Here is a 54,092-nt window from a genome sequence, read left to right on the forward strand (position 1 = left end):
GGCTGCCGACAAGGACAGCAAGCTGCAGGACGGCGTGTTCGGTTGCATTGGTCATGGCGAAACGTCCGGTTCTGATTTGCCTCACAGGGTAGGACCGGCTCGGGCCGGCCGCCCGACCTTTCGATAATGTCGCCAGCCCAGTGAGGTTCCCTACGTCATGGCGGGCCCCTGGCCGCTTGCGGCCTTGCCGCCGCGGCCATTGCACAGTAATGACGGATTGGCGCGAGATTTCAGGCATCCTGCAGGGTCTCGGATATTGCGCCGAACAAAGGTGCCCGGTCTTCGGGCGGCAAAGAGGTGGTCATGTCCGCGCGTATTTTCAGTCCAGCCAAAACCGCGATGCAGTCCGGCAAGGCCAAGACAGGACATTGGGTGTTGGAATTCGACCCCGCCCAGCGCAAGAAGATCGATCCGCTGATGGGCTACACCACCTCGGGCGACATGCTGAGCCAGGTGAAGCTCACCTTCGAGACGAAGGAAGAGGCTGTGGCTTATGCCGAGAAGCAAAAGATCGCCTATCGCGTGGAAGAGCCGAAGGAAGCCAAGCGCCGGCAGATTTCCTATTCGGACAATTTCCGCTATGACCGCAGGACGCCCTGGACGCACTGACTCCCGGTCTTGCGTCGCCTGGCGTAACCCGCCTCAGCCGGCCCGGCCGGCCGACGGTCCCGTAGCTCAGCTGGATAGAGCACCGGCCTTCTAAGCCGATGGTCGCAGGTTCGAATCCTGCCGGGATCGCCATTTTTGGCGCCGTTTTGCGCGGACTTACTTCCGCATCAGCTTAGGAGAGGGCTCGGTCAGCCATTGCTTGCCGTCTTTCTCACTGGCCCACGGATTGCCGAAGGCCTTGGTGGGCAACGGTTCCTCGTCAAACTCGAGCCGCACCTTCACAGCCCGCCGCTCGCGCCGATGCTCGGCTTGCTTGAATGCCTTGTCGCTGTCGGCTGTGGTCATGCCGACGATCGGGGTATTTCTGCGGGACCGACTCATGGACGTGTCGCTTGGCTTGCGTTTTCGGGCGGACAAGCCCGAAGATCTGGTCAGCGCTTAAAAGTCTTCGGCTACCCTGCCGCTCGCGCCACCAAGATATGTGTTCCAGACGTAGTCGCGGATCAGCTTTCGATGCTCGGTTGTTCTGCGGTGATAACTGGGACGGTCAGGGTAGGATACGCCGGCAACATGGAAGAATGCTTCCTCGATGATCTCATGGTGTCCGACCGCGCCCGCCATCGTCATCGGATTTTCCCGAGCGATGGCTACCGCGACGTCACTTGTCCTGTCCAAATGCGAGTAAAGGACGTTCCAGTTTGCGCCGCCAGTATCAAGCCCCATCTTCAAGCGGGGTTCGAAATTCAGTTTTCGTCCCGCCGTGGCGGAGAAGCGATAGAAGCAGAAGCCTGCCCATAGATTCCAGTGTCGATCGGTCGGCCTCGGCTCGTGGATATGATTTCGACCTGGAAGGAACAGCTTGCCGTAGACAGCCTTGCCTTCCATCTTGGCCGGAATGTCAAACGGCATTACCGGAAAACAGTCATGATCAATGAAGCCGAATAACTCAGGCTCCAAGTGCCGTATGATGTTATGATAAGTCCAGCTTATCGCGGTTCCGTGCGATCTGGACAGATGTTTTTCCACCCGCATCGGAAGCGCCAAATAAGGAACGCCTCTCAGTTTGCAGATGCTTTCTATTGCCTGTCTCGACGCCTGATCGGTCGAATTGTCGACAACGGCCAGGGTCATTCTCGGCGGGTGCATTTCCCATGCCTTGGCCAGCGCATCTATGACCCAGGGTGTATTGAACGCCACCGTAAAACAGACACGCGATGCACCAGTGGCTTTCAGGCGGTCTGCAAAACTGCGTCCGGCAGCTCGGCCCCTGTGCTCGAAAGCCTTGTACACTAAGCCATTTCTGGCTTCCTTCGCCGCGATGACTGCCGGCGCTCTGGTTATGATATCGACAATCTTCAGGCCCATTTGGCGTGCATAACTTGACGCCAAGTGGAAGGGAAGTCCGTCCTTCAAATCCCTTCATGCCCCGGCCTTAGTGACGGCTTGAAGCACAGCCGCTTCGCTTGAACGCTTGCAAACGGGGAAATTGCAGCCATAAGCGGCTGCATGAAGATTTTCGTGCCAGTGGAAGAAGCGATCCGTCATCTGCGCGACAGTTTGTTCGCAAAACTCAGATCTTTCGACTGGTTTCAGACTATCAGCCTGCTGGCTCTCAAGGACGACGTCATTCTCGTTACGAAACAGTTTGACGATCACATTCTAACATTCTCGCCTCGAGAAACCATCGGCAAGGACCTGTTCCGGAAGGGGCACTACCAACGCGATTTGGCCAATCGGGTTCTTGACCTTGTCGGCGTTCCGAAGGGAAGGGTGTTGCTGGAACTCGGCGCGAATATAGGCACGCACACCGTTTATTTAATGCGCAGCGGCAAGTTCGATCGAGCAGTCTCGGTGGAGCCGGATCCACGTAACCTCAAGCTACTGAAGCACAATTTATCGCTCAATGAGCTTTCGAGCCTGGTGACTGTCTTTGAATGCGCCGCTGGCGACAGAGAGGGCTCTATCGATCTCTATTTCGGCGATGACAATTTTGGCGCGAGCAGCGTAGTTAAGCCAAATGGCCATTCACGATCGATTCGGGTGCAGCTTCGTCGCGTGGACGGCATCCTGGCTGATGCCGAGGTCAACCTTGAGGATGTTGGCCTGGTATGGATGGATATCGAAGGCGCCGAGCCCGAAGCGCTGAAATCCATGGCTGAACTGGTGCGGCTTCGAGTGCCCATTCTCATGGAATACGGCCCTTGGCGGTATGGACCGGCAAAAACTGAGGAAATGGCCGAATATCTCTCCAGCCACTACAGGCGATGTATTGTCTTCGGTGGCAAAACCGAAAAGGAAATGAATATTCGCGATGTGTTCGATCAGCGAGACATTCTTCTTCTGCCCTGAGCTCTCATAGCCAACTTAGAGCGACCACCTGTCCCGCTGGCGCCACAGGTCCATGGGAGTTCGCCACAAGCGATACCAGCCGGCTCTTCTTATTTGCTCGGCAATTGGAGCGTCGCTGTACATCTTGAAGAACTGCAGCACGCGCGGACTGGCGAAAGCCTTTTTGCCGCGTGTGTTGTAGTCGCTGACCGGAAGACGGTGTCGGCTCAGAGCCAAGCCATTTCGAGAGAGCGCGACGCCGATGCAAAACTGCTCCGGTGCGTCTGTGTTGGTCAATTCGCGTACGGCCAACATCGCGGAATAGGCCTCCGTCAATGCACTGGCATTGGCTCTATGAATGCCAAGGATTCCGCTTTGCCACATCGGCTCGTGCCCAGTCAGGGTATAGTCTCCGATCTTGACGCCTTTGCCTGTGAGAACCGGGTAAAGCCGATGCTCGCCCTCACACTTGCGCATGAAAGAACGGGTCGGAGAAATCTGGCGAAACCCTCTGGATGGATCGACATAAGGGTAATGGTCGGAGTCCATGAAGATGAGGCGGTCCGCGTGCTTCAGAATCTCGATCAAGGACGCCCCCTTGATACCAAAATGATAGCGCCAGCCGAAAGACATCAGCTCTTTCTGGTCGGCGGTTATAGCGATCGTCCCTACGGGGTATTGACGAAAGAGTTCGGGTCTGTCGGTTGCGACGATTATTTTGGCGCTTGGGCAATTGTGCAAAAGCTTAAGCGCGCTGAGCAGTGCGCCAAAGTGATAAACCTCGTTATCGCCATACGCGATATAACCAAAAACGTCGTCCATTCGACCTGAAATGGGAGAAGTGTCTGAAGTCCTCCCACTACCACACGCGCTTGTGCAATCCACTCAAAAGTTCCTCGATGGATCGGTTCCTTGCACCTGTTCGCACGTTTCTTTGTTGATGGTTCGGCCGATCCGAGGCTATGTCGCGGGAGCGTTGGGGAGATATTGAATGTCGGCGCTTTCCAAATGGCTGAGGGATGTGCGCTCCAAATTGCCGGAGCACGTCACGATCGGCCGCCACACTTACGGCGTGACGTGGCGGAAGGTGCTTTTTCCCTCGAAGGATGCTCCGCTGGAGATCGGTGCCTTCTGCTCGGTCGCCGGCCAGGTGCTTTTCATGTGCTCTGGCCAGCATCCGACCGACAGGGCAACTTCGTTTCCGATCCATAGCCGATTGCTGAAGCAGCGCGAGCCGATCGCTAATGGCGGCAGACCGGGCGGCATCACCATCGGCAATGATGTCTGGATCGGCCACGGCGCCATTATTTTGCCGGGCGTCGAGATCGGCGATGGCGCTGTCGTCGGGGCAGGGGCTGTGGTCACGAAGAACGTGCCGCCTTACGCCATTGTCGGCGGGTCTCCGGCGGCGCTGATCCGGTATCGCTTCTCGCAGGACATCATCGCAAAGCTGCTCGCCATCCAATGGTGGCATTGGGACGACAAGAAGATAAAAGCCGAGGCGGACACGCTTACCGGCCCGATCGAGACTTTCACCGAAAAGCATTTTGTGTCAGTCACCACAACGAGGTGACGGTTAGCGGTTAGCGGAAAATGAAGTCGTGTTTCTTCCTGGCGACCGATGCCAACTACTTTCCGTATGCCTGCCTGGCGGCGCGCCGGATAATTGATGTCTCCACGCCCATCGACGGCTTTCTGCTCTACACCGGTGCAAGCGCAACGGACCTTGAAGTCGCCCGCCATCTGCTGAAAGCCAAGGTCGAGCTGGTCGATGTCACGGATTTCATGACGAATTTCGGCTTTCGCTTTGGAACATACAGCATTGCCGCTTACGTTCGGCTTTTCGCCGATCAGTTTCCGGTTTTCGAGCCGTACGATCGCATCGCATACACGGATTGCGATGTTCTCTTCAACAGAGATATCAATGACTTGGCCGGCCAGCGGCTGCACGCACCGCTGCTCGCCGCGCATGACGACTACATGTATTTCAGGCCTTCATACCGGCAAAAGCTCAAGCTGGCGCCCGGCGCGCCGTATTTCAATTCCGGTGTCGTCGTCTTCGACATGAACGCTGTCCGGGAGAGCGCCCTGCTGGAGCAGACGCGCAAGGCCGCCATTCATGGCCAGATGAATGATCAAAATGCCCTGAACGTCGTCTTCGAGGGCAAGTGGCAGACGATGCACCCCAACTGGAATTTGCAATCGCTCGGAACGAGAGATTTTCGTTTCTCGCAAGCCTGGGCCAGGCATTTCGCGGGCGGTAAGCCGTGGGGCAATCAGGTCGGCGTCGAACTCGAAGCTCTCAGGATATGGCGCGACCTGGCAAAGGACACGCCTTGGGGCAAGCCGTTCGAGCAGCGCATACCCTTCGAGCGCGGCGTGATGAAGCGCTTCTTCCGGCGCTTCGATGCTGTTGCCGGTCTTTTCGGCAAGGACGTGCAGCGCCGCCGGGCCAGATATGACGGCACGAAGATGCATCGGCTCTACGCCCGGCAGGCGGATGAAGGAGCAATGGCGGTCCAGTTTCCCGAAGTGCTTGGCGATTTCGCCTGATCAGGCGTCGCTTCGCCCTCATTGAAAACAAAGCCCGCCGCGGCAATGGGAAACCGTGACGGGCTTGGCGACGCCCCTGATGGGACGCCATTGGAAAATCGAGGGCTACGCCAGCAGGCCGGCGACCTTGGCCGCCTTGCGCAGTGTCTTGCGGGCTTCCACCGGGCTGCGCAGGCCATCGAGCGCATCGCGGCAGACACGGCTTGCCGAGCGCCAGGCGCCGCCGCGCGCCGACCCCGGCCAGCGCTGGTCGAGGCATTCCATCGCCTCGAAACAGCTTGATACCTTGCGCTGGCCGTTTGGCTGGAAATCGATCACGACTGGTTCGGAAAACCAGACATCGTTCATCACTTCCTCCGTTCTTGTGATTGTCTTTAGAGCAAGCAATCGGCGCCGGATGGGCGCCCGATGCAGGTTCGCGAGGCGATGCGGAACCCGCGCGTTAACCAACCATCGCGCATTAGGTTCCGAAGAATCTTAAGGTGGCGACAGGCCGCGTTCGGACCGGCTCATGGGCACCGGTTGGCGCGCGATCCGGGCCGCTAAATCGCGCGACCAAGGGCCTTTAAAACGCTCTATTCCACCAGCACATGCGCCTCGCGCGCGGCGACGATAAAGGCCTCCCTGGCGTTGTCCGCCGCGATGTCGCCGCGGATCGCCCGGCGGCAGGCGCGCAGCGCCGCGCCATGCAGCGCGCTGCCGGCATCGCGCCATTGGCCGGTCAGCAGTTCGACGGCTTGCTCCGCGTTGGATATATGCCGGATAGAGCCGGAAACGCCGACGGCGACTTCGACTGGCCTGGAAAACCATCCCTGGATCATCGCGAAAGCTCTCCCGAAATATGTCGGAACACGAAATTTTGCCGCGTGGTTCCGATCCGGAACGTCAACTTACCGTGAAGCCGTCTCACGAAGGCGGCGCACGCTGCTCATCTGCCAAGCGGCCGCCGCGAAAGCTCCATCAATTCCGCCTCGTCGGTGATGCCCGCCATGTAATTGGCGATGATGCGCGAAGCGCGCGCTTCCTTCTGTTCGGCGGTCTCGCCCTCGACATTGCCGTTCGCGTAGACACGGCCAAGCATGGCCGTCTCGTCAGGGGTGAATGTGTTGCGCACAGCGGTCATGGCTTCCTCCTAATAGCCCGGCCCCTCTCTGCCCCGGCTAACATATTAGCATGCTTCAAGATCGGGAGTGAGTCGCCGGTACATAGCCGCAGGCCTCTTTGGTCAGGCGCCTCGGCCGGCCTGCTTCCGCGGCTGCGGCTGACCGCTGTTTTGCCGGCCTCGTTATATTCTTGCCGAATGAGCGCTGCGCTGATACGCATTAGCAGCGCGGAATTTTTCCGAGTCTGCATTGACTTGCGTCGAGAAAAGCGCCGTGCGTTCTGTCCGAGACCAGCAACCCCGACGTGGTGGCAACCGGGTTACGAAGGGGTTCTGGTCGAAAAGAAGCAGGGCAGGTCCCGTCCAAATCGGGGCTGGCCCGTCAACGCTCTGGAACTCCGAAGCCATTGCCCCCATGGCCTTCGGAAGAGCATGAACCATGGGGAAATCGATGGTCACCAAGAAACTTACCGCCAACGCAGAAAGCGCGGCAGCCTTTCTTGCGGTGATGGGCAACGAGAAGCGTCTGCTCATCATGAACTACCTCGCTGAGGGCGAACTCTCGGTCGGCGTGCTCGCCGACAAGGTCGAACTCAGCCAGTCGGCGCTGTCGCAACACCTGGCCAAACTGCGCAGGTTTGGTCTTGTCGAAACCCGCCGCGATCGTCAGATGGTCTATTATTCCTGCAAGTCTTCGGCAGCGCGCGAGCTTCTGACACTGCTCGATGGCCTGCTGACGACGGACAAGCCGCTCGCCGGACCGGCAAGGCAGGCCTTGGTCGAAAGGATGCGGCGGCCGCAAGCCGCCTGAACAGACTGGCACGCACGGACGAGGCCGGGGGGCCTTCGTCCGGCGCGGCACTGCCATGGCGCAGACTGCGTGCAAGCGGCCGCATCATGACCCGCCCACGTTTCCTTGCTCCTGTCATGCCGCTCGCCCGGCGGTTCATCACGTTTGTTTGAGAGGCGACGCTTGGAAGTCCGATTTCCGCTGCAGGCAGCTGATAGTAAATGATTTTTGTGTATGAGCGGGGTCTGGCTCAGCCGAAGATTACAGATTTGTAAGTCGCCTGGTCGGGCGCTGTTGGCTAAATATCGAGTCGATCCACACCCCCGGATCATGACGGCGCCAAGCTTCCACTTCGGCTCCGTAAGAGGCTCGCCGCTCCGGCGGGCCTCTTTCGTTTCGGGTCGACGATGTGCCTTGCCGCCCGCCGACGCATCGCTCTAGCGTGCGCCGCGCTGCCTTGTGATGACGCTGCGCACGGCGAGCACCAGAACGGTGATAATGATCAGGATCACCGAGAGCGCGGCGATCGCCGGGTCGATGTTGTCGCGCAGGCCCATCCACATCAGGCGCGGCAGGGTGATGGCGTTGACCGAGGTGATGAACAGCGTCACGCCGATCTCCTCCCAGGAGAGCACGAAGGAGAGCAGCGCTGCAGTGACGATGCCGAACTTGATGTTGGGCATGATGACGCGCGTCGCGCGCTCCCACACGCTGGCCCCGAGCCCGCGCGCGGCAAGGTCGATGCGCCGGTCGAGCTGGCTGAGCGACACCAGGATGAGCACCGTGGCGAAAGGCACGGTCATCACCGAATGCGCCATGGCGACGCCCAGCCAGGTATCATACCCGAAGAAGGAGGTGATGCCGGAAACCGAGGTGAGCAGGAAATAGAGCGTCACCGCCGAGACCACCGGCGGCACCACCATCGGCAACAGCACGAAGCCGACAAGGGCGGCGGTGAAGCGCGGCTGAAACATCCACACGCCGAGGCTGAAGGTGAGGGCAAGCGCGGTTGAAAGGATGCTGCTGACGATGCCGATCCTGAGCGAAAGCAGGATCGAGTCAAACCAGCGCGGATCCTCGATCAGCGAGCGGTAGTGGCGCAGCGACAGTTCACCCGTCGGCATGGTCAGCATCCGGCTCGGCGTCAGCGACACCGGGATGACGGCAAGCAGCGGCATCAGCAGGAACAGGGCCACCAGCACGGCGAGGAGCAGCGAGACGGGGCCGGGGCGGTAGGTCGGCATCTCGGCTACACCAATTGCTTCGGTTTGACGTACCGGAACAGCAGCGCCATCAGCGCGCCGACGAACACCACCAGCACGACGCTGATCGCCGCGCCCAGCCCCCAGTCCGGGCTCTGGAAGATGCGCAGATAAATCAGCTCCGCGATCATGACGCTGCGGCCGCCGCCGAGGATTGCCGGCGTGACGAAGAAGCCCAGCGAGAAGACGAAGGTGATCAGCGCCGAGCCGATGATGCCGGAGCGCGTCATCGGCACGAACACCGTCCAGAAGGTGCGCATGCGGCTGGAGCCAAGGCCGCGCGCCGCAAGCAGCACGCGCTCGTCCAGGCTGCGCATGGCGGATGCCAGCGGGAACACCGCGAAAGGAATGAGAAAATGCGACATGCCGACGATGACGCCGAACTCGTTGCGCACCAAAGTCAGCGGCTCCGAGATAAAGCCGACCGATTGCAGCCAGGTGTTGATCAGGCCGCGGTTGGAGAGCAGCGCGACCCAGCCGAAGGCGCGCGTCAGCACCGAGATCCAGAAAGGCACCAGGATGCAGAACTCCGCCAGCACACGCTGCACCGGACTGCCGCGCACCCAGACCACGGTGATGGCATAGGCGGCGGTGACCGAGACCACGGTGACTATCGCCGCGATGCGCAGCGTGCGGATGAACACCGACTGCACCAGGTCGTCGGTGAGCAAGGCGTTGTACTGGCCGAGGCCTGGTGTTGGGAGGGTAAAACTCCACTTCACCACGCCGACGAAGGGCCAGGCATAGGCAAGGATCAAAAACAGGAGCAGCGGCGCCATCAACAGCGCCGCGCCCATCCTGTCGGAGAGAAGGCCTCTCATCGGTCAGAAAATCTCGGCCTGATCAGGCCGAGATGATCTTGGTGTATTCGTCGAGCGCGGCGCCGTAATTCTTGGCGTACCACTCCATGTCGAGCGGGATCTGCTTCTTCATGTTGTCCGGATCGACCGGGTTGATGCGCTTCTTGTCGGCCGGGATCAGCGCATCGGCCGCCGGATTGGCCGGGCCCTGTCCGAGCTTGTCGAACATCACCAGCTCCTTCTGCGGATCCTGGGTGCTGGCGATGAACTTCATCGCCGCGTCCTTGCCGCCGGGATTATTCTTCAGCACCGCCAGCGCGCCGGGCGAGATCAGGCCCTGGTCCCAGATGAACTTGATCTGGCCGCCGGAGTCCTGCTCGATCAACGAGGCGCGGGTCGACCATACGATCGCCATCGAAGCCTCGCCGTTGAGCAGCACGCTCTGGCTTTCGGCGCCGCCGCCCCAATAGGAGACGACGTTTTCCTTGAAGGCGGCGATCTTGTCATGCGCGCGCTTCAGATCGAGCGGATAGAGCGAGGCGGGTGCCACACCGTCGGCCAGCAGCGCCGCTTCCCAGCTCGACACGCCCCATTTGTAGAGCGAGCGCTTGCCGGGGAATTTCTTGACGTCGAAGAAGTCGGCCATGCCGGTCGGCGCGTTGGAGCCGAATTTCTGCGAGTCGTAGGCGATCACATAGGAGAAGAAATAGGTGGAAGCCGCATATTCCCAGCCGAAGCCCGGCCGCATCTTGCTCTTGTCGACGACCTTGTAGTCGATCGGCTCGAGCATGCCCTGGCCGCCGAGTGTGATGGCCGAGAACGGATCGACGTCGACCAGGTCCCAGGTCGGCGCGCCGCTCTTGTATTGCGCGGCGATAGCACCTTCGGTCGGGCCGGAGCCGTCCATCTTGACCGGGATGCCTGTTTCCTTGGTGAAGGCCTGGCCGTAAGCGGCATCGTAAGCCGTTATGGCGTCGCCGCCCCAGTTCACCAGCACCAGCCCTTTGGTCTCGGCTTGAGCGCCGGTCGAGCGCAAAAGCATCGGCGTGCCGGCGAGCACGAGGCCCGCAAGCTGCGCGAACTGCCGGCGCGAGATCTCGCCGCGCTTGGTCCGCTCGGCGAGGGATTCGATCGTCTGTTTCTTGGTTTCGTTCGTCATGTCAGTTCCCCTTGTTGTCGTTGATTTTGAACCGGAAGCCGGGCGGCGAATTAAGGCCGCGGCGGCGCTCTCTATTGTCCTCCGTCCGGAAGGAGGAAACCCTTTTCCGCCGGCCAGGTCAGCCAGACGGAATTGCCTTTGCTCAGCGCAGCGGCCGCGACCTCGTTCGGCACCGATACGGTGACCTTGGCGCCCTGGCGCGTGGTGAGGTCGAGCTTGGTCGCGGCACCGAGATAAGTCGAGGCGACAGCGGTCGCCGCGATGCCGTTTTGGTTGGCGAACGCCTCCGGCGCGATCGACATGTCTTCGGGGCGGATGGCGAGGATGGCGTCGCCTTTGATCGCCTCGGCCTTGCAGCGCATGTTGACCGCGCGGTCTTCGCAGAGCCCTGTCGCGCCATTGTCGGCGGGGCGCACGCCCTTCACCGGCAGCATGTTGATCTCGCCCAGGAACTCGGCGACGAAGCGGTTGGTCGGCCGGTTATAGACCTCGTCAGGCCTGCCGACCTGCAACAGCTTGCCGTGGTTGAAGATGGCGACGCGCGACGACAGCGCCAGCGCCTCGCTCTGGTCGTGCGTAACGAAGACGAAGGTGGTGCCGGTCTCCTGGTGCAGTCGCTTCATCTCGGCCTGCATCTGGCCGCGCAGGCTCTTGTCAAGCGCCGAGAACGGCTCGTCGAGCAAGAGCACGCCCGGCTCGAACACCAGCGCGCGGGCCAGCGCCACACGCTGCTGCTGGCCGCCGGAAAGCTGCGCCGGCAGCTTCTTCTCGTGACCCTTCAGTCCGACGCGTTCGATCATCTCGCCGACACGGCTTTTGATCTCTGCGGCGGATTTCTTGCGCACCTTGAGCGGGAAAGCGATGTTCTGTTCCACGCTCATATGCGGGAACAAAGCATAGCCTTGGAACACCATGCCGGCGGCGCGTTGCTCGGCCGGCCGGTTGGTGATGTCGACACCGTCGCTGAAAAGCTTGCCTTCGCTCGGCTGCACGAAGCCGGCGAGGATCATCAGGAAGGTGGTCTTGCCGGAGCCGGATGGTCCGAGCAGCGTGAGGAATTCGCCGCGGCCTATATCGAGCGACAGATTGTCGAGCGCCCGGAACGAGCCGAAGCTCTTGCCGATCCCGTTCGCTTTGATTTCTGCGGCCCGGCCGGGTTGCTGCATCCTGGCTCTTTCCTCAGTTCCCGGTGAAATCGTAGGCACGGCGCGCGTTCACCGCAACCGAATAGTTTTCGCCTGATCGGCAAATTTGATTCACGGGTGCCGAGGAACGGCGACCCGGAAGCGCCGATCTCAATACTTAGCCAGGCTGCTCTCCGACAGCTTAGCCCTCAGCCAGTCGCCGAAGGCATTGAGCACCGGGTGCCCCGCCTTGGCGTGCTCGAAGACGAGGAAATAGGATCGCGGCGAGGGGACGGTCGCCTCGAACGGCTTGACCAGCCGGCCTTCGCTCAGCGCCTGGCGGCCGGTCAGCTCGTCGCCGAGCGCAATCCCCTGGCCGGCGATCGCCGCCGAGAAGACGAGATTCATGTCGGAAAAGAAGATGCCGCCCTCGGTATCGGGATTTTCCACCTTGGACAGCGCCAGCCAGCGCGCCCAGTCCTCGGTGTCGGAAAGATGCAGGAGGTTGGCGCGCAGCACGTCGGCGGGTTTGGAAAAACCGCCGACCTTGTTGAGCAGTCTCGGGCTGCAAAGCGGCGTGAAGGAGACCTCGCACAGCAGTTCCACCGCCCGGTTCGGCCAGTTGCCGACGCCGAAGGCGATGAAGGCGTCGGCATCCGGATTGCTGACATCGTCGAGCCGCCGCGGCGTGAGCACCGAGAGCGTCACGTCCGGGTACATCTGCTGGAACTCGCCGATATGCGTGCACAAAAACATTGAGGCGAAGCCCGGCGGGCAGGAGATAGCGAAGGAGCCGCCGACGCCGGCGCCGCTGTTCTGAGTCCTCGCATCGCCAAGCACGGTCAGCGCCTTTCGGACGTCGGCCGCGTAGCGCTGGCCGCGCGGCGTCAGCGCCACGCCCTTGCCGATGCGCTGCAGGAGATCGAAGCCGAGGTCGCGCTCGAGCAGCCGCAACTGATGCGAGACGGCGCTGCGGGTGAGGTGGAGTTCGTCGGCGGCGCGCCAGACGCTGCCGTGACGGGCGAAGCTGTCGAGGGCGCGCAGCGCCTGCGTGGATGGTATTCGCAAGAGGCCTCAGGTGAACCGAATTTGCACGAACCGGGAAAACATATCACTTTTTGATGCGCGGCTTCACTGCTTTCTTTTAGGCATGGACAAACCGGTGACGACCTCGGCGCAAGAAACCGCTTTAGCCTGCATCGACAGCATCCAGCCGCTGCTCTCGGCCTGGACGCGCACCATCTTCGATTTCGGCGAGACCGCGTGGCGCGAGTACCAGTCGGCGGCCTGGTATGTGGATCGGCTGAAGCGCGAGGGCTTCTCGGTCGAGGAAGGCTCGGGCGGCATGCCCACGGCCTTCTGCGCCCATTGGACGAATGGCGACGGCCCCGTGATCGGCATGTATGGCGAATACGACGCCGTGCCCGGCAATTGCCAGGACGCAGCGACGGTGAAACGGCCGCGTGAAGGCTTCGGCGTCGAGGCGGGTGGCCATACCGATCCGCATTCGGGCCTTGGCATCGGCAGCCTCGGCGGGCTTTTGGCCACCAAGGCGGCGATGCTGGAACACGGCATCAAGGGCACGCTGCGCTTCACCGGCGAGCCGGCCGAGAAGGTGAGGGGGTCGAAGCCGATCCATGCGGCCAAAGGCTATTATGACGGCCTCGCCGGCATGATCTCCTTCCACCCCTTCTACATGCTGCCGCTCTGCAACACCGCGCGCTGGGATACGCATTGCGGCGCCGCCTATTCGATGATCTACCGCTTCGTCTGCGACGAGCCGGAAAATTGGGTTCGCGCCAGCGACGCAGCACCCATCCCGCAAGCGCATTCGGCGGTCCGGGCGCCCGGCGCCAACGACGCGCTGATGATGATGTACATGGCGTCCAAGGCGCTGCGCGATTCCATGCTCACGCATCAAGGCGGCTGGTCGATCAGCGAGGCGATCCTGACGGCAGGGCAGGCGACCGCCGACAACCTTCCGGCCGGCCTTGCCGAGATCCAGTACATGATCCGCGTGCCGACCATTGCCATGGCCGAGCAGGTGACTGCCGTTCTCGACCGCAACGCGCAAGCCGCGGCAAATATGAGCGGCTGCCGCCATGAGCGCCACTGGGTGTCGAAGTCGCGCCCGGGATTGGCCAATCACGCCATGGCCGGCATCACCTATCAGGCGCTTTCGACCGTGGGTGCGCCGCGCTGGAACGAAGAGGCGAGGGCGATCGCCCGCGAGGTCCAGGTCAATGCCGGCGGCGAGGCGACGGAGAACCCGTTCATCGACGAATTGGAGCGGCTGATTTCGCCGCAGGACGCCGAGGCGATCCTGCGCCGCGACCTGCCGCCATCGCAGGTGAACTCCACATCTGACGATTACACCGACATGAGCTGGCATGCGCCGACATCGCGCTTCTATGTCGCCCGTCCGGCGCTGCGCGCGGCCAAGGGCCATGCTTATCCGGCCTGGGTGATGAACGCGCTGGGCGGCATTCCGGCGACCATCGACCCGATGGTCACCTGCGCCGCGAAGACGGTTGCGCTCACCGCCCTGCGCTTGCTCGAGGACAAGACCGCGCGCGACGCCGCGATGGACGAATTCGTCAAGCGAACCGGCGGCGGCGTCGGCGGCTCGAACTGGATCGCGCCGCTCTGCGACTACGAACCGCCGATCAACTTCCGCTGGCCCGAATATGTCACCACGCCGCGCGGGCGCGACTGGTGGATCCCGGCCGCCTCCATCTCATGACACGAAACAAACCATCCCGAGGAGAACACCATGACCGTCCATGACCGCATCGTCGCCGAGCCGTTCTCGCTGCAGCGCCGCAATCCCAATGGCGGCACCAAGCCGCTGACCGCCTGGGGCTTCGCCAACGAAACCGATGTGCTGACCGACGTGCTGCTCGGCTCGCCGAACTTCCTGCGCCACCTGTCGACCAGCTCGCTGTCACGCAAGCATCTGCGCGAGGCGCCCTGCAACATCCAGATCGCGCAGGCGCAGCACAAGGACCTTGTCGCGGCCTACGAGCATTTCGGCGTCAACCTCCACTGGCACGAGCCGACACCGGAACTGCCGATGCAGGTCTATTCGCGCGATTCCAGCGTGATGACTCCCTACGGCGCCTTCATCACCGCCATGGCCAACTGGTGGCGGCGCGGCGAGAATTATGCCGCCATCCGCACCTATGAGAAGCTCGGCATCCCTATCTACGACATGGTGACCGCCGGCACCTTCGAGGGCGGCGACTTCAACGTCATCGAGGAGGGTGTGGTGCTGATCGGCTGCGGCGGCGCCCGCACGCAGGAGGAGGGCGCCCGCCAGGTGCAGGCCTGGTTCGACAAGGAAGGCTGGGAGACGCGGCTCGCCTTCATCGACGAATATTACGTCCACATCGACCTGATGGTGGTGCCGATCGCCGAAAAGCTCACCGCCGTCTGCCTCGCCTGTACCGAGCCAGGCATCGTCGACTGGCTGAAGGGCAAGGGCCACGAGGTCATCGACGTGCCCTTCCAGGACACGATGGCGCTGGGTTGCAACTTCATGTCGCTCGGCAAGGACAGGGTGATCGCGCCGACGTCGAGCAAAACGCTGATCGAGAAGCTGAAGGCGCGCGGCTTTGAGGTCGCCGCTGTCGACATGAGCGAAATCTCCAAGACCGGCGGCGGCATCCACTGCATGGCGCAGGCCTTGAAGCGCGTGCCGGCATAACGGATTTCGAAGCTCGGCAATTGCCGGCAATGAAAGCTTATCCCCTGGCCGCCGGGCCAGGGGTATTTCTCTTGTAGGCCCGGCCTGTCAGGAGACTTCGCCATACCCGTTCCGATCATTCTGGCCCTGCGCTAGGCTCCGGCCAGCCGAAACAGGATTGCCGCAACGATGATCGTCCAGGCCTGCATCAACGGCGCCCGACCCGCCGACTTCCACCCCGCATTGCCGCTCGATCCCGAGGCGATGGCGCGCGACGCAGCAGCCTCGATCGCGGCGGGCGCGGCCGAGCTGCATGTCCATGCGCGCGGCGCCGACGGTCGGGAGAGCCTGGCGCCGGAGGCGATGGACAGCACGGTCGCGGCACTGCGCCGCGCCTGTCCGGGCACGCTGATCGGCGTTTCCACCGGCGCCTGGATCGAGAAGGACGATCTGCGTACGCTGGTCGCCATCTCTGGCTGGCACGAACTGCCCGACTATGCCTCGGTCAATCTCAGCGAGACGGCGGCCCCCGTCGTCATGGAAAGTCTGCGCCAGCGCGGCATCGGCATCGAGGCGGGGTTGGCCTCCATTGCCGACGCCGAGCGCCTGGTCGGCCTCGACCATGGCGGGCGGGTACTGCGCGTGCTGGTCGAGATTTCCGAGCAGGCGCTGGATGAAGCCTTTGCCGTGGCAGACGGCATCGAGACCGTGCTGGAGCGCGCCGGCATCCGCCGCTCCATCCTGCTGCACGGCGAGAACACCACGGTATGGCCGTTCGTGGAAAGGGCGGCTGCGCGGAAGCTGTCGACGCGGGTCGGGCTGGAGGACGGCAAGGAATTGCCGGACGGAAGCGTGGCGGACGGCAACGCCGCGCTGGTGGCTGCGGCGGTGGCGATTTACCGCGCTCGGTGATCTTGTTCCTCGCCTCCACGAAGTGGGGAGAGGTGGCTCGGCGAAGCCGAGACGGAGAGGGGGAGCGCCCTACGAAGACCCCCTCTCCGTCCGCTTCGCGGACACCTCTCCCCCGCCTTTGGCGGGGGCGAGGAAAGCGCTACTGCGTATCCGCGATGGCCCTCAACTCCGCCCGCTTCTCGTCCGACACCACGGCAAGGTCCAGCACCTTCTGCAGGCCCGCCGCGTGGCGGAAGGTCGGCTCGGTCTGCGCGCCGCTCTTCACCGCCTCGACAAAGCGCTGGTAGTTGGTCGGCACCGTGCCGGCGTCGAGCTCTTCCCATTTGGCGCTCTCGACATTGTCGCCGACGCAAGCCCTCAGCATCGAGCCCTCGAGATTGTGCACCACCTCGATGCCGCCCTTGTCGCCATGGATGCGCAGGCGCAACTCGTTGATGTGGCCGGTGGCCCAGCGGCTGGCATGCACCACGCCGAAGGCGCCGTTGGCGAAGTCGAGCGTCATGGCGAAACTGTCGTTGGCGTCGAGCTGGTACTCGCCGATGCGGTTGCCCGGCGCCTTGTCGAAGGCGCGCAGCCTGCAGAAGACATGGTCGATATCGAGCGCCGCGCCATAGCTGGCGAAATCGAGGATGTGGATGCCGACATCGCCGAGCACGCCGTTCGAGCCGTGGCCGCGCGACAGCCGCCACAGCCATTTCGGATCGGTGCGCCAGTCGCCCCAGAATTTCGACACCAGCCAGCTCTGCAGGTAGGACGCCTCGACATGGCGCACAGTGCCGATCTCGCCGGCCTGCACCATCCGGCGCGCCTTCTGCAACGCGGCGACGTTGCGATAGGTGAGATTGACCATGTTGACGATGCCGGCGGCTTCTGCGGCATCGGCCATTTCGTTGGCTTTGCGGAAATTTTCCGCCAGCGGCTTCTCGCACAGCACCGGCTTGCCGGCGGCGACCAGCGCCATGGTGGTCGGATGATGGATGCGGTCGGGCGTGACATTGGCAACCGCGTCGAAATCGCCCCAGTCGAGCGCCGCCTCCAGCGAGGTGAAGCGCTTCGGGATCTTGTAGGCGTCGGCATATTCGCCGACGCGGGCCGCATCGACATCGACGGCGCCGACGATGTCGACGCCCTCGATCGCGCCGAAGCGGCGGGCATGTTCCTGCGCCATCCAGCCGGTACCGAGTATCAAAAGCCGCATTTTTTGTCCCTTTGAGCGATTTGGTTCGATTCAATAACGGGGGGGAGAATGTGACCCGGGCGCTGTTTTGGCGCAATCCCAAACGAAGCGGAGAGGCGCTTTTTAGCGGAAACCGGCCTCGCCATGCGCATGCAGCTTGGGCCCGCGCTCCTCGATCGGCTCCAGCGCCTTTTCCACCGGCACGTTCGGCGCGTCGAGGATGGCGGGCTTCGCCCCTTGCGGGTTGTGCGCCCACTTCACCGCATTGCGCAGCACCTTCTGCACGGTGGCGTCGTGATAGGTCGGATAGGTTTCGTGTCCGGGGCGAAAGTAGAAGACATTGCCGGCGCCGCGCCGGTAGGTGAGGCCCGAGCGGAACACCTCGCCGCCCTGGAACCAGGAGATGAAGACGGTTTCCAGCGGCTCCGGCACGGCGAACTGCTCGCCATACATCTCCTCGTTCTCGAGCTCGAAGAACTCGCCGATGCCTTCGGCGATGGCATGGCTTGGGCTCGTCACCCAGAGCCGCTCGCGCTCGCCGGCCTCGCGCCACTTCAGCGTGCAGGGCGTGCCCATCAGCCGCTTGAAGATCTTCGAGAAATGGCCGGAATGCAGCACGATCAGCCCCATGCCTTCGAAGACCCTGCGCGCTACGCGTTCGACCACCTCGTCGGCCACCGCGCCATGATCCTTGTGACCCCACCAGACGAGCACGTCGGTTTCGGCAAGGCGGGATTGGGGCAGGCCGTGCTCCGGTTGCTCCAGCGTCGCGGTCGAGGCTGATATGCCTGCGTCGGTGTTCAACGCCGTGGCAATGGTCGCGTGCATGCCTTCCGGATAAATCGAGGCCACCACCTCATTGGTCCGCTCATGGATGTTCTCGCCCCAGACGACAGCGCGAATTGTCATGGATTGCCTCGTGAGTGATTGGGAGCCGCCCCGCGCCATAGATAGCGCCTTCGCCCGGCATTGGAAGCGGTTTTCGTAATGCGGTGAATGCCTGTGGAGTTATCAACCTGTGGTCTGCGCCGCTACGCTCCTTGCTTCGCGCTGGATGATGAGTTCGCGAGGCCGATTGGCAAGCTTCCCTTCCCGTGCGCAATATTGGCCATGGGCGAAGTGCTTGTAGGCGCAGCGATCTTTGCTTGTCTGGCCGGGGCCTCGCTGGTCAGCCTGATGGTGCACGAGCGTTTCCCTGCTCACCACCTTCAGGACGACACCAGCGCAGTGGTGCGGCTTGCCGCGAACCTGTTCGTGGTGCTGTCGTCACTTATGCTCGGCCTGATGATCAATTCAGCCAAGAACACATTCGAGGCCATAAACGGCAACGTCCACACCTTCGCCACCGATCTCATCCTGCTTGATCGAACGCTTCGACATTACGGACCGCAAGCGGACAGCGCCCGGCAATCGCTGACCGCATACGTCCAGCGCGTCGTCGACACCTCTGCCGCCGACAGCGACACGACCGTCGTCCCGAACAGGCTGGCGGAACTGCTGCTCAATCAGGTCGGCGACATTCTGGCGGGATTGACGCCGGCGGATGCCAGGCAGACCGCCACACAACAGGCCGCGACACAGCAACTGCAGAAACTGATCGAGCAGCGCTGGATACTGGCCGAACAGTCCGAGGGCGCCATACCCGCGCCACTGATCGTTCTGCTCGTCGCCTGGCTGACGCTGATCTTCGCCAGCTTCGGCTTCCGGGCGCCGCGCAACGGCACCATCGTCTTCACCTGCCTCGTTTCCGGGGCGCTGGTCGCCGCGGCGATCTATCTGATCGTCGACATGGACAGCCCATTCTCAGGCCCGATCCAGGTCTCGCCAGCGCCCCTGCAACGGGCGCTGGCTGAACTGACGCAATGAGTTTACCGGCCGGGCTGGCCGAGCAATTCGACCAGCAGTCTCGCCGCTGCCTTGGCGCCGTCGGTGCGGATCCTGCCGGCGATAGTGCCCGCGCGGGCGCCTGCCGCCAGCGCCGCCTCCAGCGCCGCCGACAGCGACTGCGCCGTCGGCATCGGACCGTCATGCGCGGCGCCGATGCCCAGCTCGGCCGCCCGTCTTGCCCAATAGGGCTGGTCTCCGATCTGCGGCACGATCACCTGCGGCGCTCCCGCCCGTGCGGCGGCGACGGTCGTGCCGGCGCCGCCGTGATGGATGACGGCGGCGACGCGGCCGAATAGGGCCTGCTGGTTGATCTCGCCGACGGCGAAGTAGTCGTCGCGATCGTCGACGGGGCCCAACTCTGCCCAGCCATGCGCGAGCACCGTACGGAGGCCCTTGGCGCGGATCGCCTCGATGGCGGCGGGGCCGGCTTCGTTCGCGACCGATATGGAACCGAAGCCGACATAGACCGGCCGCGGGCCGGCATCGAGGAAGGCTTTGAGCCCGTCGGGCAGGGGCCGCTCGTCCGGCAGGATGAAGGCGCCGGTCTGCACGACGTCGATCAGGTCCGAGCCCGGCCAAGGTCCCAGCGTCGGGTCGCAGGCGAGCAGGACGGGATTGCCGTAGACATAGTCCCGGACATTTTCCACCGGGGGCAGTCCGAGCGATGCGCGATGGCCGTTGATCGCCTCGCCGAAGAGGGCGTTCTTGGTCCGGATGTCCAGCTCCCACAGCAGCCGGTTGTCGGTCACGCCGGCCGGCAGCGGATGGCCCGGATATTCATGCGGCCGGTTGTGCGGCGAGGGCAGCCAGATGGGGCAGAACGTGCCGAGCATGTAACGCATGCCGCGTTGTTCCGCGACCAGCCGCGCGGCCGCGCAGGACGGGAAGAGGCCGAACGCCACCACTGCATCGCAGCCTTCGGCGGCCGCGCTCAGCGCCTCATATTGCCTGGCGACGATCTCGGCCGCCTGGCCGGAAATGAGCCGGGCCCGGTCCTCGGGCGAGGCCGATCGCGAGCGGTTGACCATTTCCTTCGCCCATTCGCGCACCGGCGCGAAGGCCGGTGCCAGCGTCACGCCGGCGCGGGCCAGAAGGGCGGCAAATTCCTCGTCGCCCGGCGCGCTGACCCTGGCCTCGACGCCATGCGCCTGCAACGCTGCGCCCAACGCCGCCAAAGGCTCGACGTCGCCGCGCGAGCCGTAAGTCGATAACAAGATACGCATTCCATGCTCCGTGTCGTTTTTCGGAGCAGCGTTGATACGCCATGGCCGGGGGCTTGCCGCAAGCCCGGGCTGCGCCATATCTACCTTCTGGGAAGGGTCGTTGTTGCGTCCTCGGTTGAGGTCGCGATCGCAATTCGAAGCGGCGACGACATACCAGCATCCGCGCGCATCGGCGCGAAGCCCTTCGGATCGGCAAGTGGGGATCGGCCAGTGCCGGCGACAAGCTCGCCGGCCGGATAGGGTTTAACCCTGGCGGCCTTCCTGGGCGACCCGGGTGGGGGAGCTTGTGAGGCGCGGGACGACGACGAGACGCTTGATCTTGCCGTTTTTGTAGGCGGCAAGGAAGCGGTGATAGTCCTTGAAGACGACGCAGCCATTGGATTCCGCACGGCCGCCGCGCAGCATATAGGTGTGCGCAAGCAGGCCGTTGCGGCCATATTTGTTGTTGCCGCTGGTCGGCGTGAGCCTGATTGCCTCGACCCCGTGAAAGCGCGACTCGCGCATCGACAGATTGTAGGTGTCGGGCGGCGTCGGGCCGACATTCTTGCGGTTGACGAAGCGCGGCTGGTCGACCATCGAGCCCAGCCCTGAATGCGCTTCCAGCTTCGAGCCGTCGGGCATGTAAACGGTCCTCGCCGAAATATCGTAGACGGCAACGCCATTGCCCGTCGTGGGGCCATTGAAAAGGTTGCGGAACGCGCTGCCGAGTCCGCCGCGCTCCGGCGTGTCCGGCTTGGCATAGGCGAGCATCTCGGACGCCTGCGCCTTGCGCTTGCCTGGCTTGGAGTCGGTCACGAGCGGTTTCGAACCTGTCACGCCCGGCAGGGCCTGGTCGCCGTTCCTCGGCGAGACCGCCGTCGGTGCGCCTTGCGCGGTATCGGCAGCGGCCGGCCGCGGCTTGGCCTTGGCAACCTGCGGCTTCGCGGCTTCGGGCTTCTGCGTCCTGGCGGCGTTTTCTTCGGGCGCTTCGGTGGCGCGTTCGAGCGTGGCGCGCGGGCGAAGGCCGGGCACGGCAATGGTGTCGGGCAGATCGTCCTGCGGCGGCAGCGAGGCGACCTGATACGTGCCGTCCTTGCCGTTGTCCGGTTTGGCGGCGACATCTGGCGCGTCGGCGTTTTCGAGCGCGACGGCGGTCGGAAGGTCGGCCGTGTCCTCCGGCGCTATGTTGGCAAGCGCCAGCGCCAAGTCGGAAGCGCCGGCGATTTCGGCCGGCCGCGAACCGAAGCGGGCTTCCGCCGGGGCGCCTGGCAGCGCGCCGCCGAAGCGGCTCGCCGAAGGCAGGCTGGCCAGCAGGAACGGCGCCTTCTCGGCGCGGGCAAAGGCATCGGCAAGCTTTTGCGGCGAAAGCGCGGCGCGCTTTACAACGCCGTCGAAGCGGTCGACGGCCCCGGCGGCCGAAGCCACCACGACGTTTTCATGCGCGACGCTATCCGGCGCCGGCAGCTTGAGGCGCGCCGTCTTGCCGGCGTGGCCTTCTTTCTTCAATTTTTCAGGAGCTTGGCCGTCATGCCTGAAGCTTGTCGCGAGGCTGAAGCAGCCGGAATCGCAGCCGCCGGTGAGCGAGCCTGCCTTGTAGCCGCCATTGACGGCAAGGTGCGGCGCCCAGGCGTTGGCGATCTGCCGGCGCTGGTCGCCAAGCGCGATGTTGCGCGGCGAAAGCAGGCCTTGCGGCAATCCGTTGGAAGCGGCGCTCAGCGAGGTGCTCACCGAATGGAGCCCCGCCAAGGTGGCGGCGGACCACAGCACGAGGGCGGCGCCGACAGCAGGCACCACGACCCAACGATGACCAGACTTTTGCGAAGTTACCCCCCCAAGAGGAGCGTCACCCCGGTTCTTCAAACGCAAAAACGCCATACGACCACTCTCAATCGGCATGCCGGTTTGCGGACCTGGCACCCGTCACGATCACAGTTCGCTGGTGCCCCCTGCACCTTCACGCGTCTGTTGCCGATTGATTCAAAAGATGGACAAAGTTGGTTAACCAATCCCTCCACCAATCGCCGATTTGGCGACGGTCCATACGAAAAAAGAGCCCTCCACGGTCTGCGCCACGGTAAAAATGCTCTTCCTCACCCGCTTTGCTGCCCGTTTTTCCGGCCTCTGTCAAGAAAACGTGAAGGCTGGAACCGCAGCATCTGCAGCCGGCTAGAGGCCGATTGGGGTCAAAATGCGACGGTCTGAAGAATTGCGGAACAAGCCAGTCGCAAAACCTTTGGACCAGGTTGTGGGGAGTGCTGGCGGCCGGCGCGGTCTCCTTATTGCGAGGATCGCCCTGAAAAGCCACCCGCTGACTGCGGGCGATCTGAACGCCAACCGACTGTCACAGCCTTGCCGTTACCGCGCTTGGAGCTGGTTGCCGACCGAGCAGCGACAAAGCCGGAAACGTCAGCGCCGTTCGTCAGGGCTGTCGGCGACGCCGACATGGTGGCGATAGACCATCTCCCAGCCCTTCCATCCGGTAAACAGAAGGATGAGAACCACGAGCAGGGACAGCGCGAGGCCGACCGGAATTACGGCTGCATCGCCATGGGCATAGCGCGAATACCAGTTGTAGAGCTGTATGAGAACGACCAGCACATTGCCGCCGGCGTGAAGCCATGCATCCTGAAGATTGCGGATCTGGTCATCGCCCAACACATCCGTCAGGCCGGCAACAGCGGCCAGGGCCGCCATGATCAGGCCGGCCCCGAGAAGCCAGAGCGAGCCACTTACCCAACCCGGGTTGCCGGTTCGCCAGAAGATCAGGTCGCAGAAGAAAGTTGCGACGAAAAACGCGATGGGAAAGGGGATCAGCATCGGGTGGATCGGATGGCCGCCGATGCTTGCCGTGCTGCGCGGATAGTGGGTCATGGCGACGCCTCCAAGCTAGCTGGGCCGACCGTCCCTGACCAACGGAGCTGGCCAGCCGCGACAGAGAACATGAAACGCCGGCGGCGGTGGAATGTTCCATTGCGCACCGGCCGCTCGCAGCGCCGCGCCGACGCCTTTGCGCCGATGAACCGCGAAGCTCGGCTGTTTGTCGGCAGAAGCTTTTGGGTGCTCGGTTCGGTCCCCAATGTAGCCGACCGACGGTCCGGTCTTCATCAGCGAACGTCGATGACGACCATCAGACCGCCGCCGCCCTTCTCCTCGGCATTGTTATTCGTGGTGTGATGCGGGATGTGGCAGTGAATCAGCCACTTGCCCGGACGCCTCGCTGTCCAGACGACGTCATATCGCTGGCCCGGTCCGACATTGACCGTATCGGCAAGAAAACGTGCGGCGACGGGAATCGTCTCGCCGTCGCGGGCGACCACTTCGAACGGGCCGCCATGGATGTGCATCGGGTGTATGAAGCCGTTGTTGCTGCCGATGAAGCGGACCTTTAGCGTCTCGCCGACCTTCATATGGATCGTATCGGTCGACGGATAGGCCTTGCCGTTGATGGTGAAAAAGTTCGGCATGCCGCCGTCCATCGGCATCGATGGATAGGTCAAGCCTTCCCGGACCAGCCATTCCTGCAGCTCGATGACATAGTCGTGGTCGGCGGCGACCTCGTCGGCGGGATTGGCGGGATCGATGATCAGCGCGCCATAGAGGCCGAGCGCCTGGGTGCGGTCGGGCTTGGCGTGCGGATGATAGAAGTAAGTGCCGTGCTGGGTGGCGGTGAACTCGTAGGAATAGGTCTGCCCGGGCTCGATCGGCGCTTGGGTGATCTCGGCCGGCCCGTCCATCTGATTGGGCAGGACCAGGCCATGCCAGTGCACCGTTGTTTCCTCCGGCAAGGCGTTGGTGACGTTGATGCGCACCCGGTCGCCCTGACGGATATGGATGCGTGGGCCTGGAATCTGGCCGTTATAGGCATAGGCGTCGACCGTCACGTCCGGCAGGATGTGCCAGCGGATCACCGACGGCCTCAGCTCGAACACCTTCACGCCGTTTTCCATGCGGAACGGCAGGTCTTGGTCGCCCTTCGCAGCCAGACCGTAAGACGCGCTCACCAGCCGAGGATCGGCCGCCGCCATGTCGCGCATGGTATCGGCCGGCGTGTCACGGTCCATGATCATGCCCTGAGGCATGATCACTCCGCCGACGTCGCGGGCCGAGAGCCTGAGGTTCAGCCAGTTCGCAGGCGCCGCCATGCCGATCGCCAGGGCGAGCGCAGACACCGTACCGAGCGCCGCGATTTGCGGTGTGGTCGCGTCGGAGCGCATGTGATGGCCGGCGGCGCGCTGTTCGCCCGCCGGTTCGTGGCCCTGCCGGGCATGGCCGTGCCCGCTCGCTTCGGCCGGTTGCGGGCGCTCGGTCATCAGCCCGTGCTTGAGGCCGCGCGCGACCAGCCAGACATTGGCGGGATAGGCCAGCGTGAAGCCGGCGATGACGCCCAGCGACATCACGCCCCAGAACAGAAGTTCGGTGGGCTCCATGGCGCGCATGTCGCGGCCCATCATCAGAAAGCTCATGACCGGCGCCATGCCGGCCATCATGAAGTTCATAGAGATGAACTCGGGCAGGAAGCTCTTCTTCACATTTTCCCAATAGCTGCCGCCCATCATCGATTTCATGAACAGCGATTGGAAGATGAACAGGCCGAAGGCGAAGCCGGCGAGATATTCGACGATGAGGTCGAGCCACATCGGCAGGCCGAGCGTGGCGGTGACGACCGCGGCAAGGATGATCCCGGTGGCGTCGCCGGCGACACAGTGAATGGTCGAGCCGATGCCCTGCTTCCAAAGAGGCTTTGTGAAGGCCTCATGCTCGCCGAGGCGCGGTTCCTTGTCGGCCAGCACATAAAGCAGCAGGCCGAGCGGGCCCATATAGAGCGTCACCAGGATGAAGCCCCATTTCATCACCACCGGCTCGGGATTGTTGCGGTATTGGTCGAACCCGACATAGAGCGTCGAAGCGGCCGCGAGCACGAACCAGGCAACGAGGAAATAATCGATCGGTTGGATGAGCATGATGTGGCCTCTGCTCGATGAAACGGCTGGTTGCATCCCCGCGGATGAACGCGGCCGGGGCCACTACGATCCATCTTGCGGAATTTCCGGCTCCAGCCTCGATCGAGCTTGACCTTCCAGCAACTGGAACCCTTAGCGTCGGCGCGAGGCCTGCGGCGGGCTCTCAATCGAGATCGAGGAGCGAAAAATGCATCGACGCGGTTTTCTGGCGGCAAGCCTGGCGACGGTTCTGGCGAGCCCGCGCGCGCTGGCGCAGATGAAGACGGACGGCATGTCGAACATGCGCGGTATGGACCATGCCGGCCATGACATGGGCGCGATGGGTCAAGGCCCCGTGGCGCTGCCCCAGAACCAGCCCTTGCGCGAATTGCCGCTGCTGGCGAATGAAGCGGCCGGGCCCGGTCTGTTCAAGGCGAGGCTGACAGCAGAGTCGGCCACGGCGCGCTTTGCCGCCGACCGGGACACGCCGATTCTTGCTTATAACGGGATCAGCCCAGGACCGCTGATCGAGACCCAGGAGGGCGATCGCGTCGAGATCACCTTCGCGAACCGGATCGAGGGCGAGCCAAGCACCATCCACTGGCATGGCATGCCGGTGCCGGCGGACCAAGATGGCAATCCGATGGACCCGGTGGCGGCGGGCGCCGACCGTGTCTACGCCTTCGACCTGCCTGAAGGCTCGGCCGGCTCCTATTGGTATCATCCGCATCCGCATGGTCGGACGGCCGAGCAGGTTTATCGCGGCCTTGCCGGTGCGTTCGTCGTCAAGGCCAAGGCCGATCCGATTCCGGCCGCCTATGGAGACACCACGCTCTTCCTAACCGACCTTCGCCTCGCCGCCGACGGTTCAATGCCCGAAAACACCATGACCGACATGATGAATGGCCGCGTCGGCGATCACGTGCTGGTCAACGGCCAGAAGAACCCGCGGCTCGCCGTGGCAATGGGCACGAAACGGCGCTTGCGGCTCTACAATGCCACCAATGCGCGCTTCCTGAGGCTTGCTTTCGTCAACGCGGCAATGACGCTGATCGGCAGCGACGGCGGCCTGATTGAGGCGCCGGTGGCGGCCGACGAGATCCTGCTCAGCCCGGCCGAGCGCGTCGAGCTGGTCGTCGCTTTCGACAAGGGGACAGCAACCCTCACCACGCTCGACTACGACCGCGGCTGGATGGGGCCGGGCCGGCCGGAGGACAAGGGGCTCGCCCTGCTGACAGCCGACGTCTCGGACACGCAGGCCGAGCCGATGCCGCCGCTGCCCGAGCGGCTGCGGCCGATCGCGCGATTTGGCCAGCCGACGGTTAGCCGCCGTCTCGTCTTCACCGAGACCATGGCGATGAAGCCCACCGGTATGGAGATGGGTTTTCTGATCAACGGCATGGCGTTCGACATGGGGCGCATCGATATCGTCGCCAAGGCCGGTGACACCGAGCTCTGGGAGATCGTCAACCAGGCCGACATGGACCATCCTTTCCATCTCCACGGCACACAGTTCCAGCTCATCGAGCGCGAGCGCGACGGCAAGGTCTCGAAGCCGCCCTATCTGGCGTGGAAGGACACGGTCAACGTGGCGCGCGGGGAGACGGTGCGGCTCGTCACGCGCCAGGAGCGGCCAGGGACGCGCATGTATCACTGCCACATCCTCGAGCATGAGCAGCTGGGTATGATGGGCGTCATCGACGTGCAGGCATGAAGTCTGGCATCGTTTGCGCGGCGGCAATGCTGGCCCTCGCCGTGTTGCCGGTAGCCGCACCGTCGCTGGCTCGGGACCCGGACAACGCGATCGTTACGACGCGCCAGACCGCGATGAAGGAGATGGCGGCCGCAGCCAAGGCGATCGCCGAGATGTTCGACGGCAAGCGCGCCTATGGACGGGCGGCCTTCAAGGCAGCGGCGGGCACACTCAGCGCCCGCACCGGCGGTGCTCTGATTGCAGAATTCCCGCGGGGCACAGTTGGCGCGCCGTCGGCCGCCAAACCGGAGATCGACCAGGCCCGGCCGGAGTTCGAGGCGCTCGCCCGCCATATCGGCCGGCTTGCCAATGCGCTCGCCGCCAAGGCCGGGAACGCGCCCGCCGAGATTACTGCCGACATGCGAATGACGGGACCGCCCGTAGACGGCGGCAGCCTGCTTGGCAAGCGCCCGGGCCTCGCCGAGGCAGATCCGGCAAAAATGCCGGTGGAGCATCTCCTGCACCTCATTCTGCAGGACTGCACGAGCTGCCATTCGAAGTTCCGGCGGAAAGTCGAATGAGGCCGGACGCGTTCAGTTGCAAGACCTGTGGCCAGGCGGCGAGGGGTTCGGCGGTAGTCGGCTTGCCCCAAAAGAAGTCACCCTTGCCGCACGCGGGGCGCCTCGGTGCGGCCCAGGACAGTCAACCCGATCTCACTGGCCCCGGAGCCGCGCGAAATCGTCGAGGATTGCTGGGCGCTCGCCCCAGCTTGGTCGGGCCTTGGTGCTCGCCAGTCATTCACTTGCTGCCTTGCTGTACTGCCCCGGGCACGATCAGAGCGCCCTGGTCAGGTCCCGAAAATTTGAAGCCGATAAAAAACAGGACGATGATGAGAACGCAGATTGCCAGCACCGTGACGAGGGTCCTTCTCGGGTTTTCGGCTGGCGGTCTGTCTTCCATGGCAATTCGCCTCGGACTCTAAACTCGGCGACAATGCCGGGGTTCCCAACGCCGCGCCGACCAACGGACTGGCCGAACCACGTCAGGACGCGGCTTTTAGCGGAATGTTCCTAACCAATACGGTGCGGGCCTGCGCTTCCGAATTCCCAGCATCATACTTGCGTCTGTGCTAATATATAACGATTACGCACTTTCGTGCGTAGCCAACATATTGGGAGGATGCGATGAAAACCATGAATCGCAGGTCTGCAATTGCTCTCAGCATGACGGCCGCCGCGGTCACGCCCTTTTTCACCCTGATGGCATCCGCAAAGACCAAGAAATACGGTCCGAAGGATGGCAAGGAGATAGCGCCCGGCATCAGAGTGGTTGAGGTAGGCACCGGCAATTCCGACATTCCCGCCTACAAGAGCATTTCAATTGTCGACGTTGTCTTCCAGCCCGGAGCGCACGCGCCCGCAATGGTGATGGACAACGACATGGTATGCACGATTACGTCGGGCGCTTTCACGATCAAGAAAAAGGACAAGGAATTCAAGCTCAAGGAAGGCGACATGTACACCTGTTCCAAGGGCAAGACCGACGAGGCGACGAATACAAGCAAGGAGGTGGGCGTGCATCGCATCGCAGTCTTGATACCTGCCTAGCAGGATGGCATCCGGCCGGACGATCGGTTGCCACGCCAGTCCAGCCGAGGCTTGGGAAAATTCGCGCGGAAGACGATGCGCGAGGCGCGCCTTAACCGAACCAGGGACCAACCTCGTCTTGCCGCTGAGTTGTGCGCCCAAGGTCAGTGCTTGCGAGACATTGCGGAGCGCCGCCTCCATCAAGGCGGCGCCGGCGGGGCCAAGGGCCAGCCGGGCGATGACCGCGGCGACATGGACGCATTGTGAACAATCCCCTCCAGGCCGCCGTAGCGTCTGCCGGCGGCTTGGCGCCGCCTCGCGATACTGAGAGAGGCGGCTCCGAGTCCGCCAGGGGCATCACAAAAATGACGCGCTCTCACCGCTATATGCTAGGCTGGATGCGCTAAAGCAGGGTTCATCATTATGGATGCCAGCGAATTGCAGGCCATAGGCGATACGCTGATGCGCGTCGTCACACCCGATATGAAACCGAAAGACCTGCTCAAGGCGGTGCGAAAACTGCATCCCGACGCCAAGAAGAGGGATATTGCCCGCGCGGCCTTCCACGCCATTATCGCCAACGCCGACCAGGATCCCGGCAAGTCGCGCAACCTTCAGGCCTTCGCGCTTGCCGAGCGTACCCAGCAATCGGAATAAATTGCCGCGAATTGTAGTTTTGGGCTTGCCGGAAATTTAATAAGCGTCTCTAATTTAATGGCTCAGCCGGCAGCCGGAGCCAATTCCAGGAAAAAGTGTGTCACGGTTTTCCGTCCGGAATTACCCCAGCCCTAACCGGTAATGAGCCCATGACCAAGAACCTCGGCAATGCCAAACCCAGCGCTCCTGCCAAGGAGATGAACCCCTCGCTGTTCGGCAAGGCCGCGCCGGCATTGTTTCCGCTGGTCGTCGCGGCGCTTGGCTATCTCATCGGCCGGCATTTCTTCGGCTTTTGACGGCCGGCGTCCGGCACGCTATTTCCAGCCGGCCCAAGTACAATTGTCGTCTCGACCATCCTCCTTGCAGCTTTGGTCCTAGGGCCTAGGTCGTTCTTGTCCTTGGCCGGGCCCAAGCGCATGCTGGTGGGAGCCGGCGGCCTCGCAAACTCCGGTCAGGCCCGGCCGCCGAACCCAGTATCACCCCCCCAAAGGCTGCCGGGCCGCCGCCATCCGGCGAATTCTTCCGCGCTGGTCCACGGCCAACTGCCGCACTGCCTAAATCTGCAGTACCGCTCGGACGCCTTCGAATTCCGTTGCTGCATCGTCTCGCAGACCGAACGCCATGTCGAAGTCGAACTCGGCTGCACCTAGGCGCAATGGCATGTCTTCGCCGCCACGCTCGCTTTTATTCGTGAAACTCGCAAATATGCCGAATAACGGCGGGTGCTCTTGCACTAAAGAACAATAAGCCACGCTTTTCGGCAATTCCAGACGCGCTAGATTGTATTGCGGGTCGAAGATAGGCAGTTCTTCGAATGAAGAGCAGGAGCTGTATATGGTAACAAGCGAGCCAGACAGTGTCCGCGTAAAAACCGTTAACGGCCAATGGATCGTGCGCGTCGTCGACGGCGGCAGGCTGAAGCAGCAAGTGTTCGACATTCACGCGCAGGCCGAGATCTTCGCCGAGGAGGAGCGGCTGCGACTGGGGCTGCCGGGCGAGCCGCCGGCCGAAGAGCCGGTCCGACCGCTCCCACACGGGCGGGCTCGCTGACGGGCGAGGAGTAGCCGGGCCGCGCCAATCGCCGAGGTCGGAACAGACCTATCCCTGGTGCTCGGCTCTGAGCCTCTCTTTCATCCGTTCAAGCGCCGGCGGACCGCCGGCCGCCAGATCGTTGGCGACCCGGGCCAACTTATCGTCGGCCTTGCGGTATTTGCTGCCCCAGGCGCCGAGCGTTGCCAGAACCGGCAAAAGGTCGATGCCGGCCTCGGTCAGCCGGTAGATCGCCTTCAGACCGTGGCTCGGGTCGTCGCTGCGGGTGAGAATGCCTTCGTCGACCAGCGTCTGCAGCCGCTCGGCCAGCGTGCGCGACGAGATGCCTTCGTCGGATTGCAGGAACTCGCGAAAGTGCCTTTTCCCGGCGAAGGCCAGGTCGCGAATGATGAGCAGCGTCCAGCGGTCGCCGAGTAGTTCGAGCGAGAGGCTGATCGGGCAGCCGGATCGTTCCTTGGTCGACATCAGTATGGTTCCATTTTTAAATCACTTTACTATTGACATCGTTCTTGCCTTGCGTCAAATGGTTCCAGAAGTAAATCATTTGAGAGAGGAGATCGATATGAACCGGCAAGTCAAGCGTACGGTGGTGGTCGTCGGCGCAACCGGCGAAGTGGGCGCCGAGGTCTCGGCCAGACTGACCGGGGCAGGGCATAAGGTGCGCGGCATCGCCCGGAGCCTCGGCGTCGCACTCGACGATCAGGCGGCGCTCGACGCCGCCTTCTCGGGTGCCGACAGCGCTTACGTGATGATCCCCTTCGATGTCACCGCGCCCGATCTGCATCGTTTTGAGGACGAGGTCGGCGCACGGCTGGCAGCCTCGATCGCCAAGGCGGGCCTGCGCCGGATCGTGCTGCTCAGCGGCCTCAATGCCCATCTCAGGATGGGCACTTCGCTTGGCGCTGCGCTGATGGAAGAGCGGCTCGCAGTGCTGGGCCTGGAGGAACTCGTTTATCTGCGCGCCTCCTTCTTCATGGAGAATTTCGTCAAGGGCATGGGCTTCGTCGAGCAGGCGGCGTCCGGCGTCTTCGCCTCGCCATTCCGCGGCGACCTGCCGATGCCGCTGATTGCCGCCAAGGACGTTGGCGAACGCGCCGCCGCTCTATTGAGTGCCGAACACTTTCCGATCCAGCGCGTTGTCGAATTGCACGGCGGCGGCTCCTACACGCTCGAACAGGCTACCGCGACCCTGGGCAGGGCGATCGGCAAGGAGGTCGCCTACCATGAAGCGCCGTTCGCCGATGCGCGGGCCGGTATGGTCGCCAATGGCATATCGGCGAGTTTTGCCGATGCGCTGGGCGAGACGGCGGCAAGCTTCAACAGAGGCGAGCGCTGGGCGCTGGAAGCACCCTCAGCCGAAAATGCCACCCCGACCAGCTTCGAAGCCTGGGCGCAGGCTTTCGCCCGTTCGCCCGCCGCGGCCCGAGTCGTCACAGGCAGCAATTCCTGACCAGGGAGACCGGACATGAGAAAGCTCATCCTGCAGATGCAGATATCGGTCGACGGTTTTGTCGGCGCCGACGAGGACCGTCGCTGGCAACTCTGGGAGTGGGGCGACGACAGCGCCTGGGACGAGGAGCTTAAACGGGACTTCAACGCCGTTTTCACGACCATCGATACCATCCTGTTGAGCCGCAAGATGGCTGAGGAAGGCTATCTGACCCATTGGGGCAACGCGGCGAGGAAATATCCGAAGGACCGCTTCTTTGCCTTCGCCCAGCGCATCGTCGAGGCCGAAAAGGTGGTGGCGAGCGATAAGCTCGGGACCTCGCGCTGGGAACGAACGCGCGTCGTAAGCGGCGACTTGCCGCGTGAGGTCAACGCGGTGAAGCAAGGCGAGGGCGGCGACATCGCCGTGTTCGGCGGCGCCGGCTTCGCCTCGGCGCTGATCGCCGCCGGCCTTGTCGACGAGTTCCAGCTCTTCATCAATCCGGCCGTTCTGGGCAGCGGCCGCCGCATCTTCGACAAGGGCGGCTTTGGCAGGCTGAGGCTCCTCGGCTCCAGGCCCTATGCCAGCGGCATGGTGGTGAGCCGCTACGCGCCGGCGAGGTGAGAAGGCAATCGATGGGAGATCGCTCTGCCTGAATCAATCTGGCAGCGCGGCTTCCTAACTACCTGTCTGGCCATGCCTTTCCCGGATGGGTAGGCAACCGCCCCCGCTGACCAGCCGCAGCTGCACGCCTGGGGTGATGGACCGCTGCCAAGCGGCGCGGCCGTTGCCCACGGCGGCAAACCAGCGGGCTTCGCACGATGTCAGGCCGATAAGCACCCGGCCGGCATATTCGGCCGGCGCGCCATTGGCCGCATCGAACACCGTCCAGCTGCTGCCAGGCGGCTCCTGCACCGGGACGAACCTCATCGGAGACTCCATCTGTGAAGAGATGGGCAATATAGCAGGCGCGACTTGGCGTTCCTATGACGTGGTTCACATTGGCACACATTTACGGTGGATAGCACCGCTGCGGCTGCAAGCCATCAATCTCCTTGGCTGCTTGCCCTACTGCCCCGCCTGGTCGGCGTCGGTCAGCGTGCCGAGGAAGGCGACGATGTCGTCGATCTCGGCATCGGTCAGCGCCGGCTTGTCGCCGGGCTTTTTGCCGTTGAAAGGCGGGTCTGTGTTGAGGTTTCCCCAGTAAGCCTTTGGCAGATCGTCGAATTTGTCGACCGTTCCGTCCGCCTTCTTCGGATACCAGCGCCCGGGATCCGTATCGCGGCTGGCGTAGAAGGCGACCGCGTCGCGCAGCGTGTGGAAATAGCCGTTGTGGAAGAAGCTTTTCCGCAAGGCAACGTTGCGCAGCGTCGGCGTCTTGAACAGGCCGCAATATTCGACGCGGTCCTTGAGATCGGTGCGCAGCGGACCGCACAGGCCGAGGTCGACATAATCGGGATCGCCATTGGCGGGGATCGCCGGGTTGCGCGGCACGGCAATCGCGATCAGGCCGTAATCGGTGAATTGCGGCGGCTCGCCGTCATTGGCCGGTTCGCTGAGATGACAGCTCGCGCAATTGCCCTTCGCTGCGTCCTCGAACAGCGTGCGGCCGCGCAATTCCTGCGCGGAAAGTTGCGCCTTGCCGGCAAGGAAGGCGTCGTAGCGGCTGGAATAGGGATAGAAATCGGCGCTGCTCTGCTCGAAGGTGCCGAGCGCTTCCACCGCGGCGTCGAAGGCGTCTTGCGGATGGTCGAAGACATCGGCGCCGAAGGCCGCCTTGAAGGCGTCGGCATAAGGCGCGTTGCGCAGGCTGGCGACCACCTGGGCCGCGTCCTTGTTGCCCATCTCGAAGGACGACAGCAGCGGGATCCTTGCCTGGTCCTTGCCGTGGTCGGCGCGGCCGTCCCAGGTCAGGCCCCCGGTCGGGCCATTGTCGACGCTTTCGTCGCCTTCGTCCTCGGAGTCGTAGAAGTGCTCCGTGAAGGCGGGCGCCGCCTGCAGGTAGCGCAGTGACGGCACGGCGCGAACGCCGGGCTGGTCAAGATTGGCTCCGCCCATTTCGACCGGTGCCGCCGAGGCCGGCCCGAAAGCGTGGTCGGGATCATGGCAGGACGAGCAGGCCTGCTTGCCCGAGGCCGAGAGCGACGGATCAAAGAACATCTGTCGCCCCAGCGCCGTCAGCGCCTCGGCGCGGGCGAAGGCTTCCTGCCGCGTCATCGGGCCGGGATGGACACCGGATGGCTCCTCGGTGTTGGCGGGCGTGGTGGAGGCGACTATCGTGGCCGCTGCAATGGTGATCGCGTGATTTTTCCGATGTCCCATCGTCTTCGGCGATATCCCTGATGTCTCCGCCCGGTTTCTTTGGCGGCGTAAGGATCGAGTGCAACGGATTGATGACCGGTCTTCCCGCTCACGAAACCGTGTTCGGCCGGGGCCGAACTGTCACAAAGGTGACAAGGCGTCGAAGTAGCTGGGCATTGATGCAGCTGCGTTCCTGCATTGCCGTCCTCCAGCCATTCGCAAGCCACGAGGCATTTCCCAATGATCCGGTCCTTTCTCTCCCTTTGCCTCGCCTTCACGGCGCTGGCATCGCTCTCTGCCGCTGCCCAAGCGGCGCCTGCCGGTTACGACAAGATCGACACCGTCGTCGTCATCTACGCCGAGAACCGCAGCTTCGATAATCTCTATGGCGGCTTCCCCGGCGCCAACGGCTTGGCCAACGTTTCGCCTGAACAGGCGCGCCAGCTCGACCGCGACGGCAAGCCGCTTTCCGAACTGCCGCCGGCCTGGGGCGGACTGACCGGCAAGGGCGTCACGCCGGCGGTGACGGAGGCGCAGAGCGCGCATCTGCCCAACGCGACATTCGCCATCGACGATCCCAAGGGCTTCAACGAGAATACCGGCGTCATCACCCATGATCTGTGGCATCGTTTCTATCAGGAGCAGATGCAGATCGACGGCGGCCGGAACGACAAGTTCGTTGCCTGGGCCGATTCCGGCGCGCTGGTGATGGGCCATTATGACGGCTCGATCCTGCCGATGTGGGCGATCGCCAAAAAATACGTGCTGGCGGACAATTTCTTCCAGGGCGCCTTCGGCGGCTCCTTCCTCAACCATTTCATGCTGGCCTGCGCCTGCGTGCCTTACTATCCAAATGCCGACACCAGCCCGGTGAAGGCCCAGATTGCCGTCGTCGAGCCGGATGGCGTGACGCTGAAACCGGCCGACAATTCGCCGCCCTCGGCGCTGGGCGGCGTGCCGAAATTCACCAATGACGGCGCCATCACGCCCGACTTCTACGCCGTCAACACCATGCAGCCGCCTTACCAGCCAAGCGCCAACAAGCCGGCCGAGGGTGGCGACAAGGCGCTGGCCGATCCGGCGCAGCCGACCACGCTGCCGCCGCAGCACGAGATCACCATCGGCGATCTGCTGTCGCTCAAGGGCATTTCCTGGGCGTGGTATTCGGGCGCCTGGCAGGCGGCGCTCGACGGCAAGAACGCGACGCCCGTGCCGAACTTCCAGTTCCACCACCAGCCCTTCAACTATTTCGCGGCTTATGCGCCGGGCACGGCCGCGCGGGCCGAGCACCTCAAAGACGGCGGGCTCGGCGGCACTGAGTTCATCAAGGCGATCGATGACGGCAAGCTGCCGGCGGTCTCTTTCTACAAGCCGCAGGGCAACCTCAACGAGCATGCCGGCTATGCCGACGTGACCTCCGGCGACCAGCACCTGGCCGACCTCGTCGCGCATCTGGAGAAGAGCCCGCAATGGGCGCATATGCTGGTGGTCGTCACCTATGACGAGAATGGCGGCTTCTGGGATCATGTCGCGCCGCCCAAGGCCGATCGCTGGGGCCCGGGCAACCGCATCCCGGCCTTCATCATCTCGCCCTATGCGAAGATGGGGATGGTCGATCACACGCAGTACGACACGACCTCGATCCTGCGTTTCATCACCGCCCGCTACGACCTGCCTGTGCTGCCCGGCATCGTCGCCCGCGACAAGGCGCTGCGCAACAACGACCAGCCGCCGATGGGCGATCTGACGGCGGCGCTCGATCTGACGAAGTAGCCTCTCAGAAACCGGGTTTCCTCGCCCCCGCCAGAGCCGGGGGAGAGGTGTCCGCAAAGTGGACGGCGAGGGGGCTTCGCAGGGCGCTCCCCCTCTCCGTCTCGGCTTCGCCGAGCCACCTCTCCCCCATTTCATGGAGGCGAGGAAACGCCAATCGCCCAAGGCCTGCCTCGGCGATTGCCTCAGTGAATTCCCGTCCGCTATCAATGGCCTCCAAACTGGAGGCGACACGATGGCAGACTTGAAAATCAGGACCCGCAATGCCGGCGCGCTTGCCGTCCTGCCGCCGGGCGGCCTGCCGGCGGTCACGACGCCGACCGGCGGCACGGTCGATGTGGTCACGCAGGTCAGCGCGCCCGGCTTCAGCCCGCTCGACCTGCTCCATGCTTCTTTAGCCGCCTGCATGGTGCTCAGCGCCCGCATCGCCGCCACCCGCCTCGGCGTCGCCGACCGGCTCGGCGAGGTGAGGGCGGATGTCAGCGGCGAGAAGGCGAAGGACGAGCCCTCGCGGGTCGAGGCATTCATCGTCAAACTGGAGATCACCGGCGACCTTGATGCCGCAATGAAAGAACGGATCCTGGCGGACGCGGAAAACATCTGCACCGTCTCCAACACGCTGCGCGGCGCGCCCGCGCTTCGTTCCACGCTGGGGTGAGCGCAATGGCGTATCTTTCGTCGATCGACTACGCGACCGCCTCGGACGACATCCGCGCCGAGCACGACCGCGAGCTCGCGCTGCGCGGCCGCATGACCAACATGAAGCGCATCCTGCTCCACTCGCCGGCCGCCCACCGCATCTACGCCGAATGGTTCACGCTGCGCGACCTTCTCAAGCCCACACTCGACGACCGCGCCATCTGGCTGTTGTCGAAAGCGATAGCCGAGACCATGCGCGCCGAGATTCCCGTGACCTTCTTTCGCCGCGCATTGATCGAGAACGGGCTCGACCCCGAAGCGATCGAACCGACCACCGACGAGACGCTGCTGATCTCCTTCGGCATGGCAATCGCCGCCGATGCCAATGCCATCCCGGCAGAAACCTGGGCCGCACTCAAGGCGCGCTACGACGAGACGCTGCTCGTCAACCTCACCGCCTTCGCCGGCATCATGGTGGCGACCTGTGTATTCACCAATGCGGTGAAGGTGGATCTCGATCCGGAGCTGGAGCGGTATCGGAGGCAGTGAGGCGCGACTTCTCCTTCTCCCCCTGTGGGAGAAGGTGGATCGGCGCGTTAGCGCCGAGACGGATGAGGGGTGTTCCAGCTTGGCGATAAGATTGAAATCGCCGCCGCCTCATTCCTTCCAGCACCCCTCATCCGACCTCGCTGCGCGAGGCCACCTTCTCCCGCAAGGGGAGAAGGGAAAGCCGGCGCCCCCCCCGCAGGAATCGGGTGGCCGATGCTCATCCTTCGCCCCACTTTGACACCAAGCGAAGGAGCCAACCCATGACCATCCATTCTCTCAACACCAAACGCGCCAGCCGCTCCGCCGAATCCCGCGTCGCAGCACAAGATTGGCGCGCGCTGGTCTCTGAACTCAACGCCCATGGCTGTGCCGTCATGCCCGGCATGCTGTCGGCGGAAGAATGCGCCGATATCGCCGCGCTCTACCCGCATGAAGAGCATTTCCGCAGCCATGTCGTGATGGCGCGCCACGGCTTCGGCAAGGGCGAATATCGGTATTTCAAATATCCGCTGCCGGACCTGATCGAGGGCCTGCGCACCGCGCTCTATCGGCGCCTCGCCACCGTTGCCAATGACTGGAACGAGAAGATGGGCGTTGCCCAGCGCTATCCGGCCGAGCACGCCGCCTTCCTGAAACGCTGCCACGACGAGGGGCAGGTAAAGCCGACGCCGCTTCTGCTGCAATACGGCCCCGGCGATTTCAACTGCCTGCACCAGGATCTCTACGGCGAGCTTGCCTTTCCGTTGCAGGTGGCGATCTTGCTGTCCGAGCCCGGCGAGGATTTCACCGGCGGCGAATTCGTGCTCACCGAGCAGCGCCCGCGCATGCAAAGCCGCGCCGATGTGGTGCCGCTCAAGCGCGGCGATGCGGTAATCTTCGCCGTGCACAACCGGCCGGTGGAGGGCACGCGAGGTTACTATCGCGTCAACCTACGCCATGGCGTTAGCCGCCTGCGCTCGGGCAGGCGACATACGCTCGGCATCATCTTCCATGACGCGAGGTGACACTCCCCGAGGCGGCGTTTTTTTACGCTCCCGGCCGCCGATAACGGATCGATTTCGCCCTGCCCAGCGCGTCCACCGTCTCCTCGACGCTGAGGAGGACGGTGGTCTCGCAGGAGCTGAGCGCCCCTCCGGCACCGATGGCGAGCACGACGGACGCCATCGAAACATTGTCCGGCGCCTCCCACAGGTTCCAGCCGTCGTGCTCGCCGAACGCGTACCAGAACCCGTGCAGCTTTCCGCCCACCGATTCTATGTATGAGCTGGCTGCCTTGCGGCGATCTTCGGGGTTTTCGATCATTCGCGCCCATGTCTCGGGCGTGTAGCTGAAGCGCGTCAGGTACATGGCCATGGTTGACCTCCCTTGCCAGAGCCCATCAAGTGGTTGGCTCCAGCACTAAGCGCTCGATCTGTCGGCGACGCGAATCAATTTTACCTCGGCTGGTTCTGCCTCAAAGGGAATAGGCCGAGCGCGGCATGCGGCGCTTCTGCCTCTTCCCCTCGTGCCCGCATTCGCGTAATGCCCCGGGCAAATCCCCGCCACGTCAGCGAAGTTTCCCGGACTGTCCCATGATCCGTCTCGAAAATATCGGCAAGCAGAACGGCCGACAGATCGTCTTCATCGAAGCTTCCGCCGCCTTGCAGAAGGGCGAGAAGATCGGGCTTGTCGGCCCGAACGGCGCCGGCAAGACGACCCTGTTCCGCATGATCATTGGCCAGGAGCAGCCCGATGAAGGTCAGGTCTCGGTCGATCGCGGCGTCACCATCGGCTATTTCAGCCAGGATGTCGGCGATATGGGCGGCTTGAGCGCCGTCGCCGAGGTCATGGAGGGCGCCGGACCGGTTAGCGCGGTTGCTGCCGAGATGCGCGAGCTTGAGCACGCCATGGGCGATCCCGACCGCGCCGACGACATGGATCAGATCATCGAGCGCTACGGCGAGTTGCAGCACCGCTTCGAGGAGCTTGACGGCTATGCGCTCGACGGCCGCGCGCGCGAGGTGCTGGACGGCCTCGGCTTCAGCCAGGAGATGATGGACGGCGACGTCTCAAAACTCTCCGGCGGCTGGAAGATGCGCGTGGCACTCGCCCGCATCCTGTTGATGCGGCCCGACGTCATGCTGCTCGACGAGCCGTCGAACCATCTCGACCTCGAAAGCCTGATCTGGCTGGAGAAATTCCTCAAGGATTATGACGGCGCGCTGCTGATGACCTCGCACGACCGCGAGTTCATGAACCGTATCGTCACCAAGATCATCGAGATCGACGCCGGTGCGCTCACCTCCTATTCCGGCAATTACGAATTCTACCAGGAGCAGCGCGCGCTGGCCGACAAGCAACTGCAGGCGCAGTTCGAGCGCCAGCAGGCGATGCTGGCCAAGGAGATTGCCTTCATCGAGCGTTTCAAGGCGCGTGCTTCCCATGCGGCCCAGGTGCAGAGCCGGGTGAAGAAGCTCGACAAGATCGACCGTGTCGAACCGCCGAAGCGCCGCCAGACGGTGACTTTCGAATTCCAGCCGGCGCCGCGCTGCGGCGAGGACGTGGCGACGCTGAAGGGTATCCACAAGGCCTATGGCAGCCGCAATATCTATTCGGGCCTCGACTTCCAGATCCGCCGCCGCGAGCGCTGGTGTGTGATGGGCGTCAACGGCGCCGGCAAGTCGACGCTTCTGAAGCTGGTCGCCGGCGCCTCCGTGCCGGACGAAGGCTCCGTCGCGCGCGGCCCGAGCGTCAAGATGGGCTATTTCGCCCAGCACGCCATGGAGCTGCTCGATGGCGAGCGCACCGTTTTCCAGACGCTGGAGGACTCGTTTCCGCAGGCCGGCCAGGCGCCGCTCAGGGCTTTGGCCGGCTGCTTCGGTTTTTCCGGCGACGAGATCGAAAAGAAGTGCCGCGTGCTTTCCGGAGGCGAGAAGGCCCGGCTGGTGATGGCGCTGATGCTGTTCGATCCGCCAAACCTGCTGGTGCTCGACGAGCCGACCAACCACCTCGACATAACCACCAAGCAGATGCTGATCGGGGCGCTATCGCAATATGAAGGCACGATGCTCTTCGTCTCGCACGACCGCCATTTCCTGGCGGCGCTGTCGAACCGCGTGCTCGAGCTGACGCCCGACGGCGTCCACACCTACGGCGGCGGCTACACCGAATATGTCGCCCGCACCGGCCAGGAAGCGCCGGGGCTGAGGGGGTAGGGCAAGACCCTACGCAATCGGCGGCGGCGCATTCCCCCTGTCGGGCGAGCGCCGGCGCTTACCCCCTCGCCAGCCCGCGATCGATCAGCCGCGCAAGCCGCGCCGAGAACGCCTTGGCGTCGGCCGGCTTGTCGCCGTCTAGCACACGTGCCTCGTCGTAAAGCAGATGCGCGGCGTCTTCCTTGAACGCCTTCTCGTCGTCGCCGAGCTTTGCCAGTGCCGCCACGCGCTCGTGGCGCGGGTTGATCTCGAGGATTGGCTTGGCCGCCTTGTCGAGCCGGCCGGCGGCGTTGAGCAGGCGCTCGAACTGGCGGTCCGGGCCATGCTCCGGCGCGACAAGGCACACGGCGCTTTCGGTCAGCCGGTCGGAGGACTTCACGTCCGAAACCTCCTCGCCAAGCGTCGTTTTCACGAAAGCCAGGAAGGCGGCGATATCCGACGACGTCTCCGCGTCGGGCTTCGTCGCATCTTCGGGCAGCGCAATATCGGCGAGCTCGGCCGCGCCCTGCGTCACCGACTTGAACGGCTTGCCGTCGAATTCCGGCGCCATCGTCACCCAGAAGCTGTCGACGGGATCGGTGAGGAGCAGCACCTCGATGCCGCGTGCGCGAAAACCTTCGAGCTGCGGCGAGGCTTCGAGCCGGGCGCGATCGTCACCGGCCATGAAGAAGATCGCTTTCTGTCCTTCCTTCATCGCTGCGACATAGTCGGCAAGGCTGCGCCTGTCTTCGCCTGAGGTCGTCGAACGGAAGCGGGCAAGCTTCAGCAGTTGCTCGCGTCGCTCGTAGTCCTCATAGAGACCTTCCTTGAGGACGACGCCGAAATTTTCCCAGATTTTGGCGTAGGCTTCGGCATCGTTTTCGGCCGTCTTGGCGAGATCGCCGAGAACGCGGTTGGTCACGCCCTTGCGGATCGCTGCGAGCAACGGGCTTTCCTGGATCATCTCGCGCGAGACATTGAGCGGCAGGTCGGCGGAATCGACCAGGCCGCGCACGAAGCGCAGGTAGCGCGGCAGCAGATCGGCTTCGTCGGTGATGAAGACGCGCCGCACATAGAGCTTCATGCGGCCCTTGCGGTCCTGGTCAAACAGGTCGAACGGCCGCGATCCCGGCACGAAGGCGAGCACGCTGTATTCCTGCCGGCCCTCGGCGCGGAAATGGATGGTCGAGGCGGGCTCGTCATACTGGCCGGCGATGCTGCGGTAGAAGTCGGTATATTCCTCCGGCTTGATCTCGCTCTTTTGCCGCACCCAAAGCGCCGTGCCGTCGGCGATGTCGCGCGGTTCGGCGCCGGGCTTTTCGACAAATGTGATTGGCACCGGCACATGCCCGGACTGCGACTTCGCCAAGCCCTCGAGCCGATAGGGCGTGGTGTAGGACGAGGCGTCCTCCATCAGATGCAGCACCACGCGCGTGCCGCGCTTGGGTGCTGCCTCGAGCGGCGCCGGCGCGATCTCGTAGGTGCCCTTGCCGTCGGACGACCAGCGGAAGGCCTCGTCGCTGCCGGCCTGGCGGCTGATGACGTCGACACGGTCTGCGACCATGAAGGCCGAATAAAACCCGACGCCGAACTGGCCGATCAGCTGCGTGTCTTCCGCCGCCTTGCCGGCTTCGACGCGCTCCATGAAGGCGCGGGTGCCGGAGCGCGCGATCGTGCCCAGCGCCTCCGCCATCTCGTCGCGGCTCATGCCGATGCCGTTGTCCTCGACCGAAAGCTCCTTGTTGTCCGGATTGGCGGCAATCGTGATGCGTGGCTTGGCATCGTCGCCCAGAAGCTCTGGCCGGCTCACCGCCTCGAAGCGCAGCCTCTCGCAGGCATCCGCCGCGTTGGAGATCAGCTCGCGCAGGAAAACGTCTCGGTCCGAATAGACCGAGTGCACCATCATATGCAGCAGCCGCGAGACGTCCGCCTCGAATGTCCTGGTTTCCTTGGCCTTGGTGTCCGTCGTCATTCAAAATTCCTGGGTTCGGTTATTTTGTCCGTCGCGCCAGCACGCGCCGGTTTCAAATCTTCAGCCATTGTTGCTTGTGGACGCGCGCCCTGCCAGCGCTGCGGGCGCCAGCGAAACCATGTCCGGCGCCAGGATATCGTGGCGGCGGGCGAAGGCAACAAGGGTTGTCCGCACCATTTCCGCGTCGATCTCGCCGGCAATGCCAGCTTTGCAGGCGTTGAGCGCGATCGCATATGCGCTGCTCCTGCTCGCAGCCGGCCAGTCCTGCAGCAGGGCATAGGCTTCCATCATGGTCTCGAGCCGGACCGGCAAACCCATTCCGACAAGGATGGTGACAGGCTCTTCAAAGCGGTCGTGGTTCATGGTCAGAACCCTCATTCGAGTGGATGCTCATGGCGCCCGGGCGAAGGCCGGTCGTCCCGGCCAGCACATGTCGGCGCGGGTAGGGCGGTTGCAGGACGACGCCGTGCGGTCGCGGCTGGCCTACGCCGTTGAACGCCTGCACAACCACCGGGCCTGCCGGCGTGTGCGTCGCTGAATTCTGCCGGTTAAGGCGCGGCGGGGGCAGCGCCTTGTGTGCCTTGGCGAGGGCCTCGATCCAGGCGGCGACCGCCAGCGGCACCGGCGCGCGCCCCTCGAGCCAGCGCGTCACGTCGTTTCTGGGCCAGCCAAGCTCCTCGGCGACGTCGGCAGCTTCCCATCGCAAGATTCTCAGGCATTCGCGCAATCGTCCTGCAATCATGGCAATCCTCGTCCGTTCGCAGTCACATGGGCCCCGCCTTGAAGGCGGGGCCCGATTTCGCTAGCCGCCCGCGGATGTTTCGGTGGCCGACACGTGCTGTGCGGCAAGAAACATCAGCGTTGAGGCGACGGTCCGCCGGTTCCATCCGGCGGATTCGGCCGTGTCGAGCAAGTCTGCCAGCAACGGCTTCAATGCGCTTCGACATTCGGCTTCATAAGCGAGGAATTCGCTTGCCGGGCGCGTCGGTGCCGGAACCGAGCCATTGCCGCTCATCATATCCATAAGGGCCTCCCATCGTGCGTTTCGAAACGCCCGCTCCCGTTGCCAGAAGCGGGCTCCCGTCGGCGTCTCAGAAGTCCATGCCGGCGCCGGCCGGCATGGCCGGAGCGGCCTCCTTCTTCGGCTTCTCGGCCACCATGGCCTCGGTGGTGACGAGCAGTCCGGCAACCGAGGCCGCATCCTGCAGCGCGGTGCGCACGACCTTGGCGGGATCGATGACGCCCTGTTTGTAGAGGTCGCCATATTCGCCGGTCTGGGCGTTCCAGCCATAGGCGAATTCGGTCTTCTCGCGCAGCTTGCCGACGATGATCGAACCTTCCGACCCGCTGTTCTCGGCGATCTGACGCGCCGGAGCCTCGATCGCGCGCCGCACGATATCGACGCCGTATCTCTGGTCCGGGTTGTCGACGGCGACTGTATCGAGCGCCTTGGCCGCCCTGAGCAGGGCAACGCCGCCGCCGGGCAGGATACCTTCCTCGACCGCCGCGCGCGTGGCGTGCAGCGCGTCGTCGACGCGGTCCTTCTTCTCCTTGACCTCCACTTCCGTTGCGCCGCCGACGCGGATCACGGCAACGCCGCCGGCGAGCTTGGCCAGCCGCTCCTGCAGCTTCTCGCGATCATAGTCGGAGGTGGTCTCCTCGATCTGCGCCTTGATTTGCGTGATGCGGCCCTGGATCTCCTCCTTCTTGCCGGCGCCGTCGACGATGGTGGTGTTCTCCTTCTCGATCGCGACCTTCTTGGCACGGCCGAGCATCTCCAGCGTGACATTCTCCAGCTTGATGCCGAGATCCTCGCTAATGGCCGTGCCGCCGGTCAGGATGGCGATGTCCTCCAGCATGGCCTTGCGGCGGTCACCGAAACCCGGAGCCTTGACGGCGGCGACCTTAAGCCCGCCGCGCAGCTTGTTGACCACCAGCGTGGCCAGAGCTTCGCCTTCGACATCCTCGGCGATGATCAGCAGCGGCTTGCCGGACTGCACCACGGCCTCCAGCACGGGAAGCAACGCCTGAAGATTGCCCAGCTTCTTCTCATGGATCAGGACATATGGCTCTTCGAGCTCGACGCGCATCTTGTCCTGGTTGGTGATGAAATAGGGCGAGAGATAGCCGCGGTCGAACTGCATGCCTTCCACGACTTCCAGCTCGGTCTCGGCCGTCTTGGCCTCCTCGACGGTGATGACGCCTTCGTTGCCGACTTTTTCCATAGCCTCGGCCAGGAAGCGGCCGATCTCGGCATCGCCATTGGCCGAGATCGTGCCGACCTGGGCGATCTCGTCGTTGCTGGTGATCTTGCGGGCGTTGACCTTGAGTTCGGCGACGACGGCATCCACCGCCTTGTCGATACCGCGCTTGAGATCCATCGGGTTCATGCCCGACGCAACGGCCTTGGCCCCTTCGCGAACGATCGCCTGGGCAAGCACGGTGGCCGTGGTGGTGCCGTCGCCGGCGAGGTCGCTGGTCTTCGAAGCGACTTCGCGAACCATCTGGGCGCCCATGTTCTCGAACTTGTCCTCGAGCTCGATCTCCTTGGCGACGGTGACGCCGTCCTTGGTGATGCGCGGGGCGCCGAACGACTTGTCGATGACGACGTTGCGGCCCTTCGGACCGAGCGTCACCTTCACCGCGTCGGCGAGGATATTGACGCCGCGCAGCATGCGCTCGCGGGCGTCGGAATGGAATTTGACTTCCTTGGCAGCCATTGGATCACTCCTTGTTTAGGCAGCTTTCATTGACTGGGTTGCGGTTCGATCGAAGCCCCGGTCAGGCGGCTTTCTTCAGCGTCGCGGCCTGCTCGATCACGCCCATCACATCGCTTTCCTTCATGATGAGCAGATCCTCGCCGTTGAGCTTGATCTCGGTGCCGGACCACTTGCCGAACAAAATGCGGTCGCCGACCTTCACGTCGAGGGGCACGAGCTTGCCGCTCTCGTCGCGGGCCCCCGGGCCGACGGCGATGACTTCGCCTTCCTGCGGCTTTTCCTTGGCAGTGTCGGGGATGATGATACCGCCGGCCGTCTTCTCTTCGGCCTCGATGCGGCGCACGAGCACGCGGTCATGCAATGGACGGAACGTCATATCGTTCTCCTTCAGGACAAACAGATTGCGAGCAGTTCCTCCGCTCCGGACCGGCAGGACCGGAGCGGGGCTCGCGCGACCCTTTCGGCATCGCGCGCATGTCGAGCTAATTTTGCCTTCATCTACTTTCAAGGGGGTACCGCAAATTTTTTGGCACTCTCGACCGTTGAGTGCTAGCGCGCTGAAAACATGCGGTAAATTGGCCCGCTCCGATAACGGAGAGGCTTGAATTCGCGATTGAGTTGAACAAGATTATCGGTGCCCGGCAGCGCCGGGACCGCTGAGAAATTGGAACCCGAAGCAAGGAGTTTTTGGAGACGGAGGACAGAAATGGACCGACAGACGCTTTCGCCGATCATTCCTTCCCTAGCTCCCGAACTATCAGACCTTTCGCTCGACCGGCTGCTGTCGCCGGCCAGGCATTTTCAGCACCCGCGGGATGTGCTGGAGGACGGCTCGCTCGATATATGGGAAAAGCGGGCGATCCTTTCGTCCTGGGCGTCCGATGCTTGCGCCGTAGAATCGATGCCGGCGCTGCGCCAGCCGCCGGGCACCGAGCGGCCGGTCTCCTTCGACGACATCATGGATGCGCTGCGCCGGCTTGATGCGCTGGCTCCGCCGCCCAGCGGCCCTGCCGATGACGACCACCGGCAGGTGGTCGACCGGCTGAGCGCGTGAAGGCCCGAAGGCGATGGCGGTCAGCAGGGAATTCCGCTTGCAGATGAATGGGTATGGCTTGACCACTGCCGAGATCCATTATCATCTGCCCGACCATCCCAGCCTGCTCCAGCTTTACGTCTGGCAGGACTATGATCTTGCCCCGGATTTCCCGGCGCTGAGGGGCTTTCTGGGCTTTTGGCAGCGCGAGCTGGCTGGCGCCTTGCATTCTGTCCGTGTCGCTCACCATCGGCTCATCAGGGCGTCGGAGTGGCGGGCCGTCGACGGGATCATCGCGATCCATTGAAGATCAGCTCCCCGAGGCGGTCGTGGTTGTGCGGCCGCCTCCAACTCATGATTTGCCTGCCTGCATGCAGACGAAGGGACTGACTTTCACGACCTTGAAGGCGGCTTCGGAGCGGGGCCTTGACGTGCCCGTGTTGAATTCCCAGATCGATTACGCCGGTGCTTGAGAGAGACCGGCAAGGTCAAGGGGCGCCGCTTCCTTGGCGCCCCTCGTATCTATGTTGCTCAATGGAGGATGTAGCTATGAGAACCACGTTTGACTTCAGTCCCCTGTTCCGGTCGAGCATCGGCTTCGATCGAATGCTGAACGCGCTCGAGACGGCGAGCCGGATCGAGACCGTCGACAATTGGCCACCCTACGACATCGCCAAGACTTCGGAAGACGACTACCGCATCAATATGGCGGTGGCTGGGTTCTCGCAGGACGAACTGGCCATTACCCAGGAGCAGAACATGCTCATGGTCTCTGGCCAGAAAGCCGGCGAGGACAAGGGTGAGTACCTGCATCGTGGCATCGCCGGCCGTGCATTCCAGCGCCGCTTCGAGCTTGCCGACCACGTCAAGGTCGTTGGCGCCAGCTTGGTCAATGGGCTGCTGACGATCGATCTGAAGCGCGAAATTCCAGAAGAGATGAAACCGCGGCGGATCGAGATCGCGGCCGACAAGGCAACGCTCAAAGGCACGACAAAGAAGATCGAAGGCGAGAAGCACGCCGCCTGAGGGCTTCTGTGAGCGCATCCGCGCTACGCGCCGGGCACTGCGCGGCGCGTAGGAGCTTTTCGAGCCGATGAACAGAAAGGAGCAAACCATGAGTGTCCGTGATCTGATCCCCTGGGGCCGGAGCAACGGCAACCAGCTTCCAAGCATATTCCGCGACGGTGAGCGCGATCCGTTCCTGTCGCTGCATCGCGAGGTGAACCGCCTGTTTGACGACGTTTTCCGCGGCTTCGACAGCCGGTTGCCGTCACTTGGCGGTGTCTCCGCCCTCGGCGCCGGTTGGCCGAGCGTCGAGATCTCCAACGGCGAGAAGGAGATCAAGGTGATGGCCGAGGTGCCTGGCCTCGAACAGAAAGACATCGAGGTCCTGCTCGACGACGGCGTGCTGACGCTGAGAGGCGAGAAGCGCTCCGAGACGGAGGACAAGGATAGGCAGTTCTCCGAGCGCTATTACGGCCGCTTCGAGCGCCGCATCCCGGTCGGCTACGAGGTCAAGGAAGACGAGGTGGATGCCCGCTTCAAGAACGGCGTGCTGACCGTCACCTTGCCGAAGAGCGAGAAGGCGCAGTCGCAGGTCAAGCGCATCGACATCAAGAGTTGATGCACCGACGCGGGAGGTCGGCCCATCCGCCTCCCGCGTCGACTCCCATAGAGCCACGGCAACCGGATGCTCGCGCAAGCAACTCCACTCGATCGATCATGGGCGGCCGAGGAAGAGAAAATTTATACGGCGGGAGCTTCTTTTTTCCGTCCAGAAGTCTTCGCATCGCTCATCTGAATGATGACAAGCAGCTCGCTGTCTTTCCCTTCTGCTGCGCATGCTTTCAGCACCTATCCGGAGAGAAAGCTAACATATGTTAGGAACGGGAGAGGGGCTCACCTAGCGCGGATCCGCATCAGATTGGGACCGGCGATAACCTTAATTTTGGTTTCCTTTGCACAGGCTTCCCGAACGGAAGGTAACGCGATAGATTAGTAATTCGTTAAGTACGCCCGGGGGCGAGCGTAAAAGATGTGTCGTCGAGCGTAAGGGATGTGCCGTGATGAATTTCAAGTCTCTGATCAAGCGGGCCGAGGACGTCGATAAGGAATTTCAGGAACTCCAATCGGATCTGGCGGAGGCGTTCGAGGACGTTCTCAAAGATGACGAACAGCCGCCGTCGGAAGACGACGCCGTCGCCGGTCGGGAACTGGTTGCAAGCGACGAGAATCCGCCGGCCGAAGAGCCGTCCGACGCATCGGCATCGCGGCTGACACCGCATACCCAGACGCGGCTGGCCGCCCTGGAGGCCGTCACCGGGCTTTTCCGGGACGGGCAGGGCCATCTGCAGGAGATCGAGGCAAAGCTGGCGGAGATCGCCACTGCGCATCATATGACGCGCGAAGTCCTCAACGTCTTCCATCGCGACGTGTTGCGCTCCAACGAGCTGGAGCTGGCAAATCTCGCTCTCACCGCCGAACACAAGACATTGTCGGAACAATTGCTTGACGCCGCCCGCCGGCAGCGCGAACGCGACGGTGCGGCCGAAGCGTGGCAGCAGCGCGAGGCGAGCCTCGTCCAGGACCGGGAGCAGCTGCGCTCGGCGCTTGCGGCGGTGCGCCTGGAGCTGGTGGAGATGGGCAATGAGACCGCCAGGCGCGAGACGGAGTTCGGCGAGATCGTTAAAGCCCTGACGGCCAAGACCGTCGAAGTCGACAGGCGCGGCGCCGAGAACAAGCTGCTGCGGGAAAAGCAGGTCGGCCTTTCGGTCGATCTGGAGCAGGCGCAAAAGCGCGAGGCGGAGGCCCGGCATAAGTTCGACGAGTTCGCGGCAACCCACGCCAGTGAAACCGCCCACATCGCCGAGCTGATGGCTCAAATCGGCAACCACGAAAAGGAAGAAACCCGGCTGCAGAAAGCGCTCGAAGCAGCGCAGGCCAGGCTTGCCGAAACAATCGAGGCGGCGCGGATCGCCGAGAGCGACAGCACCGCCGAATTGGCACGCAGCCACGCGGAAATGCGCGGTTTGCGTGCCGAGATCCAGGAACTGCAGTCGCGTCTGGACAAGGTCTCGACCGACAATGGCGAAGCCACGGACGAGATCACCAGGCTAAAGGCGCAGCTGAACGACGCCGTCACCGAACGCCAGATTGCGGAGAAAAGGCTCGCCGTTCTCAAGGACGAGAGCGAAGCCGACAAGAAGAACCTGTCCGAGGTCAGCACCAATTTCTCACGGCTTTCGCTGCAGCAGGCGTCGGAGCAGATCCAGCTCGATATCCAGAAGCAGGAATGCGAGGATTTGCGCGCCGAAGTCGAAGCGCTCAACGCCCGCATCCGGGAATTGCTGCCTTACGAGCGCCTGCATCGGGTGACCGACGCAAGGTCGCGCATGGATGCCGCGCCTCAAACCAACGGGATCATCGCGGAAGCGGCGCGCCCCGTCGCGCGGCGCGTTTCTCGGCGCAACATGCGGGCGAACGGAGGCTGAGGGTTTCGAGCGGCTCGGCTTCGACAGCGCCGGCCCGCTCTATCTCTCATGGTTTGAAACCGCTCACTTCGAGAGCCGCTGCGCTTTTCTGGAATTGCCCTGGCGGACTATTTTCCAGCCATGTCGTCGGCAAGGTCCTGCGCCTGCTTGAGCAGCGCCGGGAAGGACGGTTCGCCGGGCAGGCGCTGGGCCATGCAGGCGCGGTAGTCGGCGTCGCCCTTTTCCCAGGCGGCGTTGGCGGGATCGGAGGCCTGCGGATCGTCCTGGTCCGAACCCTGGTCGGCCTGCTGGGCTTTCTGCGCGGCGGCGTCGGCGGCTGCCCAGATTGAATCGCAGGCCGCGATCTTCGGCACGGCGGGCGAGGCGGGTGCCTCGGCAATCAGCACGCGGTCACCTTTCACGACTGCCACGACGACGTGCTGATCGTAGATCGGTCCGACATCCTGGGTCCAGCCACCGAGCCGCGCGACCACCGCATCGGCGCCGTCGGGCTTTTTCAGCGAAAAGTCGAGCGTGCCCGAGAATGCCGCGTCGCTGCCGATGGCCTGGGTGTAAAAACTGTCGAGCTTCAACGCCGCGCCGATGTCGGCGGGCAGCTTGAAATCCGCTTCCGCTTCGGACGATTTGGACTTGAGCCAGCGCTCGGTCAACCCGCGCGTCGAGGCGACGATGCTTGGGCCGTCGTCGCTCTGCGCATATCGCAGTCCGTCCAGCATGCCGTAGCCGATATCGGAAGCGTTGAGGCTTTGAACATTGATGGTACCGGTCGCCGGAAAGCCTTTGACGGAGAGCGGACCGAGGATGGCGGTGAGGCGCTGCTGGAGGTCGGCCAGCGCCTTCTCGTTCTGGGCATCGATAGTTTCGATCGCCGTATTGGCGCTTTCCTGCGCGGTGATATCGGCGATCGCCTTGTCGCGCGCGACGATATAATCATCTTCGGGCGAGGCCGCATATGCCGCGTTGCCCGCCAGCGCAATGAGAAGCGTCAAGACCAACCGCATGCTGCAACCCCAAATTAGCGATCAAAGCCCTTGGGAGCCATCGCCCGACTTGGCGGCTTTTGCGTGGCGGAAATCATGGAGAGCCAAATCTTTATTCCGCCTTGCGTTTCTCCACCTCGACCTTCCTCAGCAAGAACCGCTGGATCTTGCCGCTCGGTGTCTTCGGCAGTTCGCTGACGAACTCGACCTCGCGCGGATAGGAATGCGCAGACAGCCGCTTCTTCACATGCTGGGCGAGTTCCTCGGCTAGCGCCTCGCTGCCCTTGAAGGCGGGCGCCAGCACCACGAACGCCTTAACGATCTCCGTGCGCTGCGGATCGGGCACCCCGACGACGGCCGCCTCGTTGACCGCCGGATGCTCGATCAGCGCGCTTTCGACATCGAACGGTCCGATGCGGTAGCCGGACGAGGTGATGACATCGTCGGCCCGCCCGATGAAGGAGACCGAGCCGTCCGTCTCATATTCCACCGTATCGCCGGTGCGGTAGTAGCCGCCCGCGATCGCCGGCGTTTCCGCCTGGTGGTAGCCGTCGAACCAGCGCAGCGGCGAGTTGGCGATATCGACCGCCAGCACGCCGGGTTGGTTGGGGCCGAGTTCGTTGCCTGCCTCGTCCAGCACCACCATGCGGTAGCCGGGCATGGCAACGCCGGCCGAGCCGGCGCGGACCGTATGCGCCAGATCATGATGGTTGTTGACCATCATGCCATTCTCGGTCTGGCCGTAATGATCGTGGATCGGCGCTGCAAGATGCGCGTCGAACCAGCGGATCACCTCCGGATTGAGCGGCTCGCCGGCGCTGCTCACCACGCGCAGCATGCCCTTGACGCGGGCCGCGGCCTCGGGCCCTTCCGCCATTAGCAGGCGATAGGCTGTCGGCAAGCCGGCCAGGCTGGTGACGCCCAGACGCTCGATGATGTCGTAAGTCGATTTCGCGTTGAAGGCGCCTTCGTGGAAGGTGGTGGCGATGCCGAGCTGCAAAGGCCCGGTGATGGCGTAGTAGAGCCCATAGGCCCAGCCGGGATCGGCGATGTTCCAGAAGATGTCGTCGGGCCGAAGCCCGATCGCGTCACGCATATAGGCGCCGAAGGCAAGCAGCGCTTTGAGCGGCACCGGCACGCCCTTTGGGTGCCCGGTCGTGCCGGAGGTCGACATCATCATGAACAGGTCGGTGCCCTTGCGCATGACCAGCTCGCTATCGAGGGAGGCAGCCGCGAGCGCCGCGCGGAAATCGACGTCGCCTGCTGCAAGGGCGTCGCCGGGCCCAACGATGGTGGCGATGCGCGGATGGTTCTCCACCTCGTCGAGCTTGGCGCGGTTTGCGGGGTTGGTCACCACCAGCTTCGCCTTGCTGTAGTTCAGGCGATGCTCGACAGCCTTCGGCCCGAAAGCGGTGAACAGCGGCTGGTACACAGCGCCGACCCGCCACGTACCGAGGATCAGCGCCACCAATTCGGGAATGCGCGGCAGCATGCCGGCGACGACGTCGCCGGGACCGACGCCGAGACCTTTGAGCAGGGTGCCGACGCGGCCCGCCATGTCGGCCAGATCGTCGAAGGAGTATTCACGCAATTCACCGGCAGCCGAGATCGCGCGCAGCGCCAGCCGGTTTTCGCCGGTATAGCGGCCGCAGCATTCGACATAGGCGTTGATGCCGGTCGCCGGATCGCCGTGGAGGCGCGCGATCTCGTCCTCGATGCGGAATTGCGCAACGGCATCCTCATAGCGCGGCAGCGCCGCTGGCGTGTCGGTCATGGCAATCCTCCCTCGGCGGCGGATCATTTCCCCATGATCGCCGTCGGAGGAGATTGCATGAAAGGAGGGCGCTGGTCGATTGCGGCAGCGTCTTTCTCCCCGTTTTACGGGGAGCTCCTTATCCACGCTTCCGATAAAGGCTCAGCGTTATCTCCTTGCCCACGCCCACGGGCGTCAGCATGAAATAATCATAGACCATGATTTCGCCGCTCGGACCGACCATCCGCTTCGACCAGATCGGCGCTTCCTCGACCCGCATCTCGGCCCATTGGCGCGCGAAGTCGGGGCTCAGCGCCTTGAGTGGGTCGAGCACGGCGCGGATGTCGGCAGCAGACGCGTATTCGACGGTCGCGGCGCGGAATTGCGCGATCGCCGAGCGAGCTACCACTTCCCAGTCGGCGAACAGCCCGCGCCAGGCGGAATCGAGGAAGAACCGCGCCAGCAGGTTGCGCCTTGCGGGATCCTCCTGATCGAAGCCGCCGAACAGATTTGCCGCCTCGTCGTTCCAGGCAATGAAGTCCCAGGCGCGGTTGAGCGCATAGGCCGGATTGGGCGAGAGCGTGGCGAGCAATGCGGCAATGCGCGGATCGGGCGAGGGGCCTTCGGGCGCAATCGCCTCGGGCCGCCATTCCGGCTTTGCGAGCTTGAACAGGTGCTGGTGTTCCACAGGCACGAGGTCCAGCACGTCGGCGAGCGCATTGAGCACCTGCGCGGAAGGATTGGCCTGGCGGCCCTGTTCTAGCCACGTATACCAGGTGGCGCTGATCCCTGCGAGCAGCGCGACTTCCTCGCGCAGCAGCCCGCTTGCGCGCCGTCGCGTGCCGGTGCGGATGCCATGCCGTGACGGCTCGACGCGTTCGCGCATGGCGCGCAGGAAGCGGCCGAGTTCCTTACGCCTGTCCATCTCGGTGGTCTGTTCCAGCATGCTCGTGCCTCGAAGAGGGTGGCGACGCTACTAGCAGCGCCGCTCATATTGTACCACCTTGCTACCAGTATAATGAGGGCAGCGCATCGACAATCACGCCGCGTCGGAACGCGGCGCCCGACAAAGGATTCCGCAAATGAATGCGCTGAAAAACATCAGGAATATCGACTACACCGTCCTCTTCGCCCGCGACATGAAGGAGATGCGGCGTTTCTATGAGGACGTGATGGGCTTTCGCGTCCATTCCAGCCTGGGCGAGAGCTGGATCGCCTACCAGGTCGGCTCGTGCCTGCTGGCGCTCACTGAGCGCGGCGTGATGTTCAACGACTTGCCGACCCCGGCGGGCGCGCTCTCCATGCAGCTCGCCTTCCGGGTGACGCCCAGCCAGGTTGACCAATGCGCCGAGACGTTGCGTGAGAAGGGCGTAGCGATCGAAAGTGGGCCGACCGACCGGCCCTGGGGTCACCGCACGCTGTTCTTTCGCGATCCCGACGGCAATGTGCTGGAGATCTACGCCGATATCTAGCCTTGCGGCAGTTGAATGCCTTGCGTCAAGCGGCTCGTCGACTTCTACGAGACAGTCACGGGCATCAAGCTCACGGTCTACACCGAGGATTTCGCCGAGCTGCTTGCTTCACGCCGGTGACGGCGGAGGCGATTGCGAAGCTCAAGCGGTGAGAGTTCCAAGTTCCCAACACGGCGTAACGCGGTATGCGGTTGACCACATCGACCATCCGGCCGATAGGGACGGCGAACCAGAGAACCGCAATGACCACTAGTCTCAAACAGCCGGCCGCCCCCGACGCCGCCTGGCAAGCCG

Annotated in this window: 60 protein-coding genes, 1 tRNA gene and 1 pseudogene (2 of these 62 running past the window's edge); 30 read left to right on the forward strand and 32 right to left on the reverse strand. The window is 63.5% G+C overall.

The genetic code is table 11. From position 1 onward, the window contains the following. Window positions 1–55 (reverse strand): annotated as a pseudogene (locus tag LB520_RS29395) (NADPH-dependent FMN reductase); its annotated part reaches 506 nt to the left of the window's first position; the annotation flags it as partial. A gap of 248 nt (window positions 56–303) precedes the next feature. Here LB520_RS29395 and LB520_RS17930 point away from each other — a divergent pair. Together LB520_RS17930 and LB520_RS17935 are read left to right on the forward strand one after the other, a co-directional pair. Further along, window positions 304–609 (forward strand): ETC complex I subunit, encoded by a 306-nt coding sequence (locus LB520_RS17930; RefSeq protein ID WP_095767098.1) that lies wholly within the window; start codon window positions 304–306, stop codon window positions 607–609. A 55-nt stretch (window positions 610–664) separates the two neighbouring features. Further along, a tRNA-Arg gene (locus LB520_RS17935) sits at window positions 665–741 on the forward strand. Window positions 742–765: 24 nt separating this feature from the next. Here LB520_RS17935 and LB520_RS17940 read toward each other — a convergent pair. Next, complete coding sequence (locus LB520_RS17940) at window positions 766–954, reverse strand: hypothetical protein (RefSeq protein WP_095816414.1); 189 nt, start codon at window positions 952–954, stop codon at window positions 766–768. A 93-nt stretch (window positions 955–1,047) separates the two neighbouring features. Further along, window positions 1,048–1,974, reverse strand: a complete 927-nt coding sequence (locus tag LB520_RS17945; RefSeq protein ID WP_224524869.1) for a hypothetical protein — start codon at window positions 1,972–1,974, stop codon at window positions 1,048–1,050. Window positions 1,975–2,115: 141 nt separating this feature from the next. Between LB520_RS17945 and LB520_RS17950 the strand changes: the two genes are divergently transcribed. After that, window positions 2,116–2,958 (forward strand): FkbM family methyltransferase, encoded by an 843-nt coding sequence (locus LB520_RS17950; RefSeq protein ID WP_224524866.1) that lies wholly within the window; start codon window positions 2,116–2,118, stop codon window positions 2,956–2,958. 15 nt (window positions 2,959–2,973) lie between these two features. On the opposite strand, the gene LB520_RS17955 is transcribed toward LB520_RS17950, so the two are convergent. Continuing rightward, complete coding sequence (locus LB520_RS17955) at window positions 2,974–3,759, reverse strand: hypothetical protein (protein ID WP_224638344.1); 786 nt, start codon at window positions 3,757–3,759, stop codon at window positions 2,974–2,976. A gap of 169 nt (window positions 3,760–3,928) precedes the next feature. Here LB520_RS17955 and LB520_RS29300 point away from each other — a divergent pair, with 169 nt between their 5' ends. Then, window positions 3,929–4,510, forward strand: a complete 582-nt coding sequence (locus tag LB520_RS29300) for a CatB-related O-acetyltransferase (RefSeq protein WP_318011872.1) — start codon at window positions 3,929–3,931, stop codon at window positions 4,508–4,510. 20 nt (window positions 4,511–4,530) lie between these two features. Then, window positions 4,531–5,490 (forward strand): glycosyltransferase family 8 protein, encoded by a 960-nt coding sequence (locus LB520_RS17965; RefSeq protein ID WP_224524858.1) that lies wholly within the window; start codon window positions 4,531–4,533, stop codon window positions 5,488–5,490. Window positions 5,491–5,595: 105 nt separating this feature from the next. On the opposite strand, the gene LB520_RS17970 is transcribed toward LB520_RS17965, so the two are convergent. The 3 genes from LB520_RS17970 to LB520_RS17980 form a co-directional block, all read right to left on the reverse strand. Next, complete coding sequence (locus LB520_RS17970) at window positions 5,596–5,838, reverse strand: DUF982 domain-containing protein (RefSeq protein WP_224638345.1); 243 nt, start codon at window positions 5,836–5,838, stop codon at window positions 5,596–5,598. Window positions 5,839–6,065: 227 nt separating this feature from the next. Then, the gene (locus tag LB520_RS17975; RefSeq protein ID WP_095767103.1) at window positions 6,066–6,311 is read right to left on the reverse strand and encodes a DUF982 domain-containing protein; all 246 of its coding nucleotides are present in this window, start codon (window positions 6,309–6,311) and stop codon (window positions 6,066–6,068) included. Window positions 6,312–6,418: 107 nt separating this feature from the next. Next, window positions 6,419–6,613, reverse strand: a complete 195-nt coding sequence (locus LB520_RS17980; protein ID WP_095767104.1) for a hypothetical protein — start codon at window positions 6,611–6,613, stop codon at window positions 6,419–6,421. Between the two features lie 430 nt (window positions 6,614–7,043). Here LB520_RS17980 and LB520_RS17985 point away from each other — a divergent pair, with 430 nt between their 5' ends. After that, window positions 7,044–7,403: an ArsR/SmtB family transcription factor gene (locus LB520_RS17985; RefSeq protein ID WP_095767198.1), complete on the forward strand. Its 360-nt coding sequence runs from the start codon at window positions 7,044–7,046 to the stop codon at window positions 7,401–7,403. A gap of 416 nt (window positions 7,404–7,819) precedes the next feature. Here the strand turns inward: LB520_RS17985 and LB520_RS17990 are convergent, their stop codons facing one another. The 5 genes from LB520_RS17990 to LB520_RS18010 form a co-directional block, all read right to left on the reverse strand. Beyond that, the gene (locus LB520_RS17990) at window positions 7,820–8,626 is read right to left on the reverse strand and encodes an ABC transporter permease (protein ID WP_224638346.1); all 807 of its coding nucleotides are present in this window, start codon (window positions 8,624–8,626) and stop codon (window positions 7,820–7,822) included. Between the two features lie 5 nt (window positions 8,627–8,631). Next, on the reverse strand, window positions 8,632–9,465 hold the full coding sequence (locus LB520_RS17995; protein WP_224638347.1) for an ABC transporter permease: 834 nt from the start codon (window positions 9,463–9,465) through the stop codon (window positions 8,632–8,634). Between the two features lie 22 nt (window positions 9,466–9,487). Then, window positions 9,488–10,603, reverse strand: a complete 1,116-nt coding sequence (locus LB520_RS18000) for an ABC transporter substrate-binding protein (RefSeq protein WP_224524851.1) — start codon at window positions 10,601–10,603, stop codon at window positions 9,488–9,490. A 71-nt stretch (window positions 10,604–10,674) separates the two neighbouring features. Continuing rightward, window positions 10,675–11,769: an ABC transporter ATP-binding protein gene (locus LB520_RS18005; RefSeq protein ID WP_224638348.1), complete on the reverse strand. Its 1,095-nt coding sequence runs from the start codon at window positions 11,767–11,769 to the stop codon at window positions 10,675–10,677. Between the two features lie 129 nt (window positions 11,770–11,898). Beyond that, window positions 11,899–12,795: a LysR substrate-binding domain-containing protein gene (locus tag LB520_RS18010; RefSeq protein ID WP_095767109.1), complete on the reverse strand. Its 897-nt coding sequence runs from the start codon at window positions 12,793–12,795 to the stop codon at window positions 11,899–11,901. An 82-nt stretch (window positions 12,796–12,877) separates the two neighbouring features. Between LB520_RS18010 and LB520_RS18015 the strand changes: the two genes are divergently transcribed. The 3 genes from LB520_RS18015 to LB520_RS18025 all read left to right on the forward strand — a co-directional run bounded on the left by LB520_RS18015 (window position 12,878) and on the right by LB520_RS18025 (window position 16,324). Beyond that, window positions 12,878–14,470 (forward strand): amidohydrolase, encoded by a 1,593-nt coding sequence (locus LB520_RS18015; protein WP_224638349.1) that lies wholly within the window; start codon window positions 12,878–12,880, stop codon window positions 14,468–14,470. Window positions 14,471–14,500: 30 nt separating this feature from the next. Then, entirely contained in the window at window positions 14,501–15,433 is a 933-nt protein-coding gene (locus LB520_RS18020) for a dimethylarginine dimethylaminohydrolase family protein (RefSeq protein WP_224638350.1), read from the forward strand. 168 nt (window positions 15,434–15,601) lie between these two features. Then, entirely contained in the window at window positions 15,602–16,324 is a 723-nt protein-coding gene (locus tag LB520_RS18025) for a 3-keto-5-aminohexanoate cleavage protein (protein ID WP_224638351.1), read from the forward strand. Between the two features lie 139 nt (window positions 16,325–16,463). Here LB520_RS18025 and LB520_RS18030 read toward each other — a convergent pair whose 3' ends face one another. After that, entirely contained in the window at window positions 16,464–17,522 is a 1,059-nt protein-coding gene (locus LB520_RS18030) for a Gfo/Idh/MocA family protein (RefSeq protein WP_095767112.1), read from the reverse strand. 102 nt (window positions 17,523–17,624) lie between these two features. Further along, window positions 17,625–18,410 carry a ThuA domain-containing protein gene (locus LB520_RS18035; RefSeq protein ID WP_224638352.1) on the reverse strand — a complete coding sequence of 262 codons (786 nt, stop codon included), beginning with the start codon at window positions 18,408–18,410 and terminating at the stop codon, window positions 17,625–17,627. A gap of 201 nt (window positions 18,411–18,611) precedes the next feature. On the opposite strand from LB520_RS18035, the gene LB520_RS18040 reads away from it, so the two are divergent. Further along, window positions 18,612–19,367, forward strand: a complete 756-nt coding sequence (locus tag LB520_RS18040) for a DUF4239 domain-containing protein (protein ID WP_224638353.1) — start codon at window positions 18,612–18,614, stop codon at window positions 19,365–19,367. A gap of 2 nt (window positions 19,368–19,369) precedes the next feature. Here LB520_RS18040 and LB520_RS18045 read toward each other — a convergent pair whose 3' ends face one another. From LB520_RS18045 to LB520_RS18060, 4 genes are all read right to left on the reverse strand, one after another. Further along, window positions 19,370–20,611 (reverse strand): glycosyltransferase, encoded by a 1,242-nt coding sequence (locus LB520_RS18045; protein ID WP_224638354.1) that lies wholly within the window; start codon window positions 20,609–20,611, stop codon window positions 19,370–19,372. 243 nt (window positions 20,612–20,854) lie between these two features. Next, complete coding sequence (locus LB520_RS18050) at window positions 20,855–22,384, reverse strand: tlde1 domain-containing protein (RefSeq protein WP_224638355.1); 1,530 nt, start codon at window positions 22,382–22,384, stop codon at window positions 20,855–20,857. A gap of 612 nt (window positions 22,385–22,996) precedes the next feature. Then, entirely contained in the window at window positions 22,997–23,461 is a 465-nt protein-coding gene (locus tag LB520_RS18055) for a DUF2231 domain-containing protein (RefSeq protein WP_224638356.1), read from the reverse strand. 233 nt (window positions 23,462–23,694) lie between these two features. Then, entirely contained in the window at window positions 23,695–25,551 is a 1,857-nt protein-coding gene (locus LB520_RS18060; RefSeq protein ID WP_224638357.1) for a DUF4396 domain-containing protein, read from the reverse strand. Window positions 25,552–25,738: 187 nt separating this feature from the next. Between LB520_RS18060 and LB520_RS18065 the strand changes: the two genes are divergently transcribed. Together LB520_RS18065 and LB520_RS18070 are read left to right on the forward strand one after the other, a co-directional pair. Next, window positions 25,739–27,244 carry a multicopper oxidase family protein gene (locus LB520_RS18065; protein WP_224638358.1) on the forward strand — a complete coding sequence of 502 codons (1,506 nt, stop codon included), beginning with the start codon at window positions 25,739–25,741 and terminating at the stop codon, window positions 27,242–27,244. Between the two features lie 26 nt (window positions 27,245–27,270). Further along, window positions 27,271–27,804: a cytochrome c gene (locus tag LB520_RS18070; RefSeq protein WP_224638359.1), complete on the forward strand. Its 534-nt coding sequence runs from the start codon at window positions 27,271–27,273 to the stop codon at window positions 27,802–27,804. Between the two features lie 217 nt (window positions 27,805–28,021). On the opposite strand, the gene LB520_RS18075 is transcribed toward LB520_RS18070, so the two are convergent. Then, the gene (locus tag LB520_RS18075) at window positions 28,022–28,183 is read right to left on the reverse strand and encodes a hypothetical protein (RefSeq protein ID WP_224524829.1); all 162 of its coding nucleotides are present in this window, start codon (window positions 28,181–28,183) and stop codon (window positions 28,022–28,024) included. A 224-nt stretch (window positions 28,184–28,407) separates the two neighbouring features. Here LB520_RS18075 and LB520_RS18080 point away from each other — a divergent pair, with 224 nt between their 5' ends. From LB520_RS18080 to LB520_RS18095, 4 genes are all read left to right on the forward strand, one after another. Then, window positions 28,408–28,830, forward strand: coding sequence for a hypothetical protein (locus tag LB520_RS18080; protein ID WP_224543991.1), 423 nt, complete (start codon window positions 28,408–28,410; stop codon window positions 28,828–28,830). A 402-nt stretch (window positions 28,831–29,232) separates the two neighbouring features. Next, entirely contained in the window at window positions 29,233–29,466 is a 234-nt protein-coding gene (locus LB520_RS18085; RefSeq protein WP_095767121.1) for a hypothetical protein, read from the forward strand. A 149-nt stretch (window positions 29,467–29,615) separates the two neighbouring features. After that, window positions 29,616–29,762 (forward strand): hypothetical protein, encoded by a 147-nt coding sequence (locus LB520_RS18090; protein ID WP_181174923.1) that lies wholly within the window; start codon window positions 29,616–29,618, stop codon window positions 29,760–29,762. 538 nt (window positions 29,763–30,300) lie between these two features. Next, entirely contained in the window at window positions 30,301–30,516 is a 216-nt protein-coding gene (locus LB520_RS18095; protein WP_140846115.1) for a hypothetical protein, read from the forward strand. A gap of 48 nt (window positions 30,517–30,564) precedes the next feature. On the opposite strand, the gene LB520_RS18100 is transcribed toward LB520_RS18095, so the two are convergent. After that, the gene (locus LB520_RS18100) at window positions 30,565–30,981 is read right to left on the reverse strand and encodes a winged helix-turn-helix transcriptional regulator (RefSeq protein WP_095767125.1); all 417 of its coding nucleotides are present in this window, start codon (window positions 30,979–30,981) and stop codon (window positions 30,565–30,567) included. Between the two features lie 97 nt (window positions 30,982–31,078). On the opposite strand from LB520_RS18100, the gene LB520_RS18105 reads away from it, so the two are divergent. After that, window positions 31,079–31,966, forward strand: a complete 888-nt coding sequence (locus LB520_RS18105; RefSeq protein WP_224638360.1) for an NmrA family NAD(P)-binding protein — start codon at window positions 31,079–31,081, stop codon at window positions 31,964–31,966. Window positions 31,967–31,981: 15 nt separating this feature from the next. Further along, complete coding sequence (locus tag LB520_RS18110; protein ID WP_224638361.1) at window positions 31,982–32,569, forward strand: dihydrofolate reductase family protein; 588 nt, start codon at window positions 31,982–31,984, stop codon at window positions 32,567–32,569. Between the two features lie 54 nt (window positions 32,570–32,623). On the opposite strand, the gene LB520_RS18115 is transcribed toward LB520_RS18110, so the two are convergent. Continuing rightward, the gene (locus LB520_RS18115; protein ID WP_224638362.1) at window positions 32,624–32,875 is read right to left on the reverse strand and encodes a hypothetical protein; all 252 of its coding nucleotides are present in this window, start codon (window positions 32,873–32,875) and stop codon (window positions 32,624–32,626) included. Between the two features lie 138 nt (window positions 32,876–33,013). Beyond that, complete coding sequence (locus tag LB520_RS18120) at window positions 33,014–34,267, reverse strand: cytochrome-c peroxidase (RefSeq protein ID WP_224638363.1); 1,254 nt, start codon at window positions 34,265–34,267, stop codon at window positions 33,014–33,016. Between the two features lie 219 nt (window positions 34,268–34,486). Here LB520_RS18120 and LB520_RS18125 point away from each other — a divergent pair, with 219 nt between their 5' ends. The 4 genes from LB520_RS18125 (at window position 34,487) to LB520_RS18140 (ending at window position 38,208) form a co-directional block, all read left to right on the forward strand. Beyond that, window positions 34,487–36,019, forward strand: a complete 1,533-nt coding sequence (locus LB520_RS18125) for an acid phosphatase (RefSeq protein ID WP_224638364.1) — start codon at window positions 34,487–34,489, stop codon at window positions 36,017–36,019. 232 nt (window positions 36,020–36,251) lie between these two features. Then, complete coding sequence (locus tag LB520_RS18130) at window positions 36,252–36,674, forward strand: OsmC family protein (protein ID WP_224638365.1); 423 nt, start codon at window positions 36,252–36,254, stop codon at window positions 36,672–36,674. A 5-nt stretch (window positions 36,675–36,679) separates the two neighbouring features. Next, window positions 36,680–37,204: a hypothetical protein gene (locus tag LB520_RS18135; protein ID WP_224638366.1), complete on the forward strand. Its 525-nt coding sequence runs from the start codon at window positions 36,680–36,682 to the stop codon at window positions 37,202–37,204. A gap of 260 nt (window positions 37,205–37,464) precedes the next feature. Beyond that, window positions 37,465–38,208: a 2OG-Fe(II) oxygenase gene (locus tag LB520_RS18140; protein WP_224638367.1), complete on the forward strand. Its 744-nt coding sequence runs from the start codon at window positions 37,465–37,467 to the stop codon at window positions 38,206–38,208. 22 nt (window positions 38,209–38,230) lie between these two features. Here LB520_RS18140 and LB520_RS18145 read toward each other — a convergent pair whose 3' ends face one another. Further along, window positions 38,231–38,557, reverse strand: a complete 327-nt coding sequence (locus LB520_RS18145) for a GYD domain-containing protein (RefSeq protein ID WP_224638368.1) — start codon at window positions 38,555–38,557, stop codon at window positions 38,231–38,233. A 218-nt stretch (window positions 38,558–38,775) separates the two neighbouring features. On the opposite strand from LB520_RS18145, the gene LB520_RS18150 reads away from it, so the two are divergent. Continuing rightward, entirely contained in the window at window positions 38,776–40,398 is a 1,623-nt protein-coding gene (locus tag LB520_RS18150; protein WP_224638369.1) for an ABC-F family ATP-binding cassette domain-containing protein, read from the forward strand. Between the two features lie 58 nt (window positions 40,399–40,456). Here the strand turns inward: LB520_RS18150 and htpG are convergent, their stop codons facing one another. From htpG to groES, 6 genes are all read right to left on the reverse strand, one after another. Beyond that, on the reverse strand, window positions 40,457–42,349 hold the full coding sequence (gene htpG / locus LB520_RS18155; protein WP_224638370.1) for a molecular chaperone HtpG: 1,893 nt from the start codon (window positions 42,347–42,349) through the stop codon (window positions 40,457–40,459). 60 nt (window positions 42,350–42,409) lie between these two features. Beyond that, complete coding sequence (locus LB520_RS18160) at window positions 42,410–42,712, reverse strand: DUF982 domain-containing protein (protein ID WP_224607344.1); 303 nt, start codon at window positions 42,710–42,712, stop codon at window positions 42,410–42,412. Then, window positions 42,693–43,091: a helix-turn-helix domain-containing protein gene (locus tag LB520_RS18165; protein ID WP_224607347.1), complete on the reverse strand. Its 399-nt coding sequence runs from the start codon at window positions 43,089–43,091 to the stop codon at window positions 42,693–42,695. Before LB520_RS18165 ends, LB520_RS18160 begins: the two co-directional genes overlap by 20 nt. Window positions 43,092–43,151: 60 nt before the next feature. After that, complete coding sequence (locus LB520_RS18170; protein ID WP_095767137.1) at window positions 43,152–43,373, reverse strand: hypothetical protein; 222 nt, start codon at window positions 43,371–43,373, stop codon at window positions 43,152–43,154. A gap of 67 nt (window positions 43,374–43,440) precedes the next feature. After that, window positions 43,441–45,069: a chaperonin GroEL gene (gene groL, locus LB520_RS18175; protein WP_095767138.1), complete on the reverse strand. Its 1,629-nt coding sequence runs from the start codon at window positions 45,067–45,069 to the stop codon at window positions 43,441–43,443. Window positions 45,070–45,130: 61 nt separating this feature from the next. Then, window positions 45,131–45,445, reverse strand: coding sequence for a co-chaperone GroES (gene groES, locus LB520_RS18180; RefSeq protein WP_040988406.1), 315 nt, complete (start codon window positions 45,443–45,445; stop codon window positions 45,131–45,133). Between the two features lie 330 nt (window positions 45,446–45,775). Here groES and LB520_RS18185 point away from each other — a divergent pair, with 330 nt between their 5' ends. From LB520_RS18185 to LB520_RS18205, 5 genes are all read left to right on the forward strand, one after another. After that, complete coding sequence (locus LB520_RS18185) at window positions 45,776–46,123, forward strand: hypothetical protein (RefSeq protein ID WP_224524793.1); 348 nt, start codon at window positions 45,776–45,778, stop codon at window positions 46,121–46,123. Between the two features lie 13 nt (window positions 46,124–46,136). Then, complete coding sequence (locus LB520_RS18190; protein WP_224627704.1) at window positions 46,137–46,409, forward strand: usg protein; 273 nt, start codon at window positions 46,137–46,139, stop codon at window positions 46,407–46,409. 242 nt (window positions 46,410–46,651) lie between these two features. Beyond that, window positions 46,652–47,128, forward strand: coding sequence for an Hsp20 family protein (locus LB520_RS18195; protein ID WP_224607354.1), 477 nt, complete (start codon window positions 46,652–46,654; stop codon window positions 47,126–47,128). 88 nt (window positions 47,129–47,216) lie between these two features. Continuing rightward, window positions 47,217–47,726 (forward strand): Hsp20/alpha crystallin family protein, encoded by a 510-nt coding sequence (locus tag LB520_RS18200; protein ID WP_224513219.1) that lies wholly within the window; start codon window positions 47,217–47,219, stop codon window positions 47,724–47,726. Window positions 47,727–48,168: 442 nt separating this feature from the next. After that, window positions 48,169–49,593 (forward strand): hypothetical protein, encoded by a 1,425-nt coding sequence (locus LB520_RS18205; protein ID WP_095767142.1) that lies wholly within the window; start codon window positions 48,169–48,171, stop codon window positions 49,591–49,593. A 107-nt stretch (window positions 49,594–49,700) separates the two neighbouring features. On the opposite strand, the gene LB520_RS18210 is transcribed toward LB520_RS18205, so the two are convergent. From LB520_RS18210 to LB520_RS18220, 3 genes are all read right to left on the reverse strand, one after another. Then, on the reverse strand, window positions 49,701–50,594 hold the full coding sequence (locus LB520_RS18210) for a hypothetical protein (protein WP_224638371.1): 894 nt from the start codon (window positions 50,592–50,594) through the stop codon (window positions 49,701–49,703). Window positions 50,595–50,685: 91 nt separating this feature from the next. After that, the gene (locus LB520_RS18215; protein WP_224638372.1) at window positions 50,686–52,347 is read right to left on the reverse strand and encodes an acyl-CoA synthetase; all 1,662 of its coding nucleotides are present in this window, start codon (window positions 52,345–52,347) and stop codon (window positions 50,686–50,688) included. Between the two features lie 118 nt (window positions 52,348–52,465). Beyond that, window positions 52,466–53,272: a helix-turn-helix transcriptional regulator gene (locus LB520_RS18220; RefSeq protein ID WP_224638373.1), complete on the reverse strand. Its 807-nt coding sequence runs from the start codon at window positions 53,270–53,272 to the stop codon at window positions 52,466–52,468. A 136-nt stretch (window positions 53,273–53,408) separates the two neighbouring features. Between LB520_RS18220 and LB520_RS18225 the strand changes: the two genes are divergently transcribed. Continuing rightward, window positions 53,409–53,798 (forward strand): VOC family protein, encoded by a 390-nt coding sequence (locus tag LB520_RS18225; protein ID WP_095767204.1) that lies wholly within the window; start codon window positions 53,409–53,411, stop codon window positions 53,796–53,798. A 242-nt stretch (window positions 53,799–54,040) separates the two neighbouring features. Beyond that, window positions 54,041–54,092: the 5' portion of a KamA family radical SAM protein gene (locus LB520_RS18230; RefSeq protein WP_224638374.1), read on the forward strand. It continues 1,052 nt past the right edge of the window; 52 of the gene's 1,104 nt are visible here — the first part of the coding sequence; it begins with the start codon at window positions 54,041–54,043; its stop codon lies beyond the right edge, outside the window.

This window comes from Mesorhizobium sp. CA12 (genome assembly GCF_020165255.1).
GTDB lineage: Bacteria > Pseudomonadota > Alphaproteobacteria > Rhizobiales > Rhizobiaceae > Mesorhizobium.

Excerpts from the sequence above, each read along its gene's own strand:
- LB520_RS17930 (WP_095767098.1), top strand. The coding sequence starts at position 304 with ATGTCCGCGCGTATTTTCAGTCCAGCCAAAACCGCGATGCAGTCCGGC.
- LB520_RS17940 (WP_095816414.1), bottom strand. The coding sequence starts at position 954 with ATGACCACAGCCGACAGCGACAAGGCATTCAAGCAAGCCGAGCATCGG.
- LB520_RS17945 (WP_224524869.1), bottom strand. The coding sequence starts at position 1,974 with ATGGGCCTGAAGATTGTCGATATCATAACCAGAGCGCCGGCAGTCATC.
- LB520_RS17950 (WP_224524866.1), top strand. The coding sequence starts at position 2,116 with ATGAAGATTTTCGTGCCAGTGGAAGAAGCGATCCGTCATCTGCGCGAC.
- LB520_RS17955 (WP_224638344.1), bottom strand. The coding sequence starts at position 3,759 with ATGGACGACGTTTTTGGTTATATCGCGTATGGCGATAACGAGGTTTAT.
- LB520_RS29300 (WP_318011872.1), top strand. The coding sequence starts at position 3,929 with ATGTCGGCGCTTTCCAAATGGCTGAGGGATGTGCGCTCCAAATTGCCG.
- LB520_RS17965 (WP_224524858.1), top strand. The coding sequence starts at position 4,531 with ATGAAGTCGTGTTTCTTCCTGGCGACCGATGCCAACTACTTTCCGTAT.
- LB520_RS17970 (WP_224638345.1), bottom strand. The coding sequence starts at position 5,838 with ATGAACGATGTCTGGTTTTCCGAACCAGTCGTGATCGATTTCCAGCCA.
- LB520_RS17975 (WP_095767103.1), bottom strand. The coding sequence starts at position 6,311 with ATGATCCAGGGATGGTTTTCCAGGCCAGTCGAAGTCGCCGTCGGCGTT.
- LB520_RS17980 (WP_095767104.1), bottom strand. The coding sequence starts at position 6,613 with ATGACCGCTGTGCGCAACACATTCACCCCTGACGAGACGGCCATGCTT.
- LB520_RS17985 (WP_095767198.1), top strand. The coding sequence starts at position 7,044 with ATGGTCACCAAGAAACTTACCGCCAACGCAGAAAGCGCGGCAGCCTTT.
- LB520_RS17990 (WP_224638346.1), bottom strand. The coding sequence starts at position 8,626 with ATGCCGACCTACCGCCCCGGCCCCGTCTCGCTGCTCCTCGCCGTGCTG.
- LB520_RS17995 (WP_224638347.1), bottom strand. The coding sequence starts at position 9,465 with ATGAGAGGCCTTCTCTCCGACAGGATGGGCGCGGCGCTGTTGATGGCG.
- LB520_RS18000 (WP_224524851.1), bottom strand. The coding sequence starts at position 10,603 with ATGACGAACGAAACCAAGAAACAGACGATCGAATCCCTCGCCGAGCGG.
- LB520_RS18005 (WP_224638348.1), bottom strand. The coding sequence starts at position 11,769 with ATGCAGCAACCCGGCCGGGCCGCAGAAATCAAAGCGAACGGGATCGGC.
- LB520_RS18015 (WP_224638349.1), top strand. The coding sequence starts at position 12,878 with ATGGACAAACCGGTGACGACCTCGGCGCAAGAAACCGCTTTAGCCTGC.
- LB520_RS18020 (WP_224638350.1), top strand. The coding sequence starts at position 14,501 with ATGACCGTCCATGACCGCATCGTCGCCGAGCCGTTCTCGCTGCAGCGC.
- LB520_RS18025 (WP_224638351.1), top strand. The coding sequence starts at position 15,602 with ATGATCGTCCAGGCCTGCATCAACGGCGCCCGACCCGCCGACTTCCAC.
- LB520_RS18030 (WP_095767112.1), bottom strand. The coding sequence starts at position 17,522 with ATGCGGCTTTTGATACTCGGTACCGGCTGGATGGCGCAGGAACATGCC.
- LB520_RS18035 (WP_224638352.1), bottom strand. The coding sequence starts at position 18,410 with ATGACAATTCGCGCTGTCGTCTGGGGCGAGAACATCCATGAGCGGACC.
- LB520_RS18040 (WP_224638353.1), top strand. The coding sequence starts at position 18,612 with ATGGGCGAAGTGCTTGTAGGCGCAGCGATCTTTGCTTGTCTGGCCGGG.
- LB520_RS18045 (WP_224638354.1), bottom strand. The coding sequence starts at position 20,611 with ATGCGTATCTTGTTATCGACTTACGGCTCGCGCGGCGACGTCGAGCCT.
- LB520_RS18055 (WP_224638356.1), bottom strand. The coding sequence starts at position 23,461 with ATGACCCACTATCCGCGCAGCACGGCAAGCATCGGCGGCCATCCGATC.
- LB520_RS18060 (WP_224638357.1), bottom strand. The coding sequence starts at position 25,551 with ATGCTCATCCAACCGATCGATTATTTCCTCGTTGCCTGGTTCGTGCTC.
- LB520_RS18065 (WP_224638358.1), top strand. The coding sequence starts at position 25,739 with ATGCATCGACGCGGTTTTCTGGCGGCAAGCCTGGCGACGGTTCTGGCG.
- LB520_RS18070 (WP_224638359.1), top strand. The coding sequence starts at position 27,271 with ATGCTGGCCCTCGCCGTGTTGCCGGTAGCCGCACCGTCGCTGGCTCGG.
- LB520_RS18075 (WP_224524829.1), bottom strand. The coding sequence starts at position 28,183 with ATGGAAGACAGACCGCCAGCCGAAAACCCGAGAAGGACCCTCGTCACG.
- LB520_RS18080 (WP_224543991.1), top strand. The coding sequence starts at position 28,408 with ATGAAAACCATGAATCGCAGGTCTGCAATTGCTCTCAGCATGACGGCC.
- LB520_RS18085 (WP_095767121.1), top strand. The coding sequence starts at position 29,233 with ATGGATGCCAGCGAATTGCAGGCCATAGGCGATACGCTGATGCGCGTC.
- LB520_RS18090 (WP_181174923.1), top strand. The coding sequence starts at position 29,616 with ATGACCAAGAACCTCGGCAATGCCAAACCCAGCGCTCCTGCCAAGGAG.
- LB520_RS18095 (WP_140846115.1), top strand. The coding sequence starts at position 30,301 with ATGGTAACAAGCGAGCCAGACAGTGTCCGCGTAAAAACCGTTAACGGC.
- LB520_RS18100 (WP_095767125.1), bottom strand. The coding sequence starts at position 30,981 with ATGTCGACCAAGGAACGATCCGGCTGCCCGATCAGCCTCTCGCTCGAA.
- LB520_RS18105 (WP_224638360.1), top strand. The coding sequence starts at position 31,079 with ATGAACCGGCAAGTCAAGCGTACGGTGGTGGTCGTCGGCGCAACCGGC.
- LB520_RS18110 (WP_224638361.1), top strand. The coding sequence starts at position 31,982 with ATGAGAAAGCTCATCCTGCAGATGCAGATATCGGTCGACGGTTTTGTC.
- LB520_RS18115 (WP_224638362.1), bottom strand. The coding sequence starts at position 32,875 with ATGAGGTTCGTCCCGGTGCAGGAGCCGCCTGGCAGCAGCTGGACGGTG.
- LB520_RS18120 (WP_224638363.1), bottom strand. The coding sequence starts at position 34,267 with ATGGGACATCGGAAAAATCACGCGATCACCATTGCAGCGGCCACGATA.
- LB520_RS18125 (WP_224638364.1), top strand. The coding sequence starts at position 34,487 with ATGATCCGGTCCTTTCTCTCCCTTTGCCTCGCCTTCACGGCGCTGGCA.
- LB520_RS18130 (WP_224638365.1), top strand. The coding sequence starts at position 36,252 with ATGGCAGACTTGAAAATCAGGACCCGCAATGCCGGCGCGCTTGCCGTC.
- LB520_RS18135 (WP_224638366.1), top strand. The coding sequence starts at position 36,680 with ATGGCGTATCTTTCGTCGATCGACTACGCGACCGCCTCGGACGACATC.
- LB520_RS18140 (WP_224638367.1), top strand. The coding sequence starts at position 37,465 with ATGACCATCCATTCTCTCAACACCAAACGCGCCAGCCGCTCCGCCGAA.
- LB520_RS18145 (WP_224638368.1), bottom strand. The coding sequence starts at position 38,557 with ATGGCCATGTACCTGACGCGCTTCAGCTACACGCCCGAGACATGGGCG.
- LB520_RS18150 (WP_224638369.1), top strand. The coding sequence starts at position 38,776 with ATGATCCGTCTCGAAAATATCGGCAAGCAGAACGGCCGACAGATCGTC.
- htpG (WP_224638370.1), bottom strand. The coding sequence starts at position 42,349 with ATGACGACGGACACCAAGGCCAAGGAAACCAGGACATTCGAGGCGGAC.
- LB520_RS18160 (WP_224607344.1), bottom strand. The coding sequence starts at position 42,712 with ATGAACCACGACCGCTTTGAAGAGCCTGTCACCATCCTTGTCGGAATG.
- LB520_RS18165 (WP_224607347.1), bottom strand. The coding sequence starts at position 43,091 with ATGATTGCAGGACGATTGCGCGAATGCCTGAGAATCTTGCGATGGGAA.
- LB520_RS18170 (WP_095767137.1), bottom strand. The coding sequence starts at position 43,373 with ATGGATATGATGAGCGGCAATGGCTCGGTTCCGGCACCGACGCGCCCG.
- groL (WP_095767138.1), bottom strand. The coding sequence starts at position 45,069 with ATGGCTGCCAAGGAAGTCAAATTCCATTCCGACGCCCGCGAGCGCATG.
- groES (WP_040988406.1), bottom strand. The coding sequence starts at position 45,445 with ATGACGTTCCGTCCATTGCATGACCGCGTGCTCGTGCGCCGCATCGAG.
- LB520_RS18185 (WP_224524793.1), top strand. The coding sequence starts at position 45,776 with ATGGACCGACAGACGCTTTCGCCGATCATTCCTTCCCTAGCTCCCGAA.
- LB520_RS18190 (WP_224627704.1), top strand. The coding sequence starts at position 46,137 with ATGGCGGTCAGCAGGGAATTCCGCTTGCAGATGAATGGGTATGGCTTG.
- LB520_RS18195 (WP_224607354.1), top strand. The coding sequence starts at position 46,652 with ATGAGAACCACGTTTGACTTCAGTCCCCTGTTCCGGTCGAGCATCGGC.
- LB520_RS18200 (WP_224513219.1), top strand. The coding sequence starts at position 47,217 with ATGAGTGTCCGTGATCTGATCCCCTGGGGCCGGAGCAACGGCAACCAG.
- LB520_RS18205 (WP_095767142.1), top strand. The coding sequence starts at position 48,169 with ATGAATTTCAAGTCTCTGATCAAGCGGGCCGAGGACGTCGATAAGGAA.
- LB520_RS18210 (WP_224638371.1), bottom strand. The coding sequence starts at position 50,594 with ATGCGGTTGGTCTTGACGCTTCTCATTGCGCTGGCGGGCAACGCGGCA.
- LB520_RS18215 (WP_224638372.1), bottom strand. The coding sequence starts at position 52,347 with ATGACCGACACGCCAGCGGCGCTGCCGCGCTATGAGGATGCCGTTGCG.
- LB520_RS18220 (WP_224638373.1), bottom strand. The coding sequence starts at position 53,272 with ATGCTGGAACAGACCACCGAGATGGACAGGCGTAAGGAACTCGGCCGC.
- LB520_RS18225 (WP_095767204.1), top strand. The coding sequence starts at position 53,409 with ATGAATGCGCTGAAAAACATCAGGAATATCGACTACACCGTCCTCTTC.